Source organism: Uniformispora flossi, from assembly GCF_049534875.1.
Taxonomy (GTDB): Bacteria; Actinomycetota; Actinomycetes; order Streptomycetales; family Streptomycetaceae; genus Yinghuangia; species Yinghuangia aomiensis.
The window spans coordinates 164455-222125 of sequence record NZ_JBMULZ010000011.1 but is presented as its reverse complement, the minus strand read 5'-3'; the positions used below and the strand labels follow the sequence as shown (position 1 = coordinate 222125).

Below are 57671 nucleotides of genomic sequence, written 5' to 3'. Positions count from 1 at the left end.
CGGCGTATCGCGTAGAACACCGCCACTTCGGCGGCCGGCCACAGGCCGGAGAGCAGCAGGGCGTAGACCCCGCTCATGTGATCGACCAGGAGCTGGTACGTCAGCAGCGGCGCGACGACGTTGAACAGCAGCGTCGGGCCCCAGTTGACCAGCACGGTCCGGAATCCACCGCCGCTTTCGGAAGCGGACATGCCAGCAAACCCCCACAATCCCCGTAAATACTCAATCCCGCAGAATTCCCGCAGAACCGTTGGATCGTAGTGGCGTGCCGACTGTGCGAACCACCGGCGTACGGCGACTTTGCCGACTTTCGACCAACCGTTCCGGAGCCGGGCACTCCGCCGCCATCGCGGCAACACCCCAGGTCAACAGGGCAATACCGGCCGTCCTCGGGCCCGTTGGGACGGCGCCGTGGCCTTGACGCTCCGGCGCGCCCCCGCGAATAATCCGACAGAGCTGGGCGAAGGGGGAAGACGATGCGCGGCACCCGCGGGACGTTCTTTCCGCAGCCCCTTCCCTTGGTCTCCGGCCGTTTCCTGCGGCGGCGCCACATCGATCTGCTCCGGGTGTGCAGCGCGGCCTAACCGGCGCCGCTTGTGTTCGCTCCCGTGTTCCCTGCTCCTGCCCGTTCCGGCTCCCAGGGAGTTTCCGCCATGCCCGCACGCCTGCCCCGGTCCGCCGACCCCGCCGACCTCCGTGTCCACGGCCGCTACCGCACTTTCGGAAACCCCGCGCCGCGATTCCGCGGCCGCATCGGCCGCGCGCCGGGCAGCGGGTTCCGCGCCGACCCCAACCGCTACCACTTGTACGTCTGTTTCGCGTGTCCGCGTTCGCTGCGCGCCGTCGTCACCCGCGACCTGCGCGGTCTGGAGGACGCGGTGACGGTGTCGGCGGTCGACCCGGTGCGGGACGGCCGCGGCTGGGCGTTCCGGCCCGGCGACGGGCACGGACTGGACACCGCGGGCGGGTTCGCGTTCCTGCGCGAGGCGTACGAGGCGACGGAGTACCACTACGACGGCCCGGTGTCGGTGCCCGCACTGTGGGACCGCTGGTCGGGGCGGATCGTCAGCAACCAGCCGTCGGACATCCTGTACGACCTCGCGACCGCGTTCGACGGCCCCGGCCCTGACCTGTACCCGGCGGCCTTCACCGCCGGCATAGCCGCCTACGAGACGCTGTGCGACGACGAGATCTGGGAGGCCGCCCAGCGGGCCGGCCGGGCCCGCGCGGGCGCCCGCTACGACGAGGCCATGGAGACCGTCCGCAACGCCTTCGGTCTCCTGGAAAGCCGTTTGGCACAGGGCGAGTTCCTGCTCGGCGCCACCCTGACCGCGGCCGACGTCCACCTGTGGACGACCCTCCTGCACGTGGATGCGGTGCACCGCCTGCACCTGCGCGCCGAGGACGTCCGGGCCCTCGCCGAGCACACCGCGGTCTGGGACTACTTCGCGCGCCTGTCGGAGATCCCCGCGTTCCGCGACAACGTGCGCCGCGACCACATCGCCGCCCACCACCGCAGCACCTGCCGCGGCCCGGCGGCGAGCGGCAGCACGGTGTCGCTGGTCGCGGCGGACGGGGCGGGGGTGCCGGGGAGCGCGGCGTGGGGGTCGTGCAGCTGATCCGGGGGGCGGGCCGGCCCGGCCGCGGGGGCCGGCACTGTCGGTGACCGGGCGCTCGCGGCGACCGTGCGCACGGTGGCCTTGTGCGGGGGCCGGTTTGGGGCATGGCCGGGTGATCGCGCACCATGGCCGGGTCCCCCGCACCCGATCGACCGGAAGGTCCGGCCCTGCTCCCCGCGATACTCCCGGCCGTGCTGCTGCTCGTCGTCCTCGGCGCCGCGGTACTGCGGCCCAGGAACCTGCCCGAGGCGGTCTTCGCCGTCCCCGCGGCAGGCCTCGTCGTCGCCACCGGCGGCATATCGCTGGACCACGCGCGGGCGGAGGCGGAGCGGCTGGGCCCGGTCATCGGGTTCCTCGCCGCGGTGCTGGTGCTCGCGAAGCTGTGCGACGACGAGGGCGTGTTCCGGGCGTGCGGGGCGTGGATGGCGCGGAGCGCCCGCGGCAACCCGAAGAAGCTGCTCACCCACGTCTTCGTGGCCGCGTCCACCATCACCGCGGCACTCAGCCTCGACGCCACCGTCGTGCTGCTCACCCCGGTGGTCTTCGCCACCACGGCATATGTCGGCGCCCGCGCCAAGCCGCACCTGTACGCCTGCGCGCACTTGTCGAACACCGCGTCGCTGCTGCTCCCGGTGTCCAACCTGACGAACCTGCTGGCGTTCTCCGCGACCGGCCTGACCTTCGGCCGTTTCGCCCTGCTGATGGCGTTGCCGTGGACAGTCGCCATCGCCGTCGAGTACGCGGTCTTCCGGCGCTTCTTCGCCGCCGACCTGGTTCCCGCGTCCCCGCCCGAGCCCGACGGGGACGCCCCGATGCCGGTGTTCGCGCTCGCCGTGGTCGGCGCCACGCTGGCCGGCTTCGGCATCGCGTCGGCCGCCGGGATCGACCCGGCGTGGGTGGCCGCGGCGGGCGCGGCCGTCCTGGCCGTGCGGGCGCTGCTCCGCCGCGAGACGTCGCCCACGGCGATCGTGCGGTCCGCCGCGATCCCGTTCCTCGCGTTCGTGCTCGCCCTCGGCATCGTCGTGCGGGCGGTGGTGGACCACGGCCTCGACGACCTCCTCGGCCACGTCATGCCGTCCGGGAGCGGCCTGGTCGACCTGCTCGCCGTGGCCGGCCTCGCGGCGCTGCTGGCGAACACCGTCAACAACCTGCCCGCGGTGCTCGTCCTCGCCCCGCTGGCCGCCCCGCACGGTGCGGGCCCGGTGCTGGCCGTGCTGCTCGGCGTGAACATCGGCCCCAACCTGACCTACGCGGGCTCCCTGGCCACCCTGCTCTGGCGTCGCATCGTCACCGATCGCGGCACCGCGGTCGGTCTCGGCGAGTTCACCCGCCTCGCGGTCGCCGCCGTCCCGGCCACCCTGACCGCCGCCGTCGTCGCCTTGTGGGCGGCTCTCGCGGTCGTCGGGACCTAGACCCGGCTAAGCCGCGGCCCGCCCCGCAACCGCCTCCGGCAGCTGCCCGGCGAACGCGTCGACCAGCTCCCACAGCGGCGCCGTGCCCTCGGGGTCGAGCACGTGGGTGCCCTGCTCCGGCTCGGGGCGCACGAAGCTCTCGTGCACGAACCATCCCTGGGACACGTGCGACGCCCCCAGCGAGGTGAGCACCGGCCGCAGCGCGTAGTCCAGCGCCAGCACATGCGCGGGCGAGCCGCCGGTGAGCACCGGAAGCACCGCCTTGCCGCGGAGGGCGAACTGCGGCAGGACGTCCAGGAACGCCTTGAGCACGCCGCTGTAGGCGGCCTTGTAGACGGGGCTCGCCACCACCAGCGCGTCGGCGCGCTCCACCCGGGCGATCGCGTCGCGGACCGCCGGGTCGGCGAAGTCGGCGTGCAGGAGCGCTTCGGCGGGCAGGTCGCGGACGGCGAGCCGGTCGACCCCGTGCCCGGCGGCGGCGAGCCGGTCGGCCACCTGCGCGGCGACCGCGCCGGTGCGCGACGCCTCGGACGGGGATCCCCACACCACAAGAACGGAAGACATGCGACCAGGCTCCCGGCCCGTTGTTGCACGGCCGTGAACCGGCCTTTAAATCGCCCGGATCACGCCCCTACTCGTCCCCAGCCCGGGACGAGAAGGGGCGTGCGGCACTGCCGGGGAAGAAGCGCCGCACGCCCGGTCCGGTGGCTGCCGGCGGCTACTGCCGGTTGATCAGCCCCGCGTCGTAGGCGACGATTCCCGCCTGCGTCCGGTTCGCGCAATCGAGTTTGACCAGCAGCCGCGACACGTAGCCCTTCACGGTCGCCTCGCTGAGGAACAGCCGTTCGCCGATCTGCGCGTTGGCCAGCCCCTCCCCCAGGCACGCCAGCACATCGCGCTCCCGTTCGGTGAGTTCGCCGATGCGCTCCAGCGCCCGCTGCCGCACCGCGTCCTGCCCGGCGGACGCCGTCACCAGGCCGCGGGTCGCCGCGGGAGACAGCACGGTGTGGCCCTCGTGGGCCACGCGCACCAGGCCGATGAGGTCTTCCGGCGGGGTGTCCTTGAGCAGGAACCCGGCCGCCCCGGCGTGCAGGGCGCGCAGCACGTACTGGTCGGGGTCGATGGTGGTCAGCACCACCACGCGCGGCGGGTCGGGGAGGTGCACGATGCGTTCGATCGCGGTGAGCCCGTCGACACCGGGCATGTGCAGGTCCATGAACACCACGTCGGGTGCGAGCCGCACGACGGACTCGACGGCTTCGGCACCGTCGTAAGCCTCGCCGACCACGTCGATGTCCGGCGCCGTGCCGAGGATCGTCCGCAGCAGCGTGCAGACCATGCGCTCGTCGTCGACCACCAGAACCCGGATCATCGCACCCCCGAGGCCGACTCTACCGGCGCGCCCGTCGGAAGATCCGCCCACACGGCGAACCCGCCGTCGCCGGTCGGCCCGGCACGCAGCGACCCGTTCACCATCTCCACGCGCTGCCGCAGGCCGCGCAGTCCGGTGCCTTCGCCGGGGAAGACGAGTTCGCACGGACCGGTCGGCCGGGTGTTGCGGACTTCGAGGCGGAGCCAGCCGTCCCGGTTGCGCACCACCACGTCGACGCGGGCGCCAGGGGCGTGCTTGTGCACGTTGGTGAGCGACTCCTGGACGATGCGGTAGGCGGTCCGCACCACGACGGGTGACGCCGCGGGCACCGGGTCGGCGTCCAGCTCCACGTCCACTCCGGCGCTGCGCGAGTCGGCGACCAGGGTGCCGAGGTCGAGTGCGCGCGGCAGGTCGTCCACGGCCGATCCGACGCTGTCCTCGCTGCGCAGGATCGCGACGAGGTTGCGGAGTTCCTCCATGGCCTGGCAGCCGACGAGGCGGAGTTCCTCGGCGGCCTGCCGGGTGCCGGCGTCGGGGGCGAGGGCCCGCAGGGCGCCGGCTTGCAGCACCATGAGGCTGACCCGGTGGGTGACGACGTCGTGCATTTCGCCGGCGAGTCGGGCGCGTTCCTCGGAGCGGGCGTGTTCGGCGCGGAGTTCCTGTTCGCGTTCGGCGCGTTCGGCGCGTTCTTCGAGGGCGGCGATGAGACGGCGGCGGGACGCGACGTAGAGGCCGTAGAGCGCGGGGGCGAGGCCGATGAGGATGTTGCCGATCTGGTCGGTGACCGTCGGCAGGTCCCACGGCCTCGCCCACAGGATGCTGAGCGGCACGACCGCCGCCCAGACCTTGCGCCGGTTGTCGGTGAACGCGCCGACCGCGTAGAGCGCCCACGGCATGGCGACGGCCTGTTCGGGGATGGACAGCAGCCCGCACGCGACGGCCACCGGGATGGGGTGGGTGCGGCGCCACAGCAGCAGGAACACGGACAGCAGCTGGGTGGCCGCCTTGACGTACTCGGTGCCGGCGATGTGCTCGTCGCGGTCGACCCAGGCCGCGATGCCCAGGACGACCACGACGAGGAGCAGGAAGCCGAGCGCGAAGACCCGGTCGAACGTCCGCGGGCGCAGCGGCCAGCTCAGACGCAGCCGCCCGATCGTCGCACTCCGCACTTTCCTGCCTCCTCGCCGCTGGTCCCGGTCCCGCCGGTCGGCCGTCCCCGGTGCCAGTGCCCACGCACATGCCCACACCGCGGCACCGGACACCGTGCCGAGCATCCCCGTCACCCCGTGTCCGCCGCTCATGCCGTCACGCGCCGCGGATGGCGCCGAGCACCTCCATCTTCGCCGCCCGCCGGGCCGGCCAGGCCGCGGCCAGCATGCCGACCAGCGCGGCCAGGATCAGGAACAGCCCCATTCGGTCCCACGGCACGACCGGGGTCATCTCGGTGCTGCCCTTGGCGGCGCGCACGCCGAGCACACCGATCAGCAGGCCGAGGCCCATGCCGAGCAGGGCGCCGAAGACCGAGATCAGCACGGCTTCCACCCGGATCATGACGCGGACCCGGCGGCGGTCCAAGCCGATCGCGCGAAGCATGCCGATCTCGCGGGTGCGTTCGAAGACGGACATGGCAAGGGTGTTCACGATGCCGATGACCGCGATGACGATGGCCATGCCGAGGAGGCCGTAGAGGAGGTTGAGCAACAGGTCGATGATGCCGCCCAGTTCCTTGCGGTAGTCGTCCTTGGACATGATCTTGACGGCCGGGTTGTCGCCGAGCGCCTTCTTGAGGGTGCCGCGCAGGGCGCCTTCCTGTCCGGGCGCGGCCTTGACGAAGATCGCGCTCGCCAGCGGCCGGTCCAGGTGCGGGGCGAGTGCCTCGGTGGTCATGAGGGCGTCGCCGAGCAGCAGGTTCTTCTTGTAGATGCCGCCGACCGGGATGCTCGCGGTCTTGCCGTCGGGGAAGGTGACGTCGGCGAGGCTGCCGACCTTCCAGCCCTTGTCCTCGGCACGCTGCTCGTCGACGATCAGGCCGGTCGCGAAGCCCTGGGGGCCGCCTTCGACGAATTCGGCGTGCAGCAGGTCCATGCCGGTTTTGGCGTCCAGCGCGGTGATGTCGGTGTCCTTGCCGCCGACCCGGGCCTGGGCGCCGAGCTGCGGGGACATCGCCTGCACGCCCGGCGCCTTGCGGACCGCGTCGACCATGGCGGCGTCCATGGGGGTGCCGGAGACCATCTCCACGCCGTAGTCGGCGGAGATGCCGCGCAGCGCGACCCGGTCGAGTTCCTGTTTGAGCGAGGACCCGAAGACGGACAGCGTGCTGACCAGGATGAGGCCGATCATCAGGGCGGACGCGGTGGCCGCGGTGCGGCGCGGGTTGCGGACCGCGTTCTCCTTGGCGAGCTTGCCGGACACCCCGAACAGGGCGGCCAGCGGCCGGCCGAGCAGCCGCAGCACCGGCGTGGACAGCAGCGGCACCAGCATGATGACGCCGATCAGCGCGAGGAACCCGCCGCCCATGATCATCATCAGGTCGCCGTTGCCCTTGTCCTCGACCCTGCTGACGCCGTAGACGACGGCGACACCGAGCGCGACCAGCAGGCCGCCCACCGCGTTGCGGACGCGCAGGCTCTTGGTGCTCGGCGGCAGGTCGCTGCGCAGCGCGGCGACCGGCGGGATCGACGACGCCCGGTGCGCGGGCAGCCAGGCGGCGACCACGGTGACCAGCACGCCGACCACGAGCGCGGCGATGATCGCACCGGACGAGATCACCACGGGCCCGGGCGGGAGTTCCGCGTCGATCGCGTCGAACACCGCGCGCAGGGCCTGGCACAGGCCGATGCCGAGGACGTAGCCGACGATGCCGGACACCAGGCCGAGCACCGTCGCCTCGACCAGCACCGCCCGGGACACCTGGCGGCGGGTCGCGCCGATGGCCCGCAGCAGCGCGAACTCGCGGGTGCGCTGGGCGACCAGCATGGAGAACGTGTTGGCGATGATGAACGTGCCGACGAACAGCGCGATGCCGGCGAACATCAGCAGCGTCTGGGTGAGGCTCTTGGTGCTGCGCTCGATGTCGTTCTGCTGGTCGGTGCGCAGCGCGTCGCCGGTCTTGGCCTCCGCACCGCGCGGGGTGAGCGGTTGGATCTCGGCGAGCAGCGCGGCCTCGGCGGTACCGGGGGCTGCGTAGACGGCGATCGTGCTGTAGGCGCCGGGCCGGCTGAACAGGGCCTGCGCGGTGCCGCGGTCGAACAGGGTCAGGGTGCCGCCGAGCTTGTACTGCGCGTCGTCGGTGGTGAAGGTGCCGACGAGCAGCGGGGTGAGGACGGGGCCGTTGGCGACCACGCGGATGCGGTCGCCGACCTTGAACCCGGCGTCCTGCGCCGCGCGTTCGTCGATGGCCACCTCGCCGGAACCGGCTGGGCCGCGGCCGCTGGTGAAGCGGTACTTGGGGTCCTGGCCGTCCTTGCCGGGCGAGAACGTGGTGCCGGTGGTGTTGCGGCGCCCGCCCATCCGGTCGCCGTCCTTGTCGACCACCGCGGTGAAGCCGGAGTTGGTCGCACGGACCGCGGAAACGCCGGGCAGGGTGCGGATCTTGTCGACGAGCTTCTCGTCGAGCTGCGGCACTTGCAGGTCGCGGGTGGCGTCCGCGGTGGCGCGCATGCCGACCGCGACGTCCTTCAGGTCGGTGGCGGCGGCCTTCCGGTAGCCGTCGGACACGGTCGCGTTGAGCGTCAGCACGCCCGACACGAAGGCCACGCCGAAGACGATCGCGATCGCCGTGAGCAGCAGTCTGAGCCGGTGCGCGACCAGGTTGCGCACGGTGGTTTTCCACATGTCGGTTCCGTCCTCGGCGGGTGGTTCCGCCGGGTCCGCGGCAGGTTGCGGGCAGGCGGCACCGCCCGACCGGCCAGTTGGCGGGCCGCTACGCGAACTCCCCTAGGGGATCTGAGAGATCTGACGCCGGCGGATGATGTGCGGTGGGGGTGGCGGCGGCTAGGCGGTGCGGAGCTTGTCGAACCGCTTCATGCGTTCGAGGACCCGGTCGGGCGTCGGCGCGTCCATCTCGTCGACGATGTGGCCGTCCGCCAGGAAGACCACCTGGTGCGCGTAGGACGCGGCTCCGGGGTCATGCGTGACCATCACGATGGTCTGCCCGAGCACGTCGACGCTGCGCCGCAGGAAGCCGAGGACCTCGGCGCCCGACCGGGAGTCGAGGTTGCCGGTCGGCTCGTCCGCGAACACGATCTCCGGACGCGAGGCCAGCGCCCGGGCGCACGCCACGCGCTGCTGCTGGCCGCCGGACAGCTCGGTCGGCCGGTGTTTGAGCCGGTCCTGGAGCCCGACCGCGGAGATCACCTGCTCCAGCCACGCCGGATCCGGCTTGTGGCCGGCGATGTCCATCGGCAGCGTGATGTTCTCCAGCGCGGTCAGCGTCGGCAGCAGGTTGAACGCCTGGAACACGAACCCGATCCGGTCGCGCCGGAGCTTGGTCAGCTCCTTGTCCTTGAGCTGGGTGATCTCCGTGCCGGCGATCCATACCCGGCCGCGGGTGACCGAGTCGAGCCCGGCCAGGCAGTGCATCAGCGTCGACTTGCCGGAACCCGAGGGGCCCATGATCGCGGTGAAGCGGCCCCGCGGAATGTCGATGTCGACCGCGTCGAGCGCGCGCACCTGCGTCTCGCCCTCGCCGTACGCCTTGGTGAGCTGCGCGGCGCGCGCCGCCACCCCCGGGTCGTTCGGTGGTGCGGGCACCTCGGCCCCGTCCGGCGGCGACGGCCTGCGGTGCCGGTCCGGCTGCTGGGTCACGGGTCCTCCTCGGCTGCGGTACGGGATCCGCCCGGTGCGGACCGCGCACGGGGCGGCGAACGTGACTCCAGGCTCGCCCCCCGCACCCGTCCGCCGGTAGCCCACAACGGCTGCGCGGGCACCGACGAAAGTCGCGGCGGGTCCTCCGGAAGAAGGAGCGCGCTACGCCGTCCGAGGTCCCTACCCCGAGCCCCGCCCCCTAGGGGAGCGCGTACGCCGGGATGGTGCCGCTCCTCCTGGGGGAGGACCACGTGATCAGTTCCTGACGACGATTCATCAGGCGAACACCGCACCTACCGTGATCGTGTCACTCGAAAAATGTCGTCGCTCTAGCCATCGCAGGAGTTCACGTGACCACGGCCACGGCTGCCACCAAAGACGCGGATCCCCGGGGCACCGGCATCGCCGCCCGCGCCCAGCAGCTCACCAAGGCGTACGGCGAGGGCGAGACCCGCGTGGTCGCGCTGAACGCCGTCGACGTCGAAATCGCCCGCGGCCAGTTCACCGCCATCATGGGCCCGTCCGGTTCCGGCAAGTCGACGCTGATGCACTGCCTGGCCGGGCTCGACTCGGTCTCGTCCGGGCGCAGCTGGATCGGCGACACGGAGATCACCGGTCTGAAGGACAAGGAGCTGACCAAGCTCCGCCGCGACCACATCGGCTTCATCTTCCAGGCGTTCAACCTGCTCCCGACGCTGACCGCGCTGGAGAACATCACGCTGCCGATGGACATCGCCGGCCGCAAGCCCGACCAGGCGTGGCTCGACAACGTCATCGACACGGTGGGCCTGCGCGACCGCCTGTCGCACCGCCCGACCGAGCTGTCCGGCGGCCAGCAGCAGCGCGTCGCCTGCGCCCGCGCGCTCGCGTCGCGCCCGGAGATCATCTTCGGGGACGAGCCGACCGGCAACCTGGACTCCCGGTCCGGCGCCGAGGTGCTCGGCTTCCTGCAGCGCAGTGTGCGCGAACTCGGCCAGACCATCGTCATGGTCACCCACGACCCGAGCGCCGCGTCCTACGCGGACCGCGTCCTCTTCCTCGCGGACGGCCAGATCGTCGACGAGATGCACCGTCCGACCTCCGACGCCGTGCTGGAGCGCATGAAGCGCTTCGACGCCGCGCGCACGAGCTGAGACCCGGAGAGCCGTCCCCCCATGTTGAAGGCATCCTTCCGAAGCTTCCTGTCCCACAAGGGACGCATGGTGCTCTCGGCGATCGCCGTGCTGCTCTCCGTGGCCTTCGTGTCCGGCACGCTGATCTTCACCGACACCATCACCAAGACATTCGACGACCTGTTCAGCTCCACCGCGGCCGACGTGACCGTGTCGCAGAAGTCCGACCAGAGCGACGAAGACCTGGCCATGTCCGGCCAGATCAAGTCGATCCCGGTGACCACCGTCGACAAGCTCGCGACGGTCGAAGGCGTCAAGGCCGCGCACCCGAGCGTCGACGTCGAGAGCATCACCCTGGTCAACGCGGACAACAAGGTCCTCGGCCGGGACAACGGCCCGCCGACGATCGGCGTCAACTGGTACCACACCGACCGTTCCGCGGTGAACATCACGTCGGGCAGCCCGCCGACCGGCCCCAACCAGGTCGTCATCGACGCGGACACCGCCGACCGCAAGAACGTGAAGATCGGCGACCAGCTCCGCATCATCAACGCGTTCGGCCGGACCGACGTCAAGGTCGTCGGCATCGCCACGTTCACCAAGACGAACCCCGGTGCCACGCTGGCGTTCCTGGAGACCAAGTTCGCGCAGCAGACGCTGCTGGGCTCCACCGACAAGATCAGCTCGGTCGAACTCGACGCGGCCCCCGGCGTCAGCGACGAGCAGCTCAAGGCCAACGTCACCAAGGCGCTCGGCCCGGGCTTCGAGGTCAAGACCGCCGACGAGGCGGCCAAGGACGCGGCCGACCAGCTCGGCACGTTCATCAACTTCATCAAGTACTTCATGCTCGGCTTCGCCGGCGTCGCGGTGCTGGTCGGGATCTTCCTGATCTTCAACACCTTCTCGATGCTCGTCGCGCAGCGCACCCGTGAACTGGGCCTGCTCCGCGCGATCGGCGCGAGCCGCGGCCAGGTCACCAAGTCGGTGCTCGTCGAGTCGGTGCTGCTCGGCCTGATCGGTTCGACGCTCGGCCTCGCGGCCGGGTTCGGCCTCGCGGTCGGCCTCAAGGCGCTGATGACCGCCGCGGGCATGAACCTCAAGGGCGCCGAGCTGGTGTTCAAGCCGCTCACCCCGATCGTCGCCTACCTCGTGGGCACGCTCGTCACCGTCATCGCCGCGTACATCCCGGCGCGCCGCGCCAGCCGCATCTCTCCGATGGCCGCGCTGCGCGAGGCGGGCGCCCCGCAGCAGAAGCCGCTCAAGGTCCGCACGATCATCGGCCTCGTGCTCGTCGCGGCCGGCGCGTTCGCGCTCGTCGGTGCGGCGACCGGGTCCGGCGGCGGCGCGGGCGGCCTGCTCGGCCTCGGCATCCTGCTGACCCTGGTGTCGTTCGTGGTGCTCGGCCCGGTGCTGGCCCGCACGGTCATCCCGGCGCTGTCCGCGGGCTTCCCGAAGTGGTTCGGCCCGATGGGCCGGCTCAGCCGGCAGAACTCGGTCCGCAACCCGCGCCGCACCGGCGCCACCGCGTCCGCGGTGATGATCGGCGTCGCGCTGGTGTCGGCCACGTCGGTGGTCGCCTCGTCGATGAACGCGTCGATCGCCGACCAGATCGACAAGAACTTCGGCGCGGACTTCACCGTCCAGGCGAACCAGTCCAACCCGCTGCCGGACGAGATCGCCACGTCGGTCAAGGCGACCGAAGGCGTCGGCCAGGTGGTCCGCGCCCGGCTCATCGGCGGCGTGAACCTGACCTACCCGGACGGCCACACCACCACCAAGGACCAGATCAACGCGGTCGACCCGGGCTACACGTCGATGTGGAAGACCGACTACAAGGACGGCGACAAGGGCCGCGTCGGCGAGCCCGGCACGATCGCCGTGTCCGAAGGCGTCGCGAAGGACCACAAGGCGGTCGTCGGCAGCACCGTCAACGTGACGTTCCCGGGCGGGCAGTCCGTCCCGCTCAAGGTCGTCGCGGTGCAGAAGGACGCCAAGGGCGGCTTCGGCTTCGGCAACGCGTCGACGCTGTCGATCGCCGACGTCGACAAGGCCGACCCGGGCACCCACGACTTCCTCGTCATGTTCAACGGCAAGGAAGGCGCCAACAAGGAGCAGGTCAGCGCAGCCGTCAAGAAGACGCTCGACCCGTACCCGCAGTTCAAGGTGCGCGACCAGTCCGACTACAAGGACCAGGTCAAGGGCCAGATCAACTTCCTGCTCTACCTGATCTACGCCCTGCTCGGCCTGACGATCATCATCGCCATCCTCGGCGTGGTGAACACCCTGGCCCTGTCGGTCGTCGAACGCACCCGCGAGATCGGCCTCATGCGCGCCATCGGCGCGTCCCGCCGGCAGATCAAGCGGATGATCAAGCTGGAAGCCATCGCCATCGCGGTCTTCGCGGCCCTGATCGGCTTGGCCCTGGGCCTCACCTGGGGTGTGGTCACCCAGCGACTCCTGGCCAACTACGGCCTCGAACTGCTGTCCCTCCCCTGGGTCAGCCTGATCTCGATGGTCGTCGCCGCGGCCGTCATCGGCCTCCTCGCCGCCCTCATGCCGGGGCGCCGGGCCGCCAAGATGAACGTGCTCCGCGCGATCGCCTCGGAGTAACCCGGCCGGCACACCACCGAAGCGCCCGCTCCCCGCACCGGGGGGCGGGCGCTTCGCCGTTGCCGCCCGCGGCGGTTCCGTGATTCGTGCCGCGCACTTGCACGGCACGCAACTTCCCCCTGCACAACGTGCGATGGAGATCGAGTCGCCGCGCCTCTACCGTGGACGGTGTCCGGACGACGATCCGTCTCCGCGCTCCGCTCGTCAGCCGGATGTCCCGCTCGCCGCCCGGGCTTTCAAGGCCGCCCGGCACGCCGAGTCGGCCGCGCGGGTGGTTTCCGGAAGGCGGTAGCGCGTGGTGAGCGCCAGCGCGTGCCGGCAGGCGGTGTCCAGGTCCAGGCCGTGGCCGACCGAGACGAACACCGGCTTCACGTTGCGCTGGGTGCGGAGCACCCGCCCCACGACGTCGCCGTCGAGCATCAGATCGGAAGCCGCGCCGCGTTCGGGGCCGGGCGGGTCCCACGTGCCGACGAAGGCGGTCTTGCCGATGCCGATGCTCGGGATTCCGGTGTGCACGCCGATGTGGCAGGCGAGGCCGAACCGCCGCGGGTGGGCGAGGCCCTGCCCGTCGCAGACCAGCAGGTCCGGAGGCGTCTCCAGCTCGTCGAGCGCGGCCAGCAGCGACGGCAGCTCACGGAAGGCGAACAGTCCGGGTACGTAGGGGAATTGCGCCTCGCCGAGGACGACCGACCGTGCGACGACGTCCAGCGTCGCGGCGTCCAGGACGACGACGGCCGCGGCCAGCCGGTCCGAATCCTCGGCGTACGCGACGTCCAGCCCGGCGATCCGCCGCACCTCGTCCGGCCCGGGTCCCGGCCCGGCGGCGTCGACGAGCGGCCGCAGCCGGTCCTGCATCGCCAGCGCTTCGGCGGGGGTCGAGGGCCGGCCTTCGGCCGCGGGCTCTCGTGCGCTGCCGTGCTCCGGCTCGGTTGCGGGCTCGGGTCGGGACGCCGGCGCGAACCCGGGTTCCCGTGGGGCGTTGGTCGGCACGGGACCACCGTAGACCGGCCCCGTGCCCGCCCCCACCGGTTATCCCGCGGGCCAGGACAACTAGCCCTCGGTCGGCTTGGCGCCGTGCGCGACCGGGCAGCCGCCGGTGAGCTGACCGAGGAACGCGTTCGGGTCGTAGAAGTGCTCGACGTCCAGCAGCCGCAGGTCGTCGCTGACCTTGGCGACGCTGATGCCGAACATCTCGATCGTCTTCCCGTTCGGCGCGAAGCCGTGGTACTCGCCGTCGAAGGCACCCCAGTGCCGCCACTTGAACGTCACCACCGGCGGCGGGGAGAGCACCTCCAGAACCTCCCAGTAGAACCCGTTCGGGAAGGCCTCGTGGAAGATGTGGTGCGACGACTCGAAGTCCTCTTCGCCGGAGCGGTAGAAGATGCTGTCGCCGATGAGGATGTTGTAGCTGCCGATCGCGGCGATGTCCGCGGCGCTCGCCCACGGGCCGCCGTTGACACGTGTCCGGAACTTCTCGGTGACCATCGACACCCAGGTCGCGGGGTCCTTCTTGTGCGAGACCTCCATTTCGAAGACCTGCACGATGCTCTCGACGATCGCCTCGAGAGATCCGGTGTCGAACGTGTGGGTGCGCTGCGCCGGCATCACCGTGTGGGACAGGTGGTAGTCCGGGGCGCCTTCGCGCCAGTCCGCCGCGTCGGCGGCGGCCATGACGGCCTCGCGGCCCTGGAGCCACAGGGGGGTCTCGGGTACGTCGGTGCTCTCCACAGCAGTCATGAGGGCGATCGTGTACCCATGGCGGCCGCCATGGCAACCTCCCGGATGGCAACTCTCCGTATATATCCGCGAGTTCCGCAATGCTCCGGCGAATTCACTTTGCCCATCAAGCGCCCGGGTTCCATTTCCCGCCAACAACCCTACGGTGTAAAGGAATTGGAAGCTCCACTTCCGCATTCCCGGGGCTTCCACCAGCACAGGTCGGCACGTACGGAGCGTGTCGGCGCTCCGGGCGCGGTGTGGCGGGCCGCCCGGCCCCCGGCCGGCGGGTGCGACGAGGGTCACCCCCGCCAACCGCCGGTTTCCGATGGGATCGCCCGGCCCGTAACCCCTCGGTAACCCTGCGGCAACAGCGCGCCCTCAGAGTGGTTGGACACCCGGCCCGAGGAGAAGCCGCTGTGACCGACACGACCACCTTGACCGGCGCGACGCTGCCCGACGGCCGCGTCCGCGACGTCGTCCTGCGGCACGGCAGCGTCAGCCACCTGCGGCCGGCCGGCCCCGCCGTTCCCGCCTGCAACCACGTCGACCTGAGGGGCTACCTGCTGCTGCCCGCCCCCGTCGAGCCACACCTGCACTTGGACCGCGCGCTCACCTGGGAGCCGACCGGCACGGACCCGGGCGGCCGGGACGGCGCGACCCGGTCGTGGCGCGCGTGGCCGGCCCGGTACGGCGTCGCCGACCTGCGCCGCCGCGCGCACACCGCCTTGCTCGCGCTGTCCGCGAACGGCGTCACCGCGGTCCGCGCCCACGTCGACGTCGGCGCGGGCGCCGGGTCCCCGCTGCGCGCCGTGGAGATCCTCCGCGACCTGCGCGAGGACCTCTACCGCATCCTCGACCTCCAGGTCGTCGCGGTGCCTTCCCCCGGCCTGTCGGACCGCGCCGCGCTGGACGCGTTCGCCGCGGGCGCGAACCTGCTCGGCGGCCGCCCGCACCTCGCCCCGGACCCGCGCATCGAGACGCGCCGCCTGCTGCGGCTCGCCGACCGCGCCGAAACCGACCTCGACGTCCACCTCGACGACCAGCCGGACCGCCGGGTCCTCGCGGTCGCCGACCTCGCCCGGCTGCTGCGCGCGTCGGGCTTCGGCCGCCGGGTGACGGCGAGCCACTGCGCGGGGCTCGGCGTCCTGCGTCCGCCCGCGCTGGCCAAGGTCGTCGAGGCGATCGCAGCGTCGGGCATGGGCGTGGTGGGGCTGCCGTCCGCGGCCGACACCGGGGCGCTGCGGACGTCCCGGCAGCTCGTCGGCGTCCGCGGCCTGCCGGACCGCCGCCTGCCCGCCCGGGCCCGCGCCCTCGTGCGCAACGCCCGGGCCGCCGCCGACCCGACGTGCGACGTCCGCCGGGCCGGGCAGGTGCCGTTCGGCGGCACGGCTCCGCTGCACGCGCTGCTGCGGGCCGGTGTGCCGCTGGCGGCGGGCGGCGACCACCTGCGTGATGCGCTGCACCCGATGGGCCGCGCCGACGCGTTCGAGACGGCGGCGCTGCTGGCCGCCGCGGGGGGCCTCACCCCCGCGGACGCCTACGCGGCGGTGAGCACCGGCGCCCGCGCCGTGCTCGGCCTCCCGGCGGCGGGCCCGGAACCGGGCGCGGTCGCCGACTTGGTGGCGGTACGCGCCGGAAGCCTCGCGGAGGCGCTGGCGGCACCGCCGACCGACCGGATCGTCATCCGGCACGGGCGGGTGGTGGCTCGGGCGACCACGCCGCGGGTGCCCGCGCAACGGGGCCGGGCGGGCGTCCGGGTGCCCGTGGGGGTGCGATGAGGGGATGCCCGGTCCCGGCTACCAGTCGACCGCGCCCGCGTTGTCGAAGTAGCCGCCGGTCGGCCCGTCGGCGCCGATGAGGGCGAGCCGCACGATCACGTCGGCGCCTTCCTCCACGGTCTGCGTTCCGGCGTTCCCGTTGAGGTCGGTGGCGGTGTAGCCGGGGTCGACGGTGTTGATGCGGATTCCGGGGAGGGCCTTGGCGTACTGCACCGTCACCATGTTCACGGCGGACTTGGACGAGGCGTAGACGATGCTCGGAAACGTCGACTCCAGCCGTCCGGGGGTCGTGGTGACCGCAAACGACCCCAGCCCGCTGCTGACGTTGACGATCACGGGTGCGGCGCTGTCGGCGAGCAGCGGCAGGAACGCGCGGGTGGTGCGGACGATGCCGAACACGTTGGTGTCGTACACGCGCCGCATGTCGTCCGCGTCGACGTCGCCGACGTCCTGCCACCCTCCGGCGATTCCGGCGTTGTTGACGAGGACGTCCAGGTGTCCGGCTTCCTGCCCGATCAGCGCCGCGGCCCGCGTGACGCTCGCGTCGTCGGTGACGTCGAGGGGCACGAACCGGGCGCCGAGCGCCGCGGCGGCTTCCTTCCCGCGCTGTTCGTCCCGGCAGCCGAGGTAGACGGTGTGGCCTTCGGCGAGGAGTCGGCGGGCGGCCTCGTAGCCGAGACCCTTGTTTGCTCCGGTGATCAATGTGGTGGTCATGTCGGCGAGTCTTGTGCCGGCCCGGCGGCGCAGGTAGGGCCCACGATTGCCTAGGGACTGGCAGTACCAGGCTGCGCGGCGGGCCGGGCCGGATAATCGAGGCATGCCCACCACCGCTCCGAAACACGGCGACCTCGGCAAAGCCCTGCGCAGTTGGCGCGACCGCGTCGACCCGGCCGAGGTGGGGGTGCCGCACGGCGGGGTGCGGCGCGCGGCGGGACTGAGGCGCGAGGAACTGGCGCAGCTCGCCCAGGTGTCCGTGGACTACCTGATCCGGCTCGAACAAGGCCGGGCGACGTCGCCGTCCCCGCAGGTGCTGGAGGCGCTGGCGCGGGCGCTGCGGCTGTCCGGACAGGAACGCGCGCACCTGTTCCGCCTGGCCGGGCACACGCCGCCGGGACCGGACCGGATCCCGCGGTACATCTCGCCGAGCCTGCAGCGGCTGCTCGACCAGCTCGACGGCACGCCGCTGAGCGTGCACGACGCGGCAGGGAACCTGGTGACGTGCAATGCGCTGTGGACGGCGCTGTTCGGCGACCAGTCGTTGCGCAAAGGCCGCGACGCCAACGTCTACTGGCGGCACTTCACCGGCGATGCGGGTCTTGTCTCGCACACCGACGAGCAACGGGAGCGCTTCGAGGTCAACGGCGTCGGCGACCTTCGCGCGTCCAGCGCCCGCTACCCGGACGACCCGGAGCTGCGGAGTCTGATCGACGACCTCTACGAGCGCAGCCCGCGCTTCGCGGAGCTGTGGGACAGCCACGTCGTCGCGGACCACGTCAACGACACGAAGACGATCCACCACCCGGCGGTGGGGTCGATCACGATGGACTGCGATGTGCTGACGGTGCCGGGCAGCGATCTGCACATCATCGCGTATACGACCAAGCCGGGGAGCGAGGCGGCGGGGAAGCTGCGGCTGCTGGCGGCGATCGGGATGCAGGACCTGACGACGGCGGAATGATCGGCTGACAGTTCGTCACCTGCCCTTTTGGGCACGCGGACGCCGGCCTGACTCCCCGTCGGCCGTCCGCCCCCTGGCGTTATCCGACGTCCCGTCCCATGATGGCGTCAAGCAAAATGCTTGATCGAGGCAAGGAGCGCGGCATGGGTGCAGGCGAGGTGTTGGACCGGAACGACGTCGTCGGTTTGGCCGGGCTGGTGCGGGACGGCGAGGTCACGCCCGTCGAGCTGCTGGACGCGGTGGTCGCGCGGATCGAGGAGCGCAACCCCGTCCTGAACGCCCTGGTCGCGACACGTGTCGACGAGGCGTACGCCGAGATCGCGGCCGGCCTGCCCGACGGCCCCCTCCGCGGTGTCCCCTTCGGCGTGAAGGACCTCGGCTGCGATGTGGCCGGCATGGCGTCGACGTCCGGCAGCCGGCTGTTCGCGGACAACGTCGTCGACGCGGACGGCGTCCTCGCGGGCCGCTACCGCCGCGCGGGCCTGGTGATCGTCGGCAAGACCAACACCCCGGAGTTCGGCAAGAACGCCAGCACCGAGCCGCTGCTGTTCGGCAAGACCCGGAACCCGTGGAACACCGGCCACACCGCGGGCGGCTCCAGCGGCGGCTCGGCGTCCGCCGTCGCGGGCGGCATCCTGCCCGCCGGGCACGCGAACGACGGCGGCGGCTCGATCCGGATCCCCGCGGCGTGCTGCGGGCTGTTCGGGCTCAAGCCGTCGCGCGCCCGGGTGCCGAGCGACAACGGCGCGGGCGCGTTCGCGTACCCGGTGTCGATGGCGCACGCGGTGACCCGCACCGTGCGCGACTCCGCGGCGCTGCTCGACGCCGTCGCGGGCCCGCTGCCCGGCGATGCCACGCTCACCCCCGCCGACCCGGGCTCGTTCCTGGCCGCGCTCGCCGAGGCGCCCGGCCGCCTCCGCATCGGATACGCGACCGCCAACGCCGAGGGTGTCCCCGCGCACCCGAAGGCCATCGAGGCCGTCGAGCGCACGGCCGCGCTGCTCGCCGAACTCGGCCACCATGTCGAGGAATCCGCGCCGAAGTGGGACATGCCGTCGGTGGCGGGCGTGCTCAGCACCGTCATGGGCGCGGAGACCGCGTCGCGCATCCAGGACCGGCTCGCCGCGCTGGGCCGCGACCTCGCCGACGACGACCTGGAGCCGGCGACCCGCTGGATCAACGACCGGGTCCTCGCGCAGACCAGCACCGAGCTGTCCCGGGCGCTCCGCAACGCGGAGTTGATCGGACGTCAGATCGCGCCGTGGTTCCAGGAGTTCGACATCTGGCTGACCCCGACTCTGGGGGTCGAGGTGCCCGAGCTGGGCTGGATGGACACGACCCGGATCGAAACCCTCGCCAACGCGGCGAAGATGACCTGGTTCACCTCGGTCTTCAACGTGACCGGGCTGCCGTCGGCGTCCGTCCCGGCCGGGTTCGACGGCAACGGGCTCCCGCTCGCGATCGAACTGACCGGCCGCATGGGCGCCGAGGCCACGCTGCTCCGCGTCGCCGCACAGCTGGAGGAAGCCGCGCCGTGGCCGTGGCAGGCGCCGTGGGAGCCGGCCACCGCCTGAGCCTCGACAACCTTCACCCGTCCGGCCGCTTCCCGCGGCCGGACGGGTGTGCTTGAGGCACCCGTCATGCCTGGCGCGGCTCGATTAAACGGATGAACATACCGCGACACACCCGCACGGGGAGGATCATTTCTGCGGAACGGCAGGAACGGCCCCGTACGGTGACATCACGTCAGCGGATCCTCGGCCGCCTTCCCCGTCTCGACCGGGCGCCCGTCCGGGATCCCCCAGCTCTCCCCCGGACGAGGTGAGTCGTGCGTTCCGCACGTGGTGCAGCCCTGCTCGTAGCCGTCGCGGTCTTGGCCGTGCTCGGCTTCGTGTTCCTGGCCAAGGACAACGACGGCGGGAAGTCCCCGAGCGGCAAGTCCGGCGACCCCAACGTCCAGGCCGCGCCGAAGCCGGACGCCCCGGCCGCGGTGACGCTGATCGGCGACGGGTCCACGTCCGTCACCGGACCGCAGCCGCACCAGCCGCCGGTGGAGAAGCTCGCGCCGGGCCAGACGCCGCCGCAGTTCGTGGTGTTCTCGTGGGACGGCGTCGGCGAGGACAACCAGAAGCTGTTCTCGCACTTCCGGCAGGTCGCCGCGGAGTCCAACGCGAAGATGACGTTGTTCCTGAGCGGGATCTACGTGCTGCCCGGCAGCCAGCGCGCGCAGTACCACGCGCCGAACAAGGCGGTCGGGCAGACGGACATCTCGTTCCTGGACGCGAACGAGGTCCACGACACCATTCAGCAGCTGGGTTTGGCGTGGAAGGAGGGCCACGAGGTCGGCACGCACTTCAACGGGCACTTCTGCGGGCCGACGGGCGGCGGGTCGTGGTCGCCGGCGGACTGGGTGTCGGAGACCCAGCAGGCCGTGAAGTTCGTGCAGACGTGGAAGACGACGACGGGGATCACGGATCTGCCGCCGCTGCCGTTCGACTACAAGAAGGAACTGGTCGGCGGGCGGGCGCCGTGTCTCGAGGGTCAGAAGGCGCTGCTGCAGGCGGCGCCGCAGCTGGGGTTCCGGTACGACTCCAGCTCGCCGGGCGGGCGTCAGGTGTGGCCGGCGAAGGCGAACGGGATCTGGGACTTCCCGCTGCAGTCGATTCCGCTGCCGGGGCATTCCTTCGAGGTGCTCTCGATGGACTACAACATCATGTTCAACCAGTCCCGCACGGTGAAGGGTGATCCGGCGAAGTTCCCGGAGTGGGAGGAGCAGGCGTTCCAGAGCTACATGGCGGGGTTCAACCGGGCGTACTCGACGAACCGGGCGCCGTTCGTCATCGGTAACCACTTCGAGAGCTGGAACGGCGGCATCTACATGAAGGCCGTGGAGCGGACGATGCGGACGGTGTGCGGCAAGGAGGGCGTGCGCTGCGTGTCGTTCCGCGAGCTGGCGGACTGGATGGACGCGCAGGACCCGGCCGTGCTCGCCAAGCTGCAGAAGCTGAACCTCGCGGAGAAGCCGAACTGGGCCACGTACATCCCCCCGGCCGGCGCCCCTGCCGCCCCGGGCGCTCCCGCCGCCCCGGCCGCCCCCGGCGGCGCACCGGCGAGCCCGCCCCCGGTCCAGGCAGGCCTGCCTCCGGCGGTCAAGCCGACCCGCTGAGACCCGCTCCGACGGCACTCCCCCAGAACGATCGACGGATCCCCGGTCGCCTACGGGCACCGGGGATCCGTCGTGTCCGGGCGTGGGGCGGGGCGGGACGTGGCGGGACGTGGCGGGGCGGGGCGGGGCGGGGCGGGGCGGGGCGGGGCGGGGCGGGGCGGGGCGGGGCGGGGCGGGGCGGGACATGGTGCTGGACGCGGGCAGTGCGGGCAACCCGGGGACGCGAAGCGTAGGCACGGCGAGACGCAGGGCACGGGCGCGGGGCGCGAGGCGCAGGGCGCGAGGCACAGGGCGCGAGGCACAGGGCGCAGGGCGCAGGGCGCAGGGCGCGAGGCACAGGGCGCAAGGCGCAAGGCGCAAGGCGCGAGGCGCGAGGCGCGAGGCGCGAGGCGCAAGCTCGCCCGACGCTCCTGCCGCCGACTCGCCCCGTCCCGCCCTCTCGCCAACCGGCCCGTCCCCCGGCTCTGCGCAGCGGCGTGCCCGTGTCCCCCGCGTTCCCCCGTCGCTCACCCGGCCCGCCGGTCGCCATCCCCCCATTCATCCGCGCCCGGCGCGTCGTCGGCGGGCGTCTCTCTCGCCAACTTGCCCCCGTTTCCCGTTCCTTTCCCTCCGCGGATCCGTGATCATCGGGCGCATGACGTCGTCTGGTGGTGCCTCGTCCTCGCTTGTCGATCCGGTTCGGCTCGGGGGGTGGCTGGACGAGCAGGGGCTGGGGAGCGGCGAGGCCGTGGGGCTGGAGTCGTTGTCCGGGGGGCGGTCGAATGTCATGTATGCGGTGCGTCGGGGGGCGCATGACTGGGTGTTGCGGCGGCCTGCCGCGGTGGCGGCGGAGCGGGCCGAGGACGGGCTGCGGCGGGAGTACCGGATTCTTCGTGCGCTCGAGGGCACCGGGGTGCCGCATCCGCGGGCGGTGGCCTGGTGTGACGACCGCGCGGTGCTCGGGTCGGCGTTCTATCTGATGTCGCGGGTCGAGGGCGTCGCGGCGATGCCGGACGCGCTGCCGGCGGATGCCGATCGGCGGGCGATCGGGCTGGCGATGGTGGACGCGTTGGCCGCCTTGCACGGCGTCGACCCGTACGCGGTCGGGCTCGGCGACCTCGGTCGTCCCGGCGACTTCCACGAGCGTCAGGTCGACCGCTGGCTCAAGCAGCTCGCCGGCTACCCCGGCGGCGGTGACCTGCCCGGTGTCGACACCGTCGCCGCGTGGCTGCGGGCGAACCGTCCGGGGTCTTTCACGCCGGTGCTGATGCACGGCGACTACCACTTCGGCAACGTCCTCGTCGCGCCCGCCGAGGACGGCACGCCGCGGGTGACGGCGATCGTCGACTGGGAGACCGCCACCCTCGGCGACCCGTTCCTCGACCTCGCCGCGTTCCTGCGCATCTGGTTCGAGACCGGGCCGCACCAGGGCAGCGACTGGGAAGAAATGGCCGCCCGCTACGGCGAACGCTCCGGTCGCGAGGTCCCCGACCTCACCTACTACGTCGCGCTGTCCCGCTTCCGCCTCGCGATCCTGCTCGAAGGCATCCACCAGCGCTCACTGCAGGACCCCACGCGCCCACCGCAAACCGCCCTCGGTGCTTACGCCCGCCGCCTCATCGGCGACGCGGTCGCGGACCTGGGCCAGAATGCCTGAGGTGCGCAAGCTGTCATAACGCCGCTCCGACCCGGCACACCCCTCCCGAAATTGGCTTTGTACAAAGCCCATTGCGGAACAGCACTCACATCAGCCGCAGATCGCGCGCCAACGCCTCCCCTACCAAGGCCATTTCGCCGTCGACCTTGGCCCACTCGGCTTCGGTCGGCGCCAGTTCGGCGGGCAACGGCGCGGCCTCCGCCAGGAGCTTGCGTCGCAGGTGCGTCGGCGGGTGTGTCGAGTCCACTGCCGCGCCGGTCGCCTCGTCGTTGAACTGCAGGCGTTCGCGCTCGTGTTCCGGCAGGCCGTCGATGTAGGCGCGCAGGTCGCCCCAGAGGTCGGTCCCCGCTTTGCTGCCCCGGCGGGTCAGGAAGTTCGCCGCGGTGTCGGCCAGGACCGCCTTGTCCAGCAGGGCCACGGCCGCGTCGGTCGAGGCAACGCGGGCGGCGATGGTGTCCGCGAGGTACTCCGCCCGCGGGCGAGAGGCCGTCCAGATCCGCCCGTGCAGGAGCCGAAGTCCCCGTACCGCCGCGTAGAACGGGAACAGGATCACCGGCAGCAGTAGGTGGGCGACGAAGACGATGCCGCCGAGGTCGGTGCCGTCGTGGTTGCCGTTCCGCGCGCCGCGCGGGTCGAGGATGGCCTCCCACTCGGCGAGGCTCGCCTGCACGCTGTAGGCGAGGGTGCCGTGCGTCGCGTCGCCGTTGACCTGGTGGCCCATTTCGTGGGCGAGCAGGGCGACGCGTTCCGGGCCGGTGAGGATCGTCCACAGCGGGATCCCGATCACCAGAACGCGCTGCCGCCGCAGGCCGACGCGTGCGGTCGACGCGTTGACCGCGCTGGTGAAGGCGACGGCGACCGGCGGTTCGGCGCCGACCGCGGCCGCGACCCGCTCCAGCAGGGCGAACAGTTCCGGGAAGTCGTCGCGCCGGTACCACCCGCGGCCGCGCGGCCCGCGCCCGAACTGCGGCCGTACCGCGCCGGCCAGGCAGACCGCGATCAAGGCCCCGAGCCAGGCGAACCAGTTGCCGGGTTGCACGGCAAGCCACGTCGCCGCGCCCGCCAGCAGCAAGGCGAACGGCACGTGCACCGCGACACTGAACCCCGCCACCGCCCACCGCAGCCGGGATTCCGGACGGGCATCGGCTCCCGCGGCGAGTCCCTCGTACAACCGAAGCGCGCGTTCGGTCTCGGCGGCCTCACGGCGCCGACGCTTCGCGGTCTTCTTCGGCTTCTCGTCGAGGACGAACGTGTCGGTGGCCGGCTGGGCGTTGTGGCCGCATGCGCGGCACCAGGCCACAAATGCCGGATCGAACTCGCCCTCCCAGCCGCACCCCGGCGCCGGACAGGCATAGGCGCGCAGTTCCGGGCGCACGGCATCGGTCGCTGCGCCGGGGGAACGGGGGGACTGCCCGGGTATCGGCGACGCGGAAGGTCGCACGGACGAGTCGGGCATCGAAGGCGAGTCGGGTCTCGCGGTCTCGGACACCGCGCGAGTATGGGGCAACTCGGGCGTTGCCCACAAGAACGTTTCCCCGTCCTCCGCGACCGCATCGAGGAGCAGAGGTCACGCCCCCTTCGCGGGCTCCTCCCGCAACGGCTTCGGCAGGTACAGCGCTCCGGACCCGAAGCGGGCCGCGGTGTCGTCCGGGTTGGAGATCGCGCACCGCTGCAGCGACAGGCAGCCGCAGCCGATACACGAGTCGAGGCCGTCGCGGAGCGCCGTCAAAGCGGCGATCTCCTCGTCGAGCCGGGTCCGCCAGGAGCGCGAGATCCGCGCCCAGTCGGACTTGTTGGGCGTACGGGACTCCGGCAGCGTCGCCAGCGCATCCCGTATCTCGTCGAGGCTCAGCCCGACGTGCCGGGCAGCGCGGATGAACGCGAGCCGGCGCAGGACATGCCGCTCGTAGCGCCGCTGCCCGCCCGACGTGCGCTGCGCCCCGATCAGCCCTTCCCGCTCGTAGAACCGCAAGGCCGACGCCGCAAAACCGCTGCGGTGCGCGACCTCGGACACGGTCAGCAGATCGGTGTCCCGCACGGCTTCTCCCTCCGAACGCCCGAATCCCCGGCGAAAAGAACCTGAGAGCTTGACCTGAAGTCAGCTTTAACTTGCAGCATAGGCGTCAGCACCGCTTCTTGACGAACCATCACCCCTGAGTGCCCGGTCGATCACAGAAAGAGGGATGATCCTCATGCCCGTCGCCGTCATCACCGGCGCTTCGCGCGGCTTCGGCCTGTCGCTCGCCCACGGCCTCGCGGAGCGCGGCTGGACTCTGGTCCTCGACGCCCGAGGCGCCGAAGACCTGGAGTGCGCCGCCGCCGACCTGCGGACCGCCACCGACGTCATCGCCATCGCGGGCGACATCGCCGAACCCGACCACCGTCGCGGACTCGCCGGCGTGGTCGCCGAATTGGGCCCCCTCGACCTGCTCGTCAACAACGCCGGCACGCTCGGCGTCAGCCCCCTCCCGCCCCTCGCCGACTACCCGGCCGAGGCGCTGGAGGACGTCTTCCGCACCAACACCGTCGCCCCGCTCGCACTCACCGCCGAGCTGCTGCCCGCCCTCCGCGAGGCCGGCGGCGCGGTGGTGAACATGACCTCGGACGCGTCCGTCGAGGCCTACGAAGGCTGGGGCGGCTACGGCGCCTCCAAGGCCGCCCTCGACCACATCACCGCCGTCCTGGCCGTGGAGAACCCGGCCCTGCGCTTCTACGCCGTCGACCCCGGCGACATGCGCACCGTCATGCACCAAGACGCCTTCCCCGGCGAGGACATCTCCGACCGCCCGGAGCCGGGCACGGTCGTGCCGGGCGTCCTCTCCCTCCTGGACCGCCGGCCGGTCAGCGGACGCTACCGGGCGTCGGATTTCGCCACCGCCACCACCGCCGGAACCTCCCCCACCGCCACCGCCGAGGTGACCGCATGAAGACCCACAGCCTCACGTCGTCCGCCCACGCCGCGCTCCCCGTCGTGCCGCCCCGCCCCGCGACCCGCTTCACCCTTCCCGACGACCTCAATGCCGACGCCCCGCCCGAAGCCCGCGGCGTCGCCCGCGACGGCGTGCGGCTGCTCGTCGCCGACGGCCGCGACGCTGTCCAGCATTCCGCCTTCCACCACCTCGGAACCTACCTCCGGGCCGGCGACCTCCTCGTCGTCAACACGTCGGCGACCCTGCCGGCCGCGGTGGACGCCGTCCGCGCCGACGGCCGCGGCGTCCTCGTGCACTTCTCCACCGCCCTCGACGACGGACGCTGGATCGCCGAGCTGCGCCCGCCCGGCAACGAAGGCGGCCCCGTCCCGGACGGCCGCACGGGCGAGGAAGTCGCCCTGCCCGACGGCACGGTGCTGACCGTCGACGAGGCGTTCCCCGACCCGGCCGTCCGCGAAGGCAGCCGCCTGTGGACCGTCCGCGTCACCACCCCTGCCGGCGCACCCGAAGACGTCCCCGCCTACCTGCACCGCCACGGCCGCCCCATCGCCTACGGCTACCTCCGCGGCCGCTGGCCCCTCACGCACTACCAGACGGTGTTCTCCCACGAGCCCGGCAGCGCCGAAATGCCCAGCGCCGCCCGCCCGTTCACCACGGACGTGGTGCTCGGCCTGATCGCGTCCGGCGTCGTCATCGCCCCGGTGACCCTGCACACGGGGGTGTCGTCGCTGGAGTCGGGCGAGGCGCCGCTGCCCGAGCGGTACCGCGTCCCCGAGCAGACCGCGCGCCTGGCCGCGCTGACCCGCGCGAACGGCGGCCGCGTCATAGCCGTCGGCACCACCGCCACCCGCGCGCTGGAGTCGGCGGCTCTCCCCGACGGCACGGTCGTCGCCCGCGACGGCTGGACGGACCTCGTCCTCGGCCCGGACCGCCCGGCCTTCGCCGTCGACGGCCTGATCACCGGACTGCACGCACCCGAGGCCTCCCACCTGCTCCTCCTGGAGGCCGTCGCCGGACCGGAGGTCGTCGGCCGGGCGTACCAGGCGGCACTCGAACAGGGCTACTTGTGGCACGAGTTCGGCGACTCCAGCCTGCTGCTGCGGGCGTGACCCGGAAGGCAAGAAGAGGGCCTCCGGCGGTGCGCACACCGCCGGAGGCCCTCTCGTTTGCTCACATCTCAGACGCCATAGCCGCCGTCCACGTCGAGCTTCTGCCCGGTGATGAACCCGGCCCGGTCCGAGGCCAGGAAGCACACCGCCTCGGCGATGTCCGCGGCCGCACCGAAACGCCGCAGGGGAATGTTGGCCCGCGCCACGTCCAGCGCGCGGTCGTCCAGGTCGCCGTTGGCCATGAGCCGTGCGGCCATGCCGTCGGTCAGCATGCCGGGGCCGACGGCGTTGGCGCGGACGCCGTAGCGGCCCTCCTCCGCCGCGATGCCGCGGACCACGGCCTCGACCGCGCCCTTGGTGCACGAGGACAGGCCGTCGCGGACCGGGAACCGGCTGGTCGCCGCGGTGGTGACCGCGACCAGGCTGCCCTTCGCGGCACGCAGGTGCGGGAGCGCCGGGTGCACGAGGTTGAAGAACGCGGCGGCGTCGCCGTCGAGCTGCTCCCGGTACTGCGCCGGGGTGACGCGGCTCAGGTGCAGCATCGGAACGTGCGGGCCGGAGGCGTACACGACAGTGTGGATGCCGCCGAACTCCGCGGCCGCCTCGTCGAGCACCGCCGCGACGCGCTCGGCGTCGGTGAGGTCGAGCTGCCGGATCTCGGCACGGCGCCCGTGCTTGGTACGGATCTCCTCGGCCAGCTCGCCGGCCGCCGCCGCATTGCCCCGGTAGGTGAGCACCAGATCGCTGCCGCGCTCGGCGAACGTCCGGGCGATCGCCGCTCCGATCCCGCCGCTGGCACCCGCCACCACGGCAACGCCGGCCCGCGCCGCGAAATCCTCCTGCAACCCAGCCATGGGCACTCTCCTCGCCACCTGGATCTGACTATCCGTCAGATCTACGGCGCCAAACCCCCGATGTCAATCGCCACGTAATGCGGTGTCGACCACCCCTCACGACCGTGTACTATTTTTCACGCAGCAGGCCACAAGGCCCAAGCAAGCGCCGCTAGCTCAGTTGGTTAGAGCAGCTGACTCTTAATCAGCGGGTCCGGGGTTCGAGTCCCTGGCGGCGCACCCGAGGCCGAGGCCGACATGTGTTCACGGAAAGCGTGAACCGGGTCGGCCTCGGTCCTTTTTGCGCTCCTTCGTCGCGCGAGGTGGGGGCTCCGCCACCCACACCCCCCGCCCGGAGCCGGCATCCAGCCGACTCGGCTTGGGCTTCGCAAGCTCGCCCTGCCGGTTTGGCTCCATCCCGGCTCGGCTTTTGGCTTCGCAAGCTCGCCACCCCGAGCCGCGGTCCATCCCGGCTCGGCCTGCGGCTTCGCAAGCTCGCCGCACGGGCCGCGGCCTCGTCCCGCCCGGCTTTTGGCTTCGCAGGCTCGCCCTGCCAGCTTGGCTCCACCCCGGCTCGGTATTCGGCTTCGCAAGCTCGCCACCCCATGCCACAGCCCAACCCGGATCGGCTTCACGCTTCGCAAGCTCGCCTGGGCGGCTCGACTCCACCCCGGCTCGGCATTCGGCTTCGCAAGCTCGCCACCCCATGCCACAGCCCAACCCGGATCGGCTTCACGCTTCGCAAGCTCGCCGTCCGGGCCCATCCCCACTCGGCTTCGGGCTTCGCGCGCTCGCCCTGCCGGTCGGCTCCATCCCGGCTCGGCTTTCGGCCTCGGAGCTCGCCACCCCGAGCCGCAGTCCATCCCGGCTCGGCTTTTGGCTTCGCAAGCTCGCCGAGGCGGGTCGGCCAGGACGGCATAGGCCCGCCCTCGCCCTGCCGCCCCCGCAACTCCCCAACCGCCACGACCGCCGGTCAGCCCACCCCGTAGACCCCGCGCTTGCCCCCCGAGGACGGGCGCGCCCGTCGCCACCCTTCCCGCCCTCGACCCGCCCCCACCCCGCGGGTCACGAGCTTCCCCGCCGGCTGTTCGACGCGGCGCTCGCCCGCACGCATCCCGCTCTCGCCGCCCCGACGCCGGAACTCACCCGAACAGCGCCCAGCCCCACCCGCCCCGTCAGCCGCGCCGGGCAGGTCGTCCGCCCGCGGCCACCACAACGACCCAGCCCGCATGCCCGCGCAACCGCAGCGCGACCTCGCCGCCGGCTCGCCCGTGCGGCTCACCACCTCCGCGCCACGCCCAACCCCACGCCCGCGCACACCCCCGTCACCGCCACACTCCGACATCGCAACTCGCCCGAGCAGCAGCCCTCCCAGAGCGCCCGTCGACCAGCCCCGCCCGGCATCTCCCCGGCCACACAACCGCCACAACCACCCGCACCCCCACGCCCGCCCGGCCACGGCAACCACTCGGGCCGGCTCACCCCTTCGGCTCACGGGCCTCCCCGCCGCTGACCTGCCCCGCACCCAAGCGACCACGTGTCCTCATCGCGCGCCCTCGCCTACCCTCCACCCCGGCCCCGACGCCGGAGCTCGCCCGAGCAACGCGTCTCCCCACCCGTTCCGCCCGTCTCGCCGGGCAGATCGCCAGCCGACGCCGCCCCCAACCCCCGGCCGCATGCCAGCGCAACCCCGCTCGCCGGCAGCTCGCCCGTGCGGCTCGCAGCCTTCGCGCCACGCCCAGCCCAATGGCCACGCACGCCACCGCCACACCCCGCCGCCCCAACTCGCCCGAGCAACGGCCCTCCCCGAGCGCTCCTCCACCAGCCCCACCTGGCATTTCCCCCACACCCACACAGCCGCCACAACCCCCGCGCCCGCCCAGCCACGGCAACCCGCTCGGACCGGCTCACCCCCGCGGCGCACGGGCCTCCTCGCCCCCGGCCTGGCCCGTGCCCAAGCGACCGCGCGCCCTCGACCACCGACTTCCCCCCTCCGCGGCCCCACCCCTCCCCCATCCCATTCGGCGCAATGTTTCACCCACACGCCTTACCTCAACTCCCTGACACTCCTGGGGTGTCCGATTAGCGAGTTTTCTTGTGTTTCAAGATGCGACGCGTGAAATGCCCGATGAAGATGGGACAGGCGTCGCGGGGTCCGATGCGGTCGTGTGGCCGCAACCGCCGCGACGGTCGAAAGGATCACAAGTCATGCGTCGTGCCTGCACTTACGTCCTTGGCGCTTCTTCCGCGATAGCTCTTCTCGCCTTCGCCGCCCCCGCACACGCGCAGGGTGCCGAGGTGAACCCCGGTTCCGGCGCCCCCGGCACCGCCATCACCGTCACCGACGGCGGGCTGTGCGCCGGAACCAGCGCGAGCGCGACGTCCGAGGCGTTCGGGACCGTCACCCTGGCGGGTACGACGTCGATGACCGGCCAGGGCACCGTCGCGAACGTGGCCAACGGTTCGTACGCCGTCAAACTCACCTGCGGCAACGGCAAGTCCGCGTCCGGCACCTTCACCGTGACCGGCAGCACCGCAACCGCGAGCACCGCCCCCAGCACCTCGACCACCGCGAAGCCCTCGGGCGGCGTGGCGGCCGGCGGTGGCGGTACGCAGGGCGAGGTCAGTGCCGCGGGCCTGGCCGCCGGCGGCGCGTTCCTCGCGGCCGGTGTGGGCTTCGGCGGCTACGCGCTGCGGCGCCGGGTGTCCGGCCGCCCGACCGCCTGACGGTCCCTCACCCCGCAGCAACCGGCCCGCGCTTCCGAGCGCGGGCCGGTTCCTGTTCGCGTGATTCCGCCCGGACTCCCGCGCCTTCGCGCGCTGCCCCGGACCGGCGCGCCTCCGACCGCTCCCAGGCAGTTGAGACATGCCAGGCCGGCGCGCCACCGCGCCCCGACCCGCACCACCGAAGCCGCCCCGACACCGACCACCCTCACCGCGGAGAGGCCCCCATGCCCCAGCCCTTGCCCAGGCACGCAAAGCGGACCTCCCGGTTCCGCGGCTTCCGCCGGCTCGCGCTCGCGTCCGTACTGGCCTGCCTGTCCGGCGGATTCGTCGTCGTCCAGGAGATCACCGCGGACCACCCCGGCCCCCCGCGCCCGCCGGCCTCCGCCGCACGCCCGGCAGCGGAACCCGACGCCGCACAGCCCCGCCCCCTGATGGCCGGAGACGCCGCCCAACCAGCCGCCCAACCAGCCGCCCAACCAGCCGAACAACCAGCCGAACAAGCCGCTGCGCTCCCGCCCTCTCCCCCCATCCGCATCGTCATCCCGAAGACCGGCACCGACGCCCCCTTCGTCGGCCTCGGTCTCGAAGCGTCCGGCCAGCTCGCCGTGCCCGATCCGAACGACCGCCGCCTCGCGGGCTGGTACAAGGACGGCGTCGCCCCCGGCTCCCCCGGCACCGCGATCGTCGTCGCGCACGTCGACACCAAGACCGGCCCCGCCGCGTTCTACGGCCTCGGCACCCTCGAGCCCGGCGACACCGCCGAAATCACCCGCGCGGACGGCATCGTCGCCACCTTCCGCGTCGAGTCCGTCGAATTGTTCGACAAGAAGGCCTTCCCGAGCACGCGCGTCTACGCGGACACCGCCGACGCCGAACTGCGGATGCTCACCTGCGGCGGCTCCTATGACAAGCAGAACGGCGGCTACCAGTCGAACGTCGTCGTCTTCGCCAAGCTCACCGGCACCCGCCCGGCTTGACAAACCCGCCCGGCCCGACAAACGCAGCGCACACAAAAGCCGGGTGCCGCCCAGGCCCGCAAAGCCCGCCGACACCCGGCCGCACGAACGACGAACGGCGGCTCAGTCGTCCCCCGCCGCGCTGTCCCCGAACGCCGCCGCCGTTTCGATCTGGTCCTCCATCGCGTCGACCGTCTCCTGCGGCAGCCGCGTGTACGACAGCAGCCGACCCCCGGCCTCGCGGATCCGTACGGCGACCTCCCGGGCCCATACGTTCTCCACAAAAATGACGACGACGAGCGAGTCGGGCGGCATGATCAGCCCGATCTGCTCGACGTCGTTCTCCCCGGCGAGCCCCAGCATGCGCCGGGCCGCGACCTCCGCGGCCATGTCGCGCATGTCCTCGTACTCGCTGATCTCGTGGTGGCTGATGTCGCCGTGGACGTCCTTGACCACGATCAGCATGTCGATGACCCGGACGTCGCCGCGGGCCTCCACTTCGTCGACCGCGGTCAGCACGGCAGGCGTCAGCCGCTGACCCGGAAACCCGAGCACAATCGCGTCGACGGGTCCAAGTTCCGACATCGTCCGGCCTCCCGCTGCTTAGCCACACCGGTAAGAACCCCCGTTTGCGCCTTCCACGCTAAGCGCGTCGTTGGCAAGACGCACATTCGTACCGCCCTGTGAGGGAATTCCCCCTGGATCGCCTGCCGTTCGTGCGGGACTATGAGGGGCTCATCCGGACCCGGATCATGTCGGGCAAGCACCAGTCGACAAATGTCCACCAAGTGCGCGCGTCGCTCGGCCCACGGGGGCTCGGGCTGGCATACAGTGCGGTCGAGTGGAGGACAACGAGATAGCCCGGACGGGGACGGGACGAGCGGACAGGGAGGTGCCCATGGGCGCGCTGCGCAAGGCCGGCTCCTGGCTCGGGCTCGGATCGGGGGACGAGGACGACGACATGTACCGGACCGGCAGGAGTGCGTACGACACCGGTTCGTACGACGAGGGCGACGACGTCGACGCCGGCTGGGTGTACGACGACGAGCCCGAGGAATCCCGCTCCCGGCCGTTGGAGGGCAGTGTCGTGGCAGCGTCCGAGATCTTCGCGGCTCGTGCCGCCGCGGTGGCCGAGTCGACCAAGCCCACGTCGCGTATCTCCGTGGTGCACCCGAAGAGCTACCACGAGGCCCGCGCCATAGGCGAGTACTTCCGCAAGGACATTCCGGTCATCATCGACCTCACCGCGATGGACGAGTCCGACGCCAAGCGCGTCGTCGACTTCGCCTCCGGCCTGACGTTCGGCCGCCGCGGCACCATGGAACGCCTCGCCAAGCGGGTGTTCCTGCTGCTGCCGGCCGACGTCGCGCTGCTGACCGGCGACCCGGGCAGCAACAACCACGACGGCTTCTTCAACCAGGCCTGAGCGCGGGGCGGCAAGGAACGGCGCGGCACAAGCATTCGGCGGGGCGGTCACCGATCACGGTGACCGCCCCGCCGCGTTTGTCCGGACGAGCCAACAGCCTCGCGGACGGCGACGCGTGAAAGCAGGTAAAGGGGGCGGCGGCCACGGGGGCCGACAAGCGAGCGGGCGGACGGGCAGCTACAGCGTCGGCACTACCGAACCGACCTCACCGCCTCGCCCGCGTGGGCTCGCGGCCACACCCGTTCCCGCCCGGCGCTTCACCCCAGCCTTTGCCCAGCCTTCTCACCGCCGCCCGAACGGTCAGGGGGGCACGTCGAGGCCCTGCCGCCCCGCATCGGGCCGACCCACTGCCTGACCTCGCCCTACCGGGCAGGCACCCCGCGACCCCACCGACGCGAGCCCCCGTCCATTCCCCCTCACCTCAGCCGCAGCGCCAAAAAGAAGTCCACCTTGTCCTCCAGCCGGGACAGATCCCGGCCCGTCAGCTCCTCGATCCGGCCGATCCGGTACCGGAGCGTGTTGACGTGCACGTGCAGGCGGGCCGCGCAGCGGGTCCAGGAGCCGTCGCAGTCCAGGAAGGCTTCCAGGGTGGTCACCAGTTCCGCCTGGTGGCGGGCGTCGTAGGCCAGCAAAGGCGTCAGCAGGCGGTCGCGGAAGCCGCGTCGCACGCCTTCGGGGGCGGCGGCCAGCAGCAGCACATGCGATGCCAGTTCTTCATGTCCCACGACCTCGAACGCGCCCGGCCGACCGTCCGCGATGCGGGACGCGTGCCAGGCCTCCTCCAGGGCCCCGCGCAGGCCGTCCGCGCGGACCACCGGGGCGCTGACGCCGATGCCCGCGCGGATCCCCGCGTCGGCGGCGTCCGCGAGGCCGTCGAGGCGGGTGCGGAGCAGCGCGGCCGCGTCGGGGGCCGGGCCCGGCACCAGCGCCACCGCGCCGTCGCCGGATGGGGCCGCCAGGACCGCCCACGGCAGTTCCGCGAGCGCCTCTTCGAGCAGCGTGCGGGCGGTCGGCCCGCGCTCCGGGCGGAACGGCAGAACCGGCGCCAGCCCTCCGGGCACCGTGGCGGACCCGTCCGGCGCGGCCGCACCGGACCGACCGGAGCCGCCTCCCGGCACACCCGCCGCCGTCCCAGCCCGACCCGGCCGCCCGGAAGCCCCCCGCGATTCCGTCCCCGATTCCGACCCCCGCGCGTCCTCCGGCACGCGCAGCGTCACCGCCACCACCTGCCACGTCACCGGCTGCTCTCCCGCGACCCCGACTTCGACCACGTCCGGCTCCGCGACCCGCAGCCGGGCCGCGATCTCCCCCGGGTCGGCTCCGGCGCCCAGCAGTCCCAGCACGTCCTCGGCCAGTCGGCGGCCGAGCCGGCGTCCGTCCTCGACGCGGTCCGCTTCCACGGCGACCAGCCGCACCAGCTCGTCGAGCAGCCCGCGCCGGCGGTCGGGCCAGTCGGCGACGTCTTCTTCGACGACCAGGCACCACTCGCTCCACAGCCCGGTCCCGCCGAGCGCGGCCGAGCGTTCGACCGGGAGCATCGAGAACACCTGGCCCCCGACCCGTTCGCGGTAGGGCACCCGGGCCCGCCGGGCCCGCGCCAGCAGGTGGCCGCGGGCCAGCACCGTGCGCAGGTCCGGGTCGAGCGGGCCGGCCCCGGCGGCGACCTGCCGGCCGGTCATGGACAGCACCCAGCAGCGGATGTCGATGTCCGCGGCGACCAGCCCGAGGATGCCGTCCAGTCCGGCGCCGCCGGTCGCCGCCTGGACGAGGCGCCGGTGCCGGTCGACGATCGCGCCCAGGTCGCCGGCGCGCTCCGTCGACACCCGCCGCACCACGAATTCGGTGAGCCGGGCGAAGGACAGCTCCTCGTCGACGGTGAACAGCGGCAGCCGGTGCCGCGCGCAGGCCTCGATCAGGTCGTCCGGCACCGGTCCGACCTCGGTCACCCCGGCCGCCAGCGCCGCGGCACCGGCCGCGACCAGGACCCGGACGAAGGCCTCCGAGTCCTCCGGCGTCGAGCGCCACAGCATCCCGGTCAGGACCAGTTCGCCGCCGCCGAGGTACCGGCTGGGGTCGTGCAGGTCGGTCGTCATCACTCCGCGGACGCCGCGGTCGAGCTCCTCCTCGCCCGTGAGGAGCCGCAGCCCCGGCACCCCGCCGTCGAGCAGCGCCCTCAACCGCACCGTTTCGCCTCCCACCACACGTGCTCCGACCATGATCTCCCACGTTCGCGTGCGTTTTCCGCCGCAAGTGCGCAGCGTGTCCGTCCTACCGGGAGCACGTGGCGGTGAACGATTGGACGAACCTACGAGAACAAGCGGACAACCCGGTGCGCCGCTTCATGCCTTCGGTGGCTACACCCGGACTGCCCCGGCTATGTGTACTGGGTCACACCTCGTGAGACAGGGAAAGCAGTACGGCAGAGAAGGCAGCACGACGGAGAAGCAGCACGACGGAGCAAGCAGACGGAGACCGGTGCACGGCACGGCGCCCCCTCCACCACGGCACGGCACTCCGGCCCGCCCCGCGCGGCGCCGGAACAACAGGAGGAGAACCCCGTTATGGAGTTCCTGCGCCCCGCGACGTGGGACGAGGCGCTCGCCGCGAAAGCGGAGTACCCGTCCGCGGTGCCCATCGCCGGCGGCACCGACGTCATGGTCGACCTCAACTTCGACCGGCACCGTCCGCCCGCCCTGCTCGACCTGAACCGCATTCCCGAGCTGCACACGTGGGAGATCGGCGACGACGGCGTGGTGCGCCTGGGTGCGTCCGTCTCGTACACGCGCATCATCGACCAGCTGACAGGCCGGCTGCCCGGTCTGTCGCTGGCCTCGCACACGGTGGGTTCGCCGCAGATCCGCAATCGCGGCAGTGTCGGCGGGAACCTCGGCGCGGCGTCTCCGGCGGGCGACGCGCATCCGGCCCTGCTCGCGTCGGGCGGCCGGGTGGAGGTGGCGTCGGCGGAGCGCGGCACGCGGATGATCCCGATCGACGACTTCTATCTCGGGGTGAAGCGGAACGCTCTGGAGCCGGACGAGCTGATCCTGGCGGTCCACGTTCCGTCGGCGACCGCGCCGCAGCAGTTCGCCAAGATCGGCACCCGGAACGCGATGGTCATCGCCGTCTGCTCGTTCGGGATCGCGCTGCACCCGGAGGCGGGCACGGTCCGCACCGGTATCGGTTCGGCGGCGCCGACCCCGCGCCGGGCGACGGCCGCGGAGGAGTTCATCGCCGCAGAACTAGCCGACACCGGCGGGTGGGAGACCCGCGGCGAGCTGGGCGAGGCCGTGATCCGGCGGTTCGGCGAGCTGGTAGCGGAGGCGGCGAGCCCGATCGACGACGTGCGCGGCAGTGCCGCGTACCGCCGTCACGCGCTCGCGGTGCTGGCGCGCCGCACGCTGACCTGGAGCTGGAACGAGTACCGCGCCGCCGGGAGGGCCGCCGCATGAGGGTCACCTTCACCGTGAACGGCCGCCGGACCGAGGCGGACGACGTGTGGGAGGGCGAGAGCCTGCTGTACGTGCTCCGCGAGCGCGTCGGCCTCCCCGGCTCCAAGAACGCCTGCGAGCAAGGCGAGTGCGGCAGCTGCACGGTCTACCTGGACGGCGACCCGGTCTGCGCGTGCCTGGTCGCGGCCGGCCAGGTGCAGGGCCGCGAGGTCCGCACCGTGGAGGGCTTGGCCGACGGCGAGACGCTCGACCCCGTGCAGCAGGCGTTCCTCGAAACGGGCGCCGTGCAGTGCGGCTTCTGCACCCCCGGTCTGCTCGTGCAGACGCACGACCTGCTGGAGCGCAAGGCGCAGCCGAGCGACGCGGAGATCCGCGAGGCGCTGTCGGGCAACCTGTGCCGCTGCACCGGCTACGAGAAGATCATGGACGCGGTGCGTCTCGCCGCGGCCCGCAAGGCGGACTCAGCTACCCCGCAAGCCCGTTGATCGATACCGGTTGATTTTCCGGGCAGGTGCGACCCATCTGCCGGAAGACACCGTAAACGCGCCCCCGAACGCACAATCCGGCCCCGCGCGCCGCCGCGCCTGCCCGCTGCGGCATGCTCTCGCGCGCGCGGAGCCCGGCTCCGCACCACCCCAACAACGGCCTCAGACACTTGGGAGTGGTCCATGACGCAGATTTCTGTGCACTCGGACTCAGAGCAAGGCCCCAGAGAACCCGGTACCCCGGCCCCGCCGGGCCGCGGTTCCTTCGTGGACTCGTATTTCAAGATCAGCGCGCGCGGCAGCTCGGTCGCACGGGAGTTCCGCGGCGGCGTCACGACCTTCATGGCGATGGCGTACATCCTGCTGCTCAACCCGATCATGCTGGGCGGCGCGGACGTCGACCAGCACAAGCTCGACCCGAGCCAGGTCACCACGGTGACGGCGCTCGCGGCGCTGGTGACGACCATCCTCATGGGGGTCATCGGCAACGCGCCGCTGGCGCTGGCGGCCGGGCTCAGCGTGTCCGGCGTGGTCGGCAACGCGGTGATCGCGGAGATGACGTGGCCGCAGGCGATGGGCCTGTGCGTCATCTACGGCGCGATCATCATGATCATGGTCTTCTCGGGGCTCCGGGAAATGGTCATGAACGCCATCCCCATGTCCGTGAAGCACGCGATCACCATAGGCATCGGCCTGTTCGTCGCGATGATCGGCTTCGTGAACGCGGGCTTCGTGGGCCGCAACCCGGCGCCCGGCGGCGGTCCGGTGACGCTCGGCGCCGGCGAGGAGCTGGCGGGCTGGCCGGTGGTGGTCTTCGCCATCACCACGCTGGTGATCTTCATGCTGATGGCCCGCAAGGTGCGCGGCGCGATTCTCATCGGCCTGGTGATCGGCACGATCGTGGCGATGGTGGTCAACGCCGTCGCGGACGTCCCCGCGAAGGCGTGGGGCATCGCGGTGCCGGAGCTGCCGGACAAGATCGTCGAGTCGCCGGACTTCGGGCTGCTGGGCGACGTCGACCTCTTCGGCGGGTTCTCGCGGGCGGGCGGCATCACCGCGTCCGTGCTGGTCTTCACCCTCGTCTTCGCGGGCTTCTTCGACGCGATGGCGACGATCATCGGCATCGGGTCGGAGGCGAAGCTGGTCGACGAGAAGGGCCGCATGCCGGGTCTCAACAAGGCCCTGGCGGTGGACGGCGCGGGCGGCATGATCGGCGGCTTTGCGGGTGCGTCGGGTCAGACGGTCTTCGTCGAGTCGGCGACCGGTGTCGGCGACGGCGCACGGACCGGCCTGTCCAGCATCGTCACGGGCAGCCTGTTCGGGATCATGCTGTTCTTCACGCCCGTCGCGGGTATGGTGCCGGGGCCGGTCGCGGCGTCGGCGCTGGTGGTCATCGGGTCGATGATGATCACCCAGGTGCGGCACATCGACTGGGAGGACCTGTCGGCGTCGGTGCCGGCCTTCCTCACGATCGTGATCATGCCGTTCACCTACTCGATCACCGCGGGTGTGGCGGCGGGCGTCGTCTCGTACACGCTCATCAAGACGGCGCAGGGCAAGTGGCGCGACCCGGGCGTCCTCATGTGGATCCTCGCGGTGGCCTTCGTGGCCTGGTACGCGCTGCATCCGATCAAGGAGGGGCTGGGGGTCAGCTGACCCCCCTCCCGGCGTGGACGGTTGATCCTCGGCGTCTTCCGAGCAACCGTGGGGGAATGACGATGTTCGACATCGTGTCCGAGCTGACCGCGTGGAAGGCCGACGCCAAGCCTTTCGCCCTGGCCACGGTCGTCGACGTCGCCGGCAGCGCGCCCCGCCTCCCCGGGGCGGCGCTGGCCGTGAACGCGGACGGCGAGGCCGTCGGCAGCATCTCCGGCGGGTGCGTGGAAGGCGCCGTCTACGAGCTGTGCCGCGAGGCGCTGGAGACCGGGACCCCGGTGCTCCGGCGCTTCGGGTACAGCGACGAGGACGCGTTCGCCGTCGGCCTGACGTGCGGCGGCGTGATCGACGTTTTCGTGCACCCGGAGCCCGCCGCGGACACCGCCCTGCGGTCGATCGCGGACCGGCGTCCGGTCGCGGTCGCCCGGGTCGTCGCCGGTCCCGCGCACCGGGTCGGCGCGACCCTCGTCGTGCACGGGCCCGACGAGGCGCTCGGCGGCCTCGGCGGCACGCCGGCGTTCGAGTCCGCGGTCCGCCGCGAGACCGCCGCGATGCTCGACACCGGCCGCTGCGGCCGGGTCACCTACGACTCCGACGGCCGCCCGTGCGCCACCGGGCCCGACACCGCGACGGTGTTCGTCGAGGCGTACACGCCGCCCCCGCGCATGATCGTCTTCGGTGCGGTCGACTTCGCCTCGGCGGTGGTGAAGGTCGGCAAGTTCCTGGGCTACGCCGTGACCGTCTGCGACGCCCGCGAGGTCTTCGCGACCCGCCGCCGCTTCCCGGATGCCGACCACGTCGTCGTCGACTGGCCGCACCGCCACCTCGACGCGATCGAGGTCGACGGCCGCACCGTGCTCTGCGTCCTCACCCACGACGCGAAGTTCGATATCCCGCTCTTGGAAAGGGCGTTGCGTCTCCCCGTGGCCTATGTCGGCGCGATGGGATCCCGCCGCACCCACGAATCCCGCCTCGCCAAGCTCCGCGAAGTCGGCTTGACCGACGCAGAGTTGGCACGCCTTCGCGCCCCCATCGGCCTCGACCTCGGCGCCCGCACACCCGAGGAGACGGCGATCGCGGTGGCCGCGGAGATCATCGCGCACCGGCGCGGCGGCTCGGGTGTGCCCCTGTCGGTGACGCGCGGCCCGATCCACCACGACGGCCGCGGATCGATCCCGCCGTCGATCACCCCGGACGCGCCCGCGCTCCGTGCGCCGAAGGGCCACCACGCGGCCTGAACCCGGCGCGCACACGCCCCAATTCGGATTCATCGCCCCGCCTTTCACAACGGTTTCGTGTACTCGACACGTGTCGACCTTGAATCCCGTTTATCGGCCGTTGACATCGCATGATGAACCAGCGCTTAATGGCAGGCTGGACTTTCGATCCCGGAGGGGAGCCAGGTGCACGAAAGGACAAGATCGATACGAAGTCGGCCGCGCCGCACGGGCGTCGCCGCCGGGGCCGCGCTGGCCCTGTCGGCCGCCGGGCTGGCGGCCGTGCTCGCGCCCGCGGCCAACGCCGCGGCCCCGGTGACGCTCACGACCCACTGCGTCCTCCCGGCCGGCCTGGGCGAAGGGGAGGGACCGCAGGACGTGACCGTCGAACTCACGCCCGCGGTGGTGGCCCCCGGCGGCTCGGTACACGCCAAGATCACTCTTGGCCCGGGCAGCACCGCGAACGCGACAGGCGCCGCGCAGGCCCCGACCACACCGAGCATCGACCTCGTGATGCGCGGCGGGGCCACCGGCACTGTCACGGTGACCGGTCCCGAGGTACCGCTCGACTCCGCCCCCGGCGTGGTGCCGGTGATCCCGCCCTACGAGGGCGACTTCACGGTTCCGGCGGAGGCGAACGGCCCCATCGAGTTCACCGTCGGCAGGCTGGTCACGTCGGTGCGGACGGACACCGACCCGCAGCAGACCGTCTGCGCGGTCGTCGCGGGCGGCGACCTGGCGGCGGCCGCGGTCACCGCGGACGTCAACGCCCCGCCGACCCCGACACCCACACCGACCCCGACGACACCGGCCTCGCCGACGTCACCGGGCAGGCCGACGGCGCCTTCCACGTGGAGGCCGCCGACCACCCCCGCCCAGCCGAGCGACCCCACGGCCTCGGCCACGGCGGACCCGACCGGCTCGGCACCCGAGGCCACGACGGGCACCCCGCCCGCCGTCGACGGCACGACGTCGGCCCCGGCAACCCCGGCGGCCGGGGGCAAGCCGTCAACGCAAGCGGCCGCACCACCGGCCAAGGCACCCGCGTCACCCGCGCAAGCCCCCCTCGCCGCGGGCGGCACCGGCCCTGCCCCACAGGCGGTACAGCTGCCGAGCACCCTCGCCATGGCCCAGAACGGCGGGGCGATCGACTTCGGCACGGTCGCGCTCAACGGCCAGGCCCAGACGGTCAACGGCACGCTCAACCAGGTCACCGTCACCGACGGCCGGGGTACCAATCTCGGCTGGTCGCTCACCGGCACCATGAGCGACCTGCTCTCCGCCAACGGCACCGACAAGATCCCGGCCGGCAACATCGGCTGGACCCCGTCGTGCGCCGCCCAGGAGGGCAGCCTCAGCCAGGTCGCGAACGGCCCGTCGGGACCGCTGGGGGCGGTCCCGACCACCCTGTGCAGCCAGGCCGCCAGCGAGCAGACCACCGGCGGCGTCTTCACCGCGGACGCGGGGATGACGCTCACCACCCCGCAGTTCACCGCCTCCGGCGGCTACAGCGGAACGCTCACGCTGACCCTGATCTGACGGGTTGGTATTTCGCACAGCGCACAGGCACAGCACCACACGAAATCGGCGCCGCGGGATTCCCGCGGCGCCGATTTCGTCATTCCGATCTGCTTTACCCGAGGACTTGTGCGAAATCCCCCGCCCTGAGCGAGGCGGGGGATTTCCCGGTCAGATCAACGTGAGCGTGAGAGTCCCGGTGTAGGCGCCCGCCGTCGCGAACTTCGGTGTGGTCAGCGAGACTTCGGCGCCGGCAGTGAACCTGCCGCCGGAGGTCTTCCCGTCGGCCGTCACGCTGCACAGCGTCGCCGGAGCCGAACTCAGCGGCACCGCAGTGCCGTTCACTACGGTGCTGAGGCTCCCGGCTCCGGCCGCGCACGACGGCGTCCATGCCAAATTCCCCGCCGGGATCTTGTCCGTCCCGTTCGCGGCCACCAGGTCGGTCATCGACCCCGTCAGCGACCACCCCAGGCTCCCGCCGCGGGCATCCACCACGGTCACCTGGTTCAGGTTCGCCTTGACCGTCTGCGCCTCGCCGTTCAGCGTCACGGATCCGAAGTCGAGCCCGTCCCCCGCCTGCGTCATCGCCAACGCGCCGGGCGCCAGCGTCACCGACGCGCTCTGCGACAACGGGGGGACGGTCAGCACCGTGAACGGCACGTCGACCGTGAGATCACCGAAGTTCGTGATGCGGATCATCGTGGTCGCAGGCGAGAAGATCGTGATCTCCGCGGTCAAGTTGCCGACCGCGTCGACCCCGCCGCTGGGGATGTCACCCAGAATCTCGCCGTCGGCGTTGGTCTCGTACAGGAAAAGGCCGTTGAGAGGAGGGAAGTTGACCCCCTTCACCGTGATGGTGTCGCCGACCTTGCCTGCGCTGGGAGTAACCGTCGCGGTGGGCGGGCCGCTCGGCACATACGGAGTGATGGTGATCGGGTAGGAAGCCGACCTGGTGCCGTCGGAGACCTTCACCGCGTACGCGCCGTCCGGCTGCGGGAACGAACGCAGTGTCGCCTTGCCCGAGAGCGCGCCCTGCCCGTCGATCGTCAGGGCATGCGACACGAACGCACCGGCGTCGCACTGCGAGCCGTCCGCCTGGCACAGCGACAGCTGCGGAGTGGCGTTCGGTGCGAAGTTGCTGCCGTTCAGGGTGATGTCGAAGCCAGGGTGCGACTCGGTCGTCCCGCTGAGCACGGGCCCCTCGGACTGCTGGCCCTCCACGGTGAGCGTCGCGGCGACACCCGGCACCTGGCCGGCGGCCGGGACACAGGTGGTCGTCGAGATCGCGATTCCGGCGTCGGTGATCGTCCGGTAGCCCTTGGGCGCCAGGGTCAGCGTGCCGGGAGCCGTCAGGGTGAGCGTCCCGGTCATGTCCTGCACCTTCAGCTCTTCGCCTGGCGCGGCCATGGGGTTCTTCTGCGGCCCTTCGAGCGCAAACACCTCCGACTGCGCGCCGGACAGCTGGATGTCCCCGGCGGGCTTGGTCGAGTCGGCCGGCACCGAGATCGGGCTGTTGAGCGGAACCTTGTTGTAGGCCAGCCACTTCCACGTCACCGACACCTGGTCGCCGACCTGGTACTTGTCCTTGACCGGGGACACCGAGATATCGACCTTCGTGGGCGTGTCCCCCACCGGCCCCATGAAGTCGTTGGTGCAGGAGGACGTCCAGTCGATCTCCACGGCTTGCGCCGCGGGTGCCGCCGCGATCACCGCACCGGCGATGCCCAGCAGCCCGGCCAGGACGACCGCGGGCGTTCGTCTCATTCTCCTCATGTGCATGACGTGCGCTCCTTGTCAGATGAGCGTCAGGGTGAGCGTTCCGGTGTAGCTTCCGGCGGCACCGAACTTGGGCGTCGTCAGAGCAACTTCGGCATCAGCCGTGAACTTGCCGCCGGATGTCTTCCCATCGGCGATCACGCTGCACAGCGTCGACGCCGACGAACTCAGTGGACCTGCCGTGCCATTCGCCACCGCGCTGAGACTCCCGGCCCCGGCCCCACACGACGGCGTCCACGCCAGGTTCCCCGCCGGGATCTTGTCGGTCCCGTTCGCGGCCACCAGATCGGTCATCGACCCCGTCAGCGACCACCCCAGGTTCCCGCCGCGCGCGTCGACCACGGTCACCTGGTTCAGGTTGGCCTTGACCGTCTGCGCCTCGCCGTTCATCGTCACGGTCCCGAAGTCCAGGCCGTCACCGGCCTGCGTCATCGCCAGCGCGCCCGCGTTGAGCGTCACCGACGCGTTCTGCGACAGCGGCGGAACGGTGCGCAGCGTGAACGGGATGAAGACCCGCTTGACCGAGGAGATCCCCTCGCGCACCCGGATCTGTGTGGTCGCGGGATCCGTGATCGTGAACGGAGTCGAGAAGTTGCCCCACGCGTCGGTGAAGGCGCTGATGGTGGAGCCGACCGGAAGACCGTCCGCGTCCATCGCGACGACGGTGACGTTGCCGACCGCGACCCAGCCCGAACCACGGACGTTCACCACGTCGCCGACGGCACCGACGTCCGGCGTAGCCGTCGCCTCGCGCGGACCGGGTGCCACGTAGGTGGTGATGGCGATCGGGTACGTCGCCGACTTCACGCCGTCGGAGACCTTCACCGCGTAGGCGCCGTCCCGGAACTGCGTCGGGATGCCGGTCAGCGTCGCCTTGCCGGTCAGCTTGCCCTGCCCGTCGATGGCGAGCGTGTTCGCGGTGAACCGTTCCGGGTTGCAGTCCGAGCCGTCGGCCGCGCACATGGACAGTTGCGGCGTGGCGTTGGGCACGAAGTTGCCTCCGGTCAGCTCGATTTCCCACCCGCGGTGGGACTCCGCCGGACCACTGATCACCGGGTCCGCGGTCTGCTGCCCTTCCACCGTGAGCGTGGCGGCGACGCCCGGGACCTGGCCGGCGGCCGGGAGGCAGGTGGTCGTCGACTTCGCGATCCCCGCATCGGTGATCGTCCGGTAGCCCTTGGGCGTCAACGTGAGGGTGCCCGGTGCCGTCAGCGTGAGCGTCCCGGTCATGTCCTGGACCTTCAGCTCCTCCCCCGGAGCCGCCAAGGGGTTCTTCTGCGGCCCCTCCAGCGCGAACACGTCCGACTGCGCACCGGACAGCTGGATGTCCCCGGTTGGCTTGGTCGAGTCGGCCGGAACCGAGATGGGGCTGTTGAGCGGGACCTTGTTGTACGCCAGCCACTTCCACGTCACCGAGACCCGGTCGCCGACGGTGTACGTGTCCTTCACCGGCGACACCGAGATGTCGACCTTCGTGGGCGTGTCCCCCACCGGCCCCATGAAGTCGTTCGTACAAGATGAGGTCCAGTCGACCTCCGCCGCCTGTGCCGCAGGTGCCACCGCGACCACCGCTCCGGCGATCCCGAGCAGCCCGGCCAGGACAGCCGCGCGTGTGCGTGCCGTTCTTCGGGTGTGCATGACAGTGCGCTCCTTGTCAGATGAGCGTCAGGGTGAGGGTGCCGGAGTAGCCCCCGGCGGCACCGAACTTCGGTGTGGTCAAAAAAACTTCGGCGTCCGCGGTGAATTTGCCGCCGGACGTCTTCCCGTCCGCGGTGACGCTGCACAGCATCGACGCCGACGAACTCAACGGACTTGCTACGCCGTTCGCCACCGCGCTGAGGCTCCCGGCCCCGGCCGCGCACGACGGCGTCCACGCCAGATTCCCAGCCGGGATCTTGTCGGTGCCGTTCGCCGCCACCAGGTCGGTCATCGACCCCGTCAGCGACCACCCGAGCGTCCCGCCGCGCGCATCCGTCACCGTGACCTGGTTCAGGTTCGCCTTGACCGTCTGCGCCTCGCCGTTCAGCGTCACCGTGCCGAAGTCCAGGCCGTCACCGGCCTGCGTCATCGCCAAGGCGCCCGCGTTGAGCGTGACCGACGTGGTCTGGTCGCTCTGCCCGTGGATCGTGGTGAACGGGATCCGCACGACCTCGGTGGCCGAGACACCGCGTCGGACGCGGATCGTCGCCGTGTTGGCGTCGACGACGGTGAACTGCGTCGGCGGGAGAACCCCGTCCGGGGTGGCGAGGGCGGTAATGCGCCCTTCGACCGGGATTCCGTCGGCGTCCAGGGCGCTGATCACGACACTCGCGTTGGCGCGCCAGTTGTCCCCGTGAATGGTGACCACCGTGCCCACCGGCCCGGTCGTGACGTCGGCGACCGCGGTCGGTGTGCCCGGAACGAACGCCTTCACGGTGATCGGCGCACGCACCACCGACACCCCGTCGTAGACCTCGACCACGTACTGCCCGTCCGGCAGACCGGTCGCCGGCAGCTTCACCGTGCCGGCCAGCGCGCCGGAGCCGTCGATCGTCAGGGCCCGCGCCGTGAAGCGGTTGCTCACACAGTTGTTGCCGCCGACCTCGCACAGCTTGGCCTTCGGCGTCGCGTTCGGCGCGAAGCCGGTGCCGCCGAGCGTGATGTCCGCCCCCGGACGCACGTCACCGGACGGCACGACGAGCTGCGGCCCAGCCGGGATCTCTCCGGGTTCGACGGTGATCGACGTCGACTTCGTCGGCGACGTCACCGGGAGGCACTGGGTCTCCGCATCGAGCGTCCCGAAGGCCGTGAACGTCGAATACTGTTTCGGCGTCAGGTCGAGCGTGCCCGCCGCGGTCAGCAGCATCGGCGCCGACATGTCGGTGATGATCAGCGGCTGCCCCTTGGGCGTCTGCGCGTTCTTGCGCTCGCCTTCGACGGTGAACACGCCGTTCTGCGCACCGCTCAGGGTGATCTGCCCGACGGGCAGCGTGGAGTCCTCCGGGAGGTAGTCGATGGGGCTGGCTTCGGGCACGTTGCTGTAGGCGCCCCACTGCCACGTCACGGTGACCACCTCGCCGACGCGGTACGTCGGTTTGGCGGGCGACACCGAGATGTCGACCTTGGTCTCGGACGGCGGAATCGGCAGCCCTGGCGCCAGCACGTTGGTGCACTGGGAGGTGTAGGCCACCTGCTCGGCGTGTGCCGCGGGCGACAGGACGACGGCTCCGACGGAAGCGACGGCTCCGGTGAGCAGGGCGACTGCCAGCCGACGTAGTTCGGTTCGGGGCATCTCTCTCCTCGGCGCGGGCGTGCCCGTCCGTTCACCGGCCGGGCACGCCGCTCTAGGGGACGTCAGATGAGGGTGAGCGTGAGCGTTCCCGTGTACACACCCGCCGCGGTGAACTGCGGGGTGGTGAGGGTCATCGCCGCGTCGGCGGTGAAGCTGCCGCCGCTGGTCTTGCCGTCCGCGGTCACACTGCACAGCGCCGACGGGGTGGTACCGAGCGCACCCGGCGTGCCGTTCGCGACCGTGCTGAGGCTGTCCGCACCCGCCGCACACGACGGCGTCCACGCCAGGTTCCCCGCCGGGATCTTGTCCGTGCCGTTGGCCGCGACCAGATCCGTCATGGAACCGGTCAGCGCCCAACCGAGGTTGCCGCCACGCGCGTCCACGACGGTGACCTGGTTCAGCGAGCCCGAAAGCTGCTGCGCCTCACCGTTCAAGGTCGCCGATCCGAAGTCGATCCCGTCTCCGGCCTGCGTCATCGACAGCGCCCCCGGAGCCAGCGTCACCGTCGCCGACTGGGTGCCCGAGGAGCCGTTGACGACGGTGAAGGGCAGGACGACGCCCTTGGCGTCGTTGCCGCCTTCGCGGACCCTGATCTGCACGGCGGTCGGGTCCTCGATCCTGAGGTCGCCCACGATCGATCCGTCCGCGCCGGAGGTCACCTCGGTCACCGGGAACAGCAGCATGCCGTCCGCATCGACCGCGAACATGTTGACGAACACACCCGGTGCCCAGCCCGTCCCGGTGATGTGGACGACAGTCCCGACCGGCCCGCTCGCGGCGCTCGCCACCGCCTTGCGCACCAACGGCGGCGCCTGCACGGTGAGCGGCGCGGTCGCCGACATCGTCCCATCCGACACGCGCACCAGGTACGCCCCGTCCGGCACCCCGGTCGCCGCCAGCGTGGCGTTGCCGCTCAGGTTGCCGTTGCCGTCGATGGCCAGCGTGTTGCCGCTGAACCGGCTCACCTGGCAGTCGGTGCCGTCGCCCTTGCACAGGCTCACCTGCGGCGTGCCGTTGGCCTTGAACTTGACGCCGCTCAGCGGGATCGTGTCGCCGGGCTTGACCGGCGTCCCCGGCACGACAATCGTCGGTGGCTCGATCGGCCCGCTGCCCTGCACGGTCAGCGTGGTGGAGATCGGCGGCGTGGTCGTCGGCAGACACTGGGTCTCCGCGTCGAGCGTCCCGAACTGGGTGAACGTCGAGTACTGCTTCGGCGCCAGGTTCACCGTGCCGGGCGCGGTGAGCGTGAACGTCCCCACCGGATCGGTGACCACCAACGGTTGGCCCTTCGGCGTCAGCGGGTTCTTCCGCTCGCCCTCGACCGTGAACACGCCCGTCTGCGCGCCGGTCACGTCGATCTGCCCGACCGGCTTGGTGGTGTCCGCCGGAATCGCATCGATCGGCGACGACGCGGGAACGAGGTTGTACGCGCCCCACTTCCACGTCACCGTCACCGTGTCGCCGACGTTGTAGGTGTCTTTGACCGGCGACACCGCCAAGTCGACCTTGGTCTCCGACGGCGGAATCTCCAGTCCGGGCGCCAGAAGGTTCTTGCACTGCGAGGTGTACGTCACCTCGGCCGCCTGCGCCGCCGGTGCGCCGAAGACGACGGCGCCGGTCAGCGCCAGGCTGCCGGACGCCAGCACTCCGCCCATGCGGCGAAGTTTCGTTCCGAACAAGACAACTCTCCTTTGCCTGGTTGGTGCTCGAGGAGGGACGAGAAGCCCACGGCCCCCGGCGCGGGAGCCGTGCCGATCCGAGAGGGAGTCGTACGGTGCGCCGGGGGCCGTGGTGCGGCCTTCGAATAGGGCGGTGATCCGGGACGGATCAGATGAGTGTCAGGGTCAGCGTCCCGGTGTAGGCGCCCGCCGCGGTGAACCGCGGTGTGATGAGGGTGATTTGCGCGTCGGCCGTGTACTTGCCGCCGCTGGTCGTGCCGTCCGCCGTCACACTGCAGAGCGTGGACGGGGTGGTGCCGAGCGCGCCCGGCGTTCCGTTCGCGACCGCGCTCAGGCTGCCTGCACCCGCCGCACACGACGGAGTCCAGGCGAGGTTCCCGGCCGGGATCTTGTCGGTACCGTTCGCCGCGACCAGGTCCGTCATCGAACCGGTGAGTGACCAACCGAGGTTGCCGCCGCGGGCATCCAGCACCGACACCCGGTTCAGGTTCGCGTTCAGCATCTGCGCCTCACCGTTCAGCGTCGCCGACCCGAAGTCGATCCCGCCGCCGGCCTGCGCCATGGACAGGGAACCCGGGGCCAGGCTCACGGAGACGCCCTGGGTGCTGCCCGCCGCCGCCAAGTCGAACGGGACGATGGCGGCCTTCTCGTCGAAGGTGCCGTTGCGGACCCGAATGAAGCGGGTCCACTCGTCGGTGACCGTGAACTGGGTCGGCGCCATCGTGCCGTCCGGACCTGTCGTGGTGTTCACCAAAGGGAGCAGGTCGAACTGGTCGGGGTCGAGCGCCGCGATGTTGATGTTCGCGTTCGGCTGGGCGTTCTCCGCGGTCACGGTGATCACCGTGCCCAGCGGGCCGGACTGCGTGCTCAGGTGCGCGCGAATGACACCGTCCGGGACGAACTTCTTGAGCGTGATGGTCGCCGTACCGGCGCCGGTGCCGTCGACGACCCGGACCACGTGCGGGCCGTCGCTCGCATGGGGCGCCACCGTGGCGGTGCCGGTCAGCCTGCCCGTGCCGTCGATCGCCAGGGTGTCGGCGGTGAAGCCGGTCGCCGCGCACGCGTTGCCGTCCGCGTCGCAGAGCGCGACCGTCGGCGTCGCCCCGGGCGCGAAGTGCGTGCCGGTGAGGTCGATCTTCGAGCCCGGGCGGATCTCGCCGGCCGGCGCGGTCAGCGACGGCCCGCTCGACTGCCCGTCCTGCACGTTGAGCGTGGCGGCGATGCCCGGCGTGCTGTTCAGCGGATCGCAGTCCGTCTCGACGTCCGCGCCGATCATCGTGAAGATTCGGTAGTTCAGCGGCGTCAGGTTCACGGTGCCGGCCGCCGTCAGCGTGAACTGGCCGGTCATGTCGCTGATGACGAAGTCGCTCCCGACCGGCGACTCCGGGTTGATCCGGGGGCCCTCGACGACCACCGGGCCGGTCTGCGCCCCGGACAGCACGAGGTTGCCCACCGACCTGGTGGTGTCCTTGGGGATCGACGGCAGGCCCGCGTCGGGAACCTTGCTGTACGACAGCCACTTCCAGTTCACCGTGACCAGGTCACCGACGCTGTAGACGTCCTTCACCGGCGACACCGTCACATCGACCTTGGTCTCGGACGGCGGGATGTCGAAGTTCGGCAGCAGCAGGTTCTTGCACTTGGACGTCCACGTCAGCTGGGTGGCGTTCGCCGCCGACGCCGCGAACACCACGGTCCCCGTCAACGCGAGGACTCCCGTCGCCACGGCCGCCGCGGCTCTTCGGGGGATCAGTTGTCGCACCGCGCTTCTCCCTAATCCCGGAACCGGATCTCCATGGATCCCACGGAATGTGCTCGATTCCAGAAAGGAAGTCAATACATGATGACATCCAAAATCAGCGGACACGTGTCACCAAGATCCCTGCGATCCGGGGTGCCGTCGGCCTCTCCACGACCAACCCAAACGGCCAGGTCAGGGGCGGTTTGACAGGAAAAGGAGGCGGTTTGGGAAATGGCCGGGGAGAATGCCCGGGAATCCGCACCGGAACGACTCCGAAGCGTCACCGCATAAAAGCGGAAACACCCGGCCCCGGGCGCATGATGCGTGCACCCAGGGCCGGGTGTGTTGTTTCCCGGCCTACCCGGGATCACGGCTCACCGTGGTCCCGGGGCCGCGTCACGGGGTGACCGTGAACGCCGCCTGCGCCTTCTTGCTCGGCGCGAAGGTCTCCGACGCGACGAGCGCGACGGTGGTCGGGTCCTTGATCTGCGTCCAGGTCAGCCAGTTGCCCGCGCCGTCGGCGGCCGCGTAGCTGTAGTCCTCGGTCACCTGGCCGGCCGCGTTGATGCCGTAGATCTTGACCCACGCCCAGTTCGCGTAGTCCTTGCCGGTGATGGTGACCCAGGTGCCGACCGGCCCGCGGTCCGGCGACAGGGTGATGTACCGCTGCTGCACCGTGATCGGGGTGATCGCGGAGCTGCCGGCCGCGGTGACCTTGATGGTGTAGTTCGCGTACGCGACGCTGCCGCCGATCTTCACGGAACCGGACAGCGCACCACTGGAGTTGACGGTCAGCGTCGAGTTGGTCAGCGAAGCCGCGTTGCAGTTGTTGCCCGCGGTGTCGCACAGGGCCGCGGTCGGCGTCGAGTTCGGCGCCCAGTTCGAGCCGGTCAGGGCGACCACGCCGTTGCGGTGCGAAGCCACCGGCGAGGCGACCAGGGACGGCGGGGTGGTGGTGATGGTGAACGGCACGATGACCGCGGCCGCGTCGTTGGTGCCCTCACGTGCGCGCAGGAAGGCCGTCCACGTCGACGAGACGGTGAACTGCGCGGTGAACGTGCCGTCCGGCGTGCTCGTGATGTTCACGAAGCCTTCGAGGTCGAACTGGTCGGAGTCCAGCGCCGCGATGTTGATGTTCTTGTTCGGGTTCCAGTTGCTGCCCGTGAACGTCACCACGGTGCCCAGCGGCCCCGAGGTCGGCGCCACGGTGAGCTGCCGCGGCCCGCTCGGCACGAACGCCTGGACGGTGATCGACGTGGTCGCCTGCTTGGTGCCCGAGGTGACCGTGATGACGTAGTTCCCGTTCGGGACTCCGGTGGCCGTCAGCTGGGCGGTGCCGGTCAGGACGCCGTTCACGTCCACGGCCACACTGCTGTTGCCGAACGGGTCCGGGACACACGCGCCGCCGCCCGCGCCGCACAGCGTGACCGACGTCGCGCCGTTGGACGGCCAACCCAGGCCCGCGAACGCCAGCACCGAACCGGGGCGCACGGTGCCGATCGGCGCGCTCAGGGTGGGCTGCGCCGAGCCGGGCCCCTGCACGTTGACCGACGCGACGACACCGCCGCCGGAGACCACGTCACAGTTCGTCGTGTACGTGCCGCCGAGCACGACCGTCTTGGTGACGGTGCGCACCGGCGTGAAGTTCACGGTGCCCTGCGCCGAGTTCGGGACGATGAAGTCGCCCTGGTAGGTGGGGATGATGACCGGCTGGCCCGACGTGGTGTTGAGGTTCACCGTGGGGCCGGTCACCGTGACGGTGCCGGTGGCGCCGCCGCTCATCGCCAGGTCGATCGACGGCGTGGTCGGGACGTTGGACAGCGTCTGGGTGCTGTTCACCGGGCCCGCGCCGAGCGTGACGACCGCGTGCACCTGGGTGCCGGGCGCCGCGTTCGCCGGCGTGAGTTCGACCTGCATGGACTGCGGGCCGGTGCCTTCGCCCTGGCCGGCCGGAAGCACGCAGTGCACGCTGGGCGACACGGTGCCGGCCATGGCGGCCGGCGCCAGGGCGGACAGCCCGATACCGCCGAGCAGCAAGGCCGCGCCCGCGGCGGCGGTACCGCCGCGGCGCGCGAGCATGCGGGAGATTCTGGACACGTCGCTCCTCTGATCGCTGATACGAGACCGAAAAACGTTCTCTTGACGGCGAGTTGACCGTCGCCGGACGTGCAAGGCCCCCGGCGCGAGGACCGCGTCGATCCGAAAGGAGTCGTACGGTGCGCCGGGGGCCGTGGTGCGGACCCGCGAACGGGGTGGTGATCCGGGACGGATCAGATGAGCGTCAGGGTGAGCGTCCCGGTGTACGCACCCGCGGCAGCGAACTGCGGCGTGGTGAGCGTGATTTCAGCGTCGGCGGTGAACTTGCCGCCGCTGGTCTTGCCGTCGGGCGTGACACTGCACAGCGTGGCCGGGGTCTGGCCGAGCGCGCCGGCGGTGCCGTTCGCGACCGTGCTCAGGCTGCCCGCACCCGCGGCGCACGACGGAGCCCAGGACATGTTGCCCGCCGGGATCTTGTCGGTGCCGTTCGCCGCAACCAGATCGGTCATCGAACCGGTAAGCGACCAACCCAAGTTGCCGCCACGAGCATCGAGGACGGACACCTGATTCAGGTTCGCCTTCAGCGTCTGCGCCTCACCGTTGAGCGTGGCCGACCCGAAGTTGATCCCGTCACCGGCCTGCGCCATGGTCAGCGCGCCCGGAGCCAGGTTGACCGAGACACCCTGGTTGGAGCCGGCCGCGGCGAGGTTGAACGGGACGTCGACGGACTTCGAGTCGTCCGTGCCCTCGCGGACCCGGATCGTCTTCAGCCACTCGCTGTTCACGGGGAACGCGGCGGTGAACTTGCCATCCGGCGTCGAGGTCACGTTGACGAAGCCTTCGAGCTCGAACCCGTCGGCGTCGAGGCCGAAGACGTTCAGATTCCTGTTGCCTGTCCAGTTTTCACCGTGCAGGTTGACGACCGTGCCGAGCGGACCACTGGTGACGTCCGCGATGGCCGTGCGCGGTTCGGTCGGCACGTACTTGGCCACCGTGATGGCGGCCCGCGCCTCCCTGACGCCGTCGACAACGCGAACGACATATCCGCCTTCGGCGACGCCGGGGGCGAGCGTGACCGTGCCGGTCAGCTTGCCCGCACCGTCGATGGCGAGCGCGTCGCCGGCGAGGCGCTGGGTCCCGCAGTTGCTTCCGTCGGCGTCGCACAGCGACACCTGCGGGGCGGCGTTGGGCGCGAAGTTGCCACCGGTGAGGTTGAACTGCGAGCCCGGGTACACGCTGCCCGTCGGAGCGTTCAGCGTGGCTTCGCTCGACTGCCCGTCCTGGACGTTGAGCGTCGCCACCGTGCCCGGAGCCGCACCCTGCGGGTCGCAGTCCGTCTCGGCATCGGTGCCGAAGACATATGTGAACACCCGGTAGTTCTTCGGCGCCAGGTTCACGGTGCCCGCGGAAGTCAGCGTGAACGTGCCGGTCATGTCGCTGATGATGAAGTCGGTCCCGACCGGGGCCTCGGGGTTCTGCCGTGGGCCTTCGACGGTGACCGTTCCGGTCTGCGCACCCGTCAGGTTCAGGTTCCCAACCGGCTTGGTCGAGTCCTTGGGGATCTTGTCCAGGCCGGCGGCCGGAACCTTGCTGTAGGACTTCCACGCCCAGTTCACGGTGACCAGGTCACCGACCGAGTAGACGTCCTTGACCGGCGACACCGTAACGTCGACCTGCGTCTGCGAGGGCGGGATGTCGAGGCCCGGCGCCAGCTTGTTGACGCACTTCGACGTCCAACTGACTTCGGCCGCGCCCGCGCCCGGTGCGGTGAAAACAACCGCCCCCAACAAAGCCAGGACCCCTGTCGCCACGGCAGCCGTGGCTCTCCGGGGGATCAATTGTCGCAACACTGTTCTCCTTCGTCGTGGGTGACCGGGGCCGACCCGGCCCCTGCGAACGAGCGGGCGGCATGTGGTGGTGCTATGCGACGTGGCCGCGCGTCACGGGGTGATCGTGAACGGCGCCTGCGCCTTCTTGCTGGGTGCGAAGGTCTCCGACGCGACGAGCGCGACGGTGTTCGGGTCCTGGATCTTCGTCCAAGTCACCCAGTTGCCCGCGCAGTCCGCCTGCGCGTAGCTGTAGTCGTCGGTGACCTGGCCGGCCGCGTTGATGCCGTAGATCTTGATCCACGTGCAGTTCGCGTAGTCCTTGCCGGTGATGGTGACCCACGTGCCCAGGGGACCGTGGTCCGGCGACAGGGTGATCCAGCGCTGCTGCACCGTCAGCGGGGTAGTGGCGGAGAGCCCGCCCGCGGTGACCTTGACGGTGTAGTTGCCGAAGGCGACGCTGCCGCCGACGGTGACCGAACCGGTCAGCGCGCCGCTGCCGTTGATCGCCAGCGTCGAGTTGGTCAGCGAGGACGCGTTGCAGTTGTTGCCCGCGCTGTCGCAGAGCGCCGCCGAAGCCGCGGCATTCGCCGGCCAGTTGGCACCGGTGAGCTTCACGACACCGTTGCGGTGCGTCACGGTCGGCCCGGCGGTGACGGAGGGCGGAGTCGTGACGATGGTGAAGGGCTTGTAGACGGCGGTGGCGTCGTCCAAGCCCTCGATCGCCCGGACCTGCGTCGTGTACGAGTCGGTGATGGTGTACGACGTGGTGAAGGTGCCGTCGGGCGACGATGTCAGGCCGACCGTGTTGGACCCGTCAAGGCCCAGCTCGTCCGTCTGCACGACGAAGATCGTCGTGTTGGCGTTCCAGTTCGTCCCGCTGACTGTCACCGTGGTACCCAGAGGGCCGGAGGACGGCGTCATGGTCATGACGCGCGGACCGCTCTGCACGAAGGCTTCGACGGTGATCGGCGACGAACCCTGCTTGCCGCCGGCGTCCACCTTCACCACGTAGTTCCCGTTCGGGATGCTGGTGCTGAGCGTGGCCGTACCCGAGAGCACGCCGGATGCGTTGATGCTCAGCGCGGAGGCCGTGAACGCCCCCACGATGCACGACGAACCGTTGGTCGGGCACAGAGACGGCGTCGCGGCCGCGCTCGCCGGGAAGCCGACGCCCCCGAACGGCATCGCGGCGCCCGGCCGCACGGTGCCGGTCGGGGAGCTGAGGGTTGGTGTGCCGGAGCCCGGGCCCTGGACGTTCACCGAGCCGATGCTGCCGCCGCCGGAAACCACGTCGCACGTGGTGTTGTACGTGCCGCCGAAGACGACGGTCTTGGTGTTCGTGCGTGCCGGCGTGAAGTTCACGACCCCCTGGGCGTTCACCGGGATCATGAAGTCGCCTTGGTACGTCGGGATGATGACCGGCTGGCCCGACGTCGTGTTCAGGTTGACCGTGGGACCGGTCACCGTGACCGTGCCCGTCGCGCCACCGCTCATCGTCAGATCGATCGACGGGGTGGTCGGGATGTTGCTGAGCGACTGGGTGCTGTTGGCCGGGCCCGCGCCCAGCGTGACGACCGCGTGCACCGAGGTGCCCGGTGCCGCGTTGGCCGGCGTCAGGGTCACGTCCATGGACTGCGGCCCGGTCGCCTCGCCCTGACCGGCCGGCAGCACGCAGTGCACGGTCGGGTTGACGACACCGGCGTAAGCGGTGGGCGCGACCGCGGCTCCGAAGGCTCCGGCCACGAGGGCCCCGCCTGCCAGGGCGCCGATGGTGCGCCGTTTGAGCAGACTTCCGATTCTGGACACGTAGCTCCTCAAGTCGTTCTGGACAGGGCTGACCGCCCGGACAGCCGACCCGTCCGGCCGGGGACGATTCGAACTCCCTTGCCAAACAGGCAAGTTCGTTCCGGTCGTTGAGATGCGGACGGCCCCCGGCACGTCGCTTCGTCGGTGGACTCGCGCTGTGGTGCCGGGGGCCGCTGGGTGCAACGCCCCAAAGGGGTGTGGTGCTACTTCAGGTGGTGCAAGTGGCGCTGCCTCAGATGAGCGTGAGGGTCAGCGTGCCGGTGTAGCTGCCGGCCGCGGCGAACTGCGGCGTGGTCAGCGTGACCTGGGCGTCGGCGGTGAACTTGCCGCCGGTGGTCTTGGCTTGGTCGCCGGCCTGGCTGCACAGCGTCGCCGGGTCGGCTCCAAGCGCTCCGGCCGAGCCCGACGTCACGGTGGACAGGCTGCCCGCCGTGGCGGCACAAGACGGCGTCCAACTGATGTTGCCCGCCGGGATCTTGTCCGTGCCGTTGCCCGCGACCAGGTCGGTCATCGTGCCGGTGAGCGACCAACCGAGGTTGCCGCCGCGGGCGTCGAGAACGGTGACCTGGTTCAGGTTGGCATTCAGCTTCTGCGCCGAACCGTCCAGGGTCGCCGAACCGAAGTTGATACCGTCGCCGGCCTGCGTCATGGACAGCGCGCCCGGGGCAAGCGTCACAGATGCGGACTGACTGATCGGCGCCGGACCGGTGGTGATGGTGAACGGAACGTACTTGTCCGTCGTCTCGTCGATACCCTGACGCGCACGGATCTGCGTGGTGTAGGTGTCCGTGACGGTGTACGTCGCGGAAAACGCACCCATCGAGTCGGCCGTCACAGCAATGGTGTTGCTGCCGTCGAGACCAAGCTCGTCCGTCTGGACGATGAGCACGCTCTGGTTCGGCAGCCAGTTTTCACCGGCGAGCTTCACCGTGGTGCCGAGCGGACCGCTCGTGCGGTCGCTCGTGAACGTGCGCGGCTCGGTGGGCACAAAGGACTTCACCGTGAGGTTCGCCCGGGCCTCCTTGCCGCCGCCGACGACCTTCACGGAGTAGGCGCCGTCCGCCACGTCACCCTTGAGGTTGGCGTCGCCGGACAGGTTGCCCTGCGCGTCGATCTTCAGGGTGTTGCCGCTGAACTTCGCCTGACTGCAGTTGGTCCCGTCGGCCGCGCACAGCGACAGGATGGGAATCGAGCTGGGGGTGAAGTTCGTTCCGCTCAGCGCGATCGTGGTACCCGGGCGCACCTCCCCGGTCGGCGCGGTCAGCGTCGGGTCCTGCGAAGCGGCGCCTTCCACGCCGACGTTGGCCACCACCGCGTCGCCGCCGGACTTCACTGTGCAGACGGTGGGCAGCGGGGTGCTCCCCGGCGACAAGCGCGCGTCGGTGACCATCTTGACGACGGTGAAGTCGATGTTGCCGCCCGCCGTCGCGGACGCCGGGATGCTGAAGTTGCCCTCGTAAGGCACGACCACCGGGGCCTGGCCGGCCTTCACGTCGATCTGCTGCTCGGCGCCGACGATGGTCACTTCGCCGGTCGCCGCGCCCTTCATCGCCAGGGTGATCGACGGCGTCGCCCAGATGTGGATGTCGAACGCGCTGACCGCCGGGCTGACACCCAACGTCACCGAGCCCTTGAGCGTGCCACCCTGCCCAACCGTGGTCTTGTCCAACGCCACCGTGACATCCTGCGCGCCGGTGAACGTTCCCTGCCCCATGGGCAGGACGCACTCGACCACCGGGGAGACCGTGGCAGCGTGCGCGGCGGGGCTCAGGACCAGCAGGCCCGCCGCCGCCAGGGCCCCGGTCGCCGCTGCGGCTGCGGCACGCCGCGGCACCATACTTCGCAACACATGTGCTCCTTCGTGAACCGCCCCACGCGCGTCGGGGACGCATAGGGATCACGGCCGCAGCCACCCCGGGACCACGAAACCCCCGATCCGTTCGGACCGGGGGCGAAATGACCCGCAGGGGCCCGACAGCCCTCGTGGAATCTGGCCGCAGTCAGCCGAAAAATCAAGTGATAAACCCGGCGGATCGCGGACGACACGTGTCACCAATAGCGGGATGCGAGTTATTGATCTTCGACGGCCCCAGACTTCGGAAACATTTCGGTTTTTTCACCGCAACGACTTGACCGGAGCCGCTTTCTCCGCCAACTTCCATTGATAGCAGTGTCGATTGAGTGACAGCAGACCGTACGAGCCGGCGGGCCCCGACCGGTATCGCGGACGAACGCATTCGACAGCCACTGCGGACACCCGAGGAGCCCGGATCCGGACCCGTCCGGCACCCGGCCCCAAACCGAAGGGAAGAAGATGT

The 57671-nt window shown here is 71.3% G+C and carries 43 protein-coding genes and 1 tRNA gene (2 of these 44 only partly in view); 21 read left to right on the top strand and 23 right to left on the bottom strand.

The genetic code is table 11. The features are described from left to right. Window positions 1-191, bottom strand: partial view of a VC0807 family protein gene (locus tag ACPA54_RS24110; RefSeq protein WP_423532985.1) — the beginning only. It extends 553 nt beyond the left edge of the window; 191 of the gene's 744 nt are visible here — the first part of the coding sequence; the start codon lies at window positions 189-191; its stop codon lies beyond the left edge, outside the window. A 462-nt stretch (window positions 192-653) separates the two neighbouring features. Here ACPA54_RS24110 and ACPA54_RS24105 point away from each other — a divergent pair, with 462 nt between their 5' ends. Both ACPA54_RS24105 and ACPA54_RS24100 read left to right on the top strand, forming a co-directional pair. After that, window positions 654-1619: a glutathione S-transferase C-terminal domain-containing protein gene (locus ACPA54_RS24105; RefSeq protein ID WP_423532983.1), complete on the top strand. Its 966-nt coding sequence runs from the start codon at window positions 654-656 to the stop codon at window positions 1617-1619. Between the two features lie 125 nt (window positions 1620-1744). Then, window positions 1745-3031, top strand: a complete 1287-nt coding sequence (locus ACPA54_RS24100) for an SLC13 family permease (protein WP_423532981.1) — start codon at window positions 1745-1747, stop codon at window positions 3029-3031. A gap of 6 nt (window positions 3032-3037) precedes the next feature. Here the strand turns inward: ACPA54_RS24100 and ssuE are convergent, their stop codons facing one another. From ssuE to ACPA54_RS24075, 5 genes are all read right to left on the bottom strand, one after another. Then, window positions 3038-3595: an NADPH-dependent FMN reductase gene (gene ssuE / locus ACPA54_RS24095; protein ID WP_423532980.1), complete on the bottom strand. Its 558-nt coding sequence runs from the start codon at window positions 3593-3595 to the stop codon at window positions 3038-3040. A gap of 154 nt (window positions 3596-3749) precedes the next feature. Continuing rightward, a complete protein-coding gene (locus ACPA54_RS24090; protein WP_423532978.1) occupies window positions 3750-4403 on the bottom strand; it encodes a response regulator in 654 nt (217 codons plus the stop codon). Continuing rightward, the gene (locus ACPA54_RS24085; RefSeq protein WP_423532976.1) at window positions 4400-5572 is read right to left on the bottom strand and encodes a sensor histidine kinase; all 1173 of its coding nucleotides are present in this window, start codon (window positions 5570-5572) and stop codon (window positions 4400-4402) included. The genes ACPA54_RS24090 and ACPA54_RS24085 overlap by 4 nt, the downstream gene beginning before the upstream one ends. A gap of 136 nt (window positions 5573-5708) precedes the next feature. Continuing rightward, window positions 5709-8237: an ABC transporter permease gene (locus tag ACPA54_RS24080; RefSeq protein ID WP_423532974.1), complete on the bottom strand. Its 2529-nt coding sequence runs from the start codon at window positions 8235-8237 to the stop codon at window positions 5709-5711. 159 nt (window positions 8238-8396) lie between these two features. Beyond that, complete coding sequence (locus ACPA54_RS24075) at window positions 8397-9155, bottom strand: ABC transporter ATP-binding protein (protein WP_423533077.1); 759 nt, start codon at window positions 9153-9155, stop codon at window positions 8397-8399. Between the two features lie 404 nt (window positions 9156-9559). On the opposite strand from ACPA54_RS24075, the gene ACPA54_RS24070 reads away from it, so the two are divergent. Further along, on the top strand, window positions 9560-10342 hold the full coding sequence (locus ACPA54_RS24070) for an ABC transporter ATP-binding protein (protein ID WP_345676789.1): 783 nt from the start codon (window positions 9560-9562) through the stop codon (window positions 10340-10342). Between the two features lie 66 nt (window positions 10343-10408). Next, the gene (locus ACPA54_RS24065) at window positions 10409-12931 is read left to right on the top strand and encodes an ABC transporter permease (RefSeq protein WP_423532972.1); all 2523 of its coding nucleotides are present in this window, start codon (window positions 10409-10411) and stop codon (window positions 12929-12931) included. A gap of 204 nt (window positions 12932-13135) precedes the next feature. Here the strand turns inward: ACPA54_RS24065 and ACPA54_RS24060 are convergent, their stop codons facing one another. Beyond that, window positions 13136-13786: an endonuclease V gene (locus ACPA54_RS24060; protein ID WP_423533075.1), complete on the bottom strand. Its 651-nt coding sequence runs from the start codon at window positions 13784-13786 to the stop codon at window positions 13136-13138. A 195-nt stretch (window positions 13787-13981) separates the two neighbouring features. Further along, a complete protein-coding gene (locus ACPA54_RS24055; RefSeq protein WP_345676787.1) occupies window positions 13982-14668 on the bottom strand; it encodes a SnoaL-like polyketide cyclase in 687 nt (228 codons plus the stop codon). A gap of 398 nt (window positions 14669-15066) precedes the next feature. Here ACPA54_RS24055 and ACPA54_RS24050 point away from each other — a divergent pair, with 398 nt between their 5' ends. Further along, complete coding sequence (locus tag ACPA54_RS24050; RefSeq protein WP_423532970.1) at window positions 15067-16428, top strand: amidohydrolase family protein; 1362 nt, start codon at window positions 15067-15069, stop codon at window positions 16426-16428. Window positions 16429-16446: 18 nt separating this feature from the next. Here ACPA54_RS24050 and ACPA54_RS24045 read toward each other — a convergent pair whose 3' ends face one another. Further along, entirely contained in the window at window positions 16447-17142 is a 696-nt protein-coding gene (locus ACPA54_RS24045; RefSeq protein ID WP_423532968.1) for an SDR family NAD(P)-dependent oxidoreductase, read from the bottom strand. 103 nt (window positions 17143-17245) lie between these two features. On the opposite strand from ACPA54_RS24045, the gene ACPA54_RS24040 reads away from it, so the two are divergent. The 4 genes from ACPA54_RS24040 to ACPA54_RS24025 all read left to right on the top strand — a co-directional run bounded on the left by ACPA54_RS24040 (window position 17246) and on the right by ACPA54_RS24025 (window position 22908). After that, window positions 17246-18106 carry a helix-turn-helix transcriptional regulator gene (locus ACPA54_RS24040; protein WP_423532966.1) on the top strand — a complete coding sequence of 287 codons (861 nt, stop codon included), beginning with the start codon at window positions 17246-17248 and terminating at the stop codon, window positions 18104-18106. A gap of 143 nt (window positions 18107-18249) precedes the next feature. Then, window positions 18250-19680, top strand: a complete 1431-nt coding sequence (locus tag ACPA54_RS24035; protein WP_423532964.1) for an amidase — start codon at window positions 18250-18252, stop codon at window positions 19678-19680. A 254-nt stretch (window positions 19681-19934) separates the two neighbouring features. Continuing rightward, on the top strand, window positions 19935-21272 hold the full coding sequence (locus ACPA54_RS24030; protein WP_423532962.1) for a polysaccharide deacetylase family protein: 1338 nt from the start codon (window positions 19935-19937) through the stop codon (window positions 21270-21272). A 634-nt stretch (window positions 21273-21906) separates the two neighbouring features. Further along, entirely contained in the window at window positions 21907-22908 is a 1002-nt protein-coding gene (locus ACPA54_RS24025) for a phosphotransferase family protein (RefSeq protein WP_423532960.1), read from the top strand. A gap of 85 nt (window positions 22909-22993) precedes the next feature. On the opposite strand, the gene ACPA54_RS24020 is transcribed toward ACPA54_RS24025, so the two are convergent. Beyond that, window positions 22994-24283, bottom strand: coding sequence for a M48 family metalloprotease (locus tag ACPA54_RS24020; RefSeq protein ID WP_423532958.1), 1290 nt, complete (start codon window positions 24281-24283; stop codon window positions 22994-22996). Between the two features lie 192 nt (window positions 24284-24475). Continuing rightward, window positions 24476-24946 (bottom strand): redox-sensitive transcriptional activator SoxR, encoded by a 471-nt coding sequence (soxR, locus tag ACPA54_RS24015; RefSeq protein ID WP_345678833.1) that lies wholly within the window; start codon window positions 24944-24946, stop codon window positions 24476-24478. 154 nt (window positions 24947-25100) lie between these two features. Between soxR and ACPA54_RS24010 the strand changes: the two genes are divergently transcribed. Continuing rightward, window positions 25101-25835, top strand: coding sequence for an SDR family NAD(P)-dependent oxidoreductase (locus ACPA54_RS24010; RefSeq protein ID WP_423532956.1), 735 nt, complete (start codon window positions 25101-25103; stop codon window positions 25833-25835). Then, the gene (locus tag ACPA54_RS24005) at window positions 25832-26947 is read left to right on the top strand and encodes an S-adenosylmethionine:tRNA ribosyltransferase-isomerase (protein ID WP_423532954.1); all 1116 of its coding nucleotides are present in this window, start codon (window positions 25832-25834) and stop codon (window positions 26945-26947) included. Before ACPA54_RS24010 ends, ACPA54_RS24005 begins: the two co-directional genes overlap by 4 nt. A gap of 68 nt (window positions 26948-27015) precedes the next feature. Here ACPA54_RS24005 and ACPA54_RS24000 read toward each other — a convergent pair whose 3' ends face one another. Further along, complete coding sequence (locus tag ACPA54_RS24000; RefSeq protein WP_423532952.1) at window positions 27016-27801, bottom strand: SDR family NAD(P)-dependent oxidoreductase; 786 nt, start codon at window positions 27799-27801, stop codon at window positions 27016-27018. Between the two features lie 145 nt (window positions 27802-27946). On the opposite strand from ACPA54_RS24000, the gene ACPA54_RS23995 reads away from it, so the two are divergent. The 3 genes from ACPA54_RS23995 to ACPA54_RS23985 all read left to right on the top strand — a co-directional run bounded on the left by ACPA54_RS23995 (window position 27947) and on the right by ACPA54_RS23985 (window position 31484). Next, window positions 27947-28020 (top strand) — tRNA-Lys (locus ACPA54_RS23995). A 1968-nt stretch (window positions 28021-29988) separates the two neighbouring features. Beyond that, window positions 29989-30507 (top strand): hypothetical protein, encoded by a 519-nt coding sequence (locus ACPA54_RS23990; RefSeq protein ID WP_423532950.1) that lies wholly within the window; start codon window positions 29989-29991, stop codon window positions 30505-30507. 224 nt (window positions 30508-30731) lie between these two features. Next, complete coding sequence (locus ACPA54_RS23985; protein ID WP_423532948.1) at window positions 30732-31484, top strand: class F sortase; 753 nt, start codon at window positions 30732-30734, stop codon at window positions 31482-31484. Between the two features lie 102 nt (window positions 31485-31586). Here the strand turns inward: ACPA54_RS23985 and ACPA54_RS23980 are convergent, their stop codons facing one another. Next, complete coding sequence (locus tag ACPA54_RS23980) at window positions 31587-32048, bottom strand: DUF6325 family protein (RefSeq protein ID WP_423532946.1); 462 nt, start codon at window positions 32046-32048, stop codon at window positions 31587-31589. 313 nt (window positions 32049-32361) lie between these two features. Between ACPA54_RS23980 and ACPA54_RS23975 the strand changes: the two genes are divergently transcribed. Further along, window positions 32362-32889, top strand: coding sequence for a cell division protein SepF (locus tag ACPA54_RS23975; RefSeq protein ID WP_345678840.1), 528 nt, complete (start codon window positions 32362-32364; stop codon window positions 32887-32889). A 416-nt stretch (window positions 32890-33305) separates the two neighbouring features. On the opposite strand, the gene ACPA54_RS23970 is transcribed toward ACPA54_RS23975, so the two are convergent. Then, window positions 33306-35105, bottom strand: a complete 1800-nt coding sequence (locus tag ACPA54_RS23970; RefSeq protein ID WP_423532944.1) for a PucR family transcriptional regulator — start codon at window positions 35103-35105, stop codon at window positions 33306-33308. Window positions 35106-35450: 345 nt separating this feature from the next. Here ACPA54_RS23970 and ACPA54_RS23965 point away from each other — a divergent pair, with 345 nt between their 5' ends. The 5 genes from ACPA54_RS23965 to ACPA54_RS23945 all read left to right on the top strand — a co-directional run bounded on the left by ACPA54_RS23965 (window position 35451) and on the right by ACPA54_RS23945 (window position 41235). Then, on the top strand, window positions 35451-36338 hold the full coding sequence (locus ACPA54_RS23965; RefSeq protein WP_423532942.1) for an FAD binding domain-containing protein: 888 nt from the start codon (window positions 35451-35453) through the stop codon (window positions 36336-36338). Then, the gene (locus ACPA54_RS23960) at window positions 36335-36823 is read left to right on the top strand and encodes a (2Fe-2S)-binding protein (protein ID WP_423532940.1); all 489 of its coding nucleotides are present in this window, start codon (window positions 36335-36337) and stop codon (window positions 36821-36823) included. The genes ACPA54_RS23965 and ACPA54_RS23960 overlap by 4 nt, the downstream gene beginning before the upstream one ends. 183 nt (window positions 36824-37006) lie before the next feature. Then, window positions 37007-38479 (top strand): NCS2 family permease, encoded by a 1473-nt coding sequence (locus tag ACPA54_RS23955; protein WP_423532939.1) that lies wholly within the window; start codon window positions 37007-37009, stop codon window positions 38477-38479. Window positions 38480-38541: 62 nt separating this feature from the next. After that, the gene (locus ACPA54_RS23950) at window positions 38542-39717 is read left to right on the top strand and encodes an XdhC family protein (RefSeq protein ID WP_423533073.1); all 1176 of its coding nucleotides are present in this window, start codon (window positions 38542-38544) and stop codon (window positions 39715-39717) included. 165 nt (window positions 39718-39882) lie between these two features. Then, window positions 39883-41235 (top strand): hypothetical protein, encoded by a 1353-nt coding sequence (locus ACPA54_RS23945; protein WP_423532937.1) that lies wholly within the window; start codon window positions 39883-39885, stop codon window positions 41233-41235. Window positions 41236-41385: 150 nt separating this feature from the next. On the opposite strand, the gene ACPA54_RS23940 is transcribed toward ACPA54_RS23945, so the two are convergent. The 9 genes from ACPA54_RS23940 to ACPA54_RS23900 all read right to left on the bottom strand — a co-directional run bounded on the left by ACPA54_RS23940 (window position 41386) and on the right by ACPA54_RS23900 (window position 57202). Next, a complete protein-coding gene (locus ACPA54_RS23940) occupies window positions 41386-42978 on the bottom strand; it encodes a WxL domain-containing protein (protein WP_423532935.1) in 1593 nt (530 codons plus the stop codon). Between the two features lie 30 nt (window positions 42979-43008). Further along, window positions 43009-44628, bottom strand: coding sequence for a hypothetical protein (locus tag ACPA54_RS23935; RefSeq protein WP_423532933.1), 1620 nt, complete (start codon window positions 44626-44628; stop codon window positions 43009-43011). A 16-nt stretch (window positions 44629-44644) separates the two neighbouring features. After that, window positions 44645-46261: a hypothetical protein gene (locus ACPA54_RS23930; protein WP_423532931.1), complete on the bottom strand. Its 1617-nt coding sequence runs from the start codon at window positions 46259-46261 to the stop codon at window positions 44645-44647. A 62-nt stretch (window positions 46262-46323) separates the two neighbouring features. Next, window positions 46324-47916: a hypothetical protein gene (locus ACPA54_RS23925; RefSeq protein ID WP_423532929.1), complete on the bottom strand. Its 1593-nt coding sequence runs from the start codon at window positions 47914-47916 to the stop codon at window positions 46324-46326. A gap of 172 nt (window positions 47917-48088) precedes the next feature. After that, entirely contained in the window at window positions 48089-49702 is a 1614-nt protein-coding gene (locus tag ACPA54_RS23920; protein WP_423532927.1) for a hypothetical protein, read from the bottom strand. Window positions 49703-50077: 375 nt separating this feature from the next. After that, entirely contained in the window at window positions 50078-51778 is a 1701-nt protein-coding gene (locus ACPA54_RS23915) for a hypothetical protein (RefSeq protein ID WP_423532925.1), read from the bottom strand. A gap of 173 nt (window positions 51779-51951) precedes the next feature. Next, entirely contained in the window at window positions 51952-53529 is a 1578-nt protein-coding gene (locus ACPA54_RS23910) for a hypothetical protein (RefSeq protein ID WP_423532923.1), read from the bottom strand. Window positions 53530-53658: 129 nt separating this feature from the next. Then, window positions 53659-55353 (bottom strand): hypothetical protein, encoded by a 1695-nt coding sequence (locus ACPA54_RS23905; RefSeq protein ID WP_423532921.1) that lies wholly within the window; start codon window positions 55351-55353, stop codon window positions 53659-53661. A 232-nt stretch (window positions 55354-55585) separates the two neighbouring features. Then, window positions 55586-57202, bottom strand: a complete 1617-nt coding sequence (locus tag ACPA54_RS23900; RefSeq protein ID WP_423532919.1) for a WxL domain-containing protein — start codon at window positions 57200-57202, stop codon at window positions 55586-55588. A gap of 465 nt (window positions 57203-57667) precedes the next feature. On the opposite strand from ACPA54_RS23900, the gene ACPA54_RS23895 reads away from it, so the two are divergent. Next, window positions 57668-57671, top strand: the start of a protein-coding gene (locus tag ACPA54_RS23895; RefSeq protein WP_423532917.1) for a hypothetical protein. 464 nt of this gene lie beyond the right edge of the window; only the first 4 of its 468 coding nucleotides appear in the window; its start codon is at window positions 57668-57670; the stop codon falls past the right edge of the window.

Excerpts from the sequence above, each read along its gene's own strand:
- ACPA54_RS23985 (WP_423532948.1), top strand. The coding sequence starts at position 30,732 with ATGCCCCAGCCCTTGCCCAGGCACGCAAAGCGGACCTCCCGGTTCCGC.
- ACPA54_RS23970 (WP_423532944.1), bottom strand. The coding sequence starts at position 35,105 with ATGGTCGGAGCACGTGTGGTGGGAGGCGAAACGGTGCGGTTGAGGGCG.
- ACPA54_RS24100 (WP_423532981.1), top strand. The coding sequence starts at position 1,745 with ATGGCCGGGTCCCCCGCACCCGATCGACCGGAAGGTCCGGCCCTGCTC.
- ssuE (WP_423532980.1), bottom strand. The coding sequence starts at position 3,595 with ATGTCTTCCGTTCTTGTGGTGTGGGGATCCCCGTCCGAGGCGTCGCGC.
- ACPA54_RS23950 (WP_423533073.1), top strand. The coding sequence starts at position 38,542 with ATGTTCGACATCGTGTCCGAGCTGACCGCGTGGAAGGCCGACGCCAAG.
- ACPA54_RS24005 (WP_423532954.1), top strand. The coding sequence starts at position 25,832 with ATGAAGACCCACAGCCTCACGTCGTCCGCCCACGCCGCGCTCCCCGTC.
- ACPA54_RS24060 (WP_423533075.1), bottom strand. The coding sequence starts at position 13,786 with ATGCAGGACCGGCTGCGGCCGCTCGTCGACGCCGCCGGGCCGGGACCC.
- ACPA54_RS23965 (WP_423532942.1), top strand. The coding sequence starts at position 35,451 with ATGGAGTTCCTGCGCCCCGCGACGTGGGACGAGGCGCTCGCCGCGAAA.
- ACPA54_RS24080 (WP_423532974.1), bottom strand. The coding sequence starts at position 8,237 with ATGTGGAAAACCACCGTGCGCAACCTGGTCGCGCACCGGCTCAGACTG.
- ACPA54_RS23955 (WP_423532939.1), top strand. The coding sequence starts at position 37,007 with ATGACGCAGATTTCTGTGCACTCGGACTCAGAGCAAGGCCCCAGAGAA.
- ACPA54_RS23960 (WP_423532940.1), top strand. The coding sequence starts at position 36,335 with ATGAGGGTCACCTTCACCGTGAACGGCCGCCGGACCGAGGCGGACGAC.
- ACPA54_RS23980 (WP_423532946.1), bottom strand. The coding sequence starts at position 32,048 with ATGTCGGAACTTGGACCCGTCGACGCGATTGTGCTCGGGTTTCCGGGT.
- ACPA54_RS23935 (WP_423532933.1), bottom strand. The coding sequence starts at position 44,628 with ATGCACACCCGAAGAACGGCACGCACACGCGCGGCTGTCCTGGCCGGG.
- ACPA54_RS24035 (WP_423532964.1), top strand. The coding sequence starts at position 18,250 with ATGGGTGCAGGCGAGGTGTTGGACCGGAACGACGTCGTCGGTTTGGCC.
- ACPA54_RS24025 (WP_423532960.1), top strand. The coding sequence starts at position 21,907 with ATGACGTCGTCTGGTGGTGCCTCGTCCTCGCTTGTCGATCCGGTTCGG.
- ACPA54_RS24055 (WP_345676787.1), bottom strand. The coding sequence starts at position 14,668 with ATGACTGCTGTGGAGAGCACCGACGTACCCGAGACCCCCCTGTGGCTC.
- ACPA54_RS24000 (WP_423532952.1), bottom strand. The coding sequence starts at position 27,801 with ATGGCTGGGTTGCAGGAGGATTTCGCGGCGCGGGCCGGCGTTGCCGTG.
- ACPA54_RS23930 (WP_423532931.1), bottom strand. The coding sequence starts at position 46,261 with ATGCCCCGAACCGAACTACGTCGGCTGGCAGTCGCCCTGCTCACCGGA.
- ACPA54_RS24065 (WP_423532972.1), top strand. The coding sequence starts at position 10,409 with ATGGTGCTCTCGGCGATCGCCGTGCTGCTCTCCGTGGCCTTCGTGTCC.
- ACPA54_RS24010 (WP_423532956.1), top strand. The coding sequence starts at position 25,101 with ATGCCCGTCGCCGTCATCACCGGCGCTTCGCGCGGCTTCGGCCTGTCG.
- ACPA54_RS23990 (WP_423532950.1), top strand. The coding sequence starts at position 29,989 with ATGCGTCGTGCCTGCACTTACGTCCTTGGCGCTTCTTCCGCGATAGCT.
- ACPA54_RS23975 (WP_345678840.1), top strand. The coding sequence starts at position 32,362 with ATGGGCGCGCTGCGCAAGGCCGGCTCCTGGCTCGGGCTCGGATCGGGG.
- ACPA54_RS24040 (WP_423532966.1), top strand. The coding sequence starts at position 17,246 with ATGCCCACCACCGCTCCGAAACACGGCGACCTCGGCAAAGCCCTGCGC.
- ACPA54_RS24045 (WP_423532968.1), bottom strand. The coding sequence starts at position 17,142 with ATGACCACCACATTGATCACCGGAGCAAACAAGGGTCTCGGCTACGAG.
- ACPA54_RS24090 (WP_423532978.1), bottom strand. The coding sequence starts at position 4,403 with ATGATCCGGGTTCTGGTGGTCGACGACGAGCGCATGGTCTGCACGCTG.
- ACPA54_RS23940 (WP_423532935.1), bottom strand. The coding sequence starts at position 42,978 with ATGAGACGAACGCCCGCGGTCGTCCTGGCCGGGCTGCTGGGCATCGCC.
- ACPA54_RS24105 (WP_423532983.1), top strand. The coding sequence starts at position 654 with ATGCCCGCACGCCTGCCCCGGTCCGCCGACCCCGCCGACCTCCGTGTC.
- ACPA54_RS23925 (WP_423532929.1), bottom strand. The coding sequence starts at position 47,916 with ATGGGCGGAGTGCTGGCGTCCGGCAGCCTGGCGCTGACCGGCGCCGTC.